This window comes from Streptomyces sp. 549, from assembly GCF_030124175.1.
In the GTDB taxonomy this organism is placed as follows: domain Bacteria; phylum Actinomycetota; class Actinomycetes; order Streptomycetales; family Streptomycetaceae; genus Streptomyces.
In genome coordinates this window covers 1-47,346 of sequence record NZ_JASKMT010000035.1, presented here as the reverse complement: position 1 = coordinate 47,346, position 47,346 = coordinate 1, and the positions used below count along the sequence as shown (strand labels likewise).

The following is a 47,346-nucleotide window of genomic DNA, read 5'->3' as shown; positions in this document are numbered from 1 at the left end:
GGTACCGGCTGAACGGCATGTGGCCCGCCAGGCAGGGCATCGCCCTGGCGTTCGCCGCCGGCCGCCCCCGCCCCACCGGCCGGCTTCGGCCCGCCCGCCGCGTCCCCGCCGCCGCCGGCCCCCGTGCCGCAGCACGCCGCACCGACGCTGGCCGCACCGCTCACCCTGCCCCCGCAGGGCCCGCACGCACCTCAGCCGCCCGGCCCGCCGCAGCAGTACTCGCCCCCGCCGGGAGTGCCCGCACCCGCCCAGGCCCCGCAGGCGCCCCCCGCCATGCACCCGCCGTCCATGCACCCGCCCGGCATCCCCGCCCCCGGCATGCATCCGCCCGCCATGCCCCCGCCCGCCATGCACCCGCCGATGCCCGGCCAGGGAGCCCCCGCCGGGCAGGGTGTGCCGCAGGGCGGCGCCGCCGGGCTGCGGGTCACGCTGGAGAAGTACCGCGAGGCACCCACCGGCCAGCGCTGGACCCTGCAGAACTCGCAGCTGGCCCGCGTCGACCTCGGCGTCGACCCGCAGCCGGTGCTGGCCCGCCAGGGCAGCATGGTGCTCTACCAGGGCAAGGTCGACTTCGGTTACAAGGGCGCAGGGTTCCGCAACCGCGTGGTGGGCAACGCCACCGGCCAGGAGATGCAGCTCATGCGCTGCACCGGCAACGGCCAGGTGTTCCTGGCCGAGGACGCCGACTACCTGCACCCCATCGAGCTCCAGGGCGACGCCATCTGCGTCTCCGCCGAGCGGGTCCTCGCCTTCGACGAGTCGCTTCAGCACGAGGTGCGGCGCATCGAGGGCCACGGCATCCCCGGCGGCGCCCTGTTCACCATGCAGTTCCAGGGCACCGGCACGGTCGTGGTGAAGACCCACGGCACCCCCGTGGTGCTGCCCGTCACGCCCACGACGTACGTCGACGCCGACGCGGTGGTCGCCTGGTCGGCAGCGGCCCAGGCGATCGTCTCCACTCAGGTGCGGCTGCGCCGGCAGGCGTACCCCGGGCACAGCGGGGAGAGCGTGAACCTCCAGTTCCGCGGTGCGCCGGGGAACTTCGTCGTCGTCCAGCCCTACGAGATCTGAAGGCGCCGCCATGAGCCAGCAGTCGCTTACGGGCTTCGCCCCGACCCCGCCAGCCGCCCGCATGGAGAACCACGGCAGCAACATGCTGAAGGTAGCCATGGCCGGCGGACACGACCTGTTCGCCCGCACGGGCTCGATGGTCGCCTACGAGGGCTTCGTGCAGTACGAGCCCAACCCGCCGGCCGTCCGCCAGATGGCCTCGCAGTGGCTCACCGGCGAAGGCGCGCCGCTGATGCGCTGCCACGGTGACGGGCTGCTCTACCTCGCCGACTACGGCGCCGACGTCGTGGTGCTGCACCTCGCCGAGGACAGCCTGTCCGTCAACGGCACCAACATCCTCGCTTTCGACGCCCACCTGCGGTGGGGCGTGCAGCGTGTCAAGGGCATGGCCAAGTTCGCCGGCCAGGGCCTGTTCAACGTGGAGATCTCCGGTACGGGATGGGTGGCGCTGACGTCCCGCGGCACGCCGATCGTCGTCGACTGCGGGCGCGGTGCGGACGAGACGTACGTCGACCCGGACGCGCTGGTGGCCTGGTCCACCAACCTGCGCATGAAGGGCAAGCGCAGCTTCAAGGCGTCGTCGATGATCGGCCGGGGCAGCGGCGAGGCCTACCAGCTCGGTTTCTCCGGGCAGGGATTCGTTGTCGTCCAGCCCAGCGAGGACAGTGCCGACCGCCTCCGGGCGCGGGGCTGAGGGGGAGCACCATGCAGAGTCCGCTTTTCGCGTACACCGAGGTCCAGAGCCAGGACCGGTACACGCTGCAGAACGACAAGATGCTGCGTGTCGCGCTCACGGGCCACGAGGACGTGCTCGCCCGCAAGGGCAGCATGGTCGCCTACCAGGGGCTCGTCGAGTTCGACGGGGAGTACCGCACCCAGGGCCAGCGCCACGCCCGCTCGGCGACCGGCGAGGGCCTCGACCTGATGCGCTGCTCGGGCCAGGGCACGGTCTACCTGGCGAACCTCGCCCAGGCGATCCACGTGGTCGACGTGGACCAGCAGGGGCTGACGGTGGACGGTGCCTACGTGCTTGCCCTCGACTCCCACCTGCACTGGGACGTGGTGAGCGTCGACAGCCAGTACGGCATCTCCGGTTCGGGCAAGTACAACCTGGTGATCTCAGGCCAGGGCAAGGTCGCCCTGATGACGTCGGGCCAGCCGCTGACGATGCGGGTCACGCCGGACACCTACGTGAGCGCCGACTCCGACGCCGTGGTCGCCTGGTCCAGCTCGCTGCGCGTGCAGATGCAGGCGCAGACCAGCTCGTCCGGTGTGTGGCGGCGGCGCGGCCAGACCGGTGAGGGCTGGGAGCTGAGCTTCATGGGCGAGGGCTTCGCCCTGGTCCAGCCCAGCGAACTGCTGCCGTCGCAGGGCGCCGAGATCGGGCAGGGACTGCGAGCCCAGTACGGCATGGGCGGTCAGGGCGCGCACGGCCGCAACCAGGGCAACGCCTGGGGCGGCCAGCAGGGCGGCAGCATCTTCACCAACTGACCCCCGACGACTGCGGGACCCGGACGTGCGACACCGGACCTGCGGACCCCCGGGTCCCGCAGGTCCGGGCCTCAGACCAGCACGCGGACCCGCTCGGTCAGCAGCGCCACCGAGCGGTCGGCCACCTCGGCGACCTCGTCGAAGCGGTACCAGCGCAGGTCGAGCGACTCCTCGCTGACCGCCTCCACCGCGCCGGGCGGGGCCAGCGCCGCGTACTGCACGTCCAGGTGCCAGGCGCACGGCGTGCGGTGCCGGTCCAGTCGCACCGGCCCGCCGGGCAGCAGCCGCAGGTCCGCGATGCCGGACTCCTCGACGGCCTCCCGCAGCGCGGCCCCGGCGAGCGTGCTGTCGCCGGGCTCGCAGTGGCCGCCGGTCTGCAGCCACATGCCCAGTTTGCGGTGCAGGGTCAGCAGCACCTGCCCGCGCTCCGGGTCCACCACCAGCGCGCTTCCGGTCAGGTGCCCCTGCGCGCACGCCTTCCACATGCCCTCGGGATGCTCCCCCAGGTGCTCCACGTACTCCTGGCGCAGTGCGTCCTGCGCCGGCCCGGGTGCGGTCCACTCCGTCAGGGCGCGCACCGCGTCCTGGTGCAGGCTCACTTCTGCTCGTCGTCCTCGCGCCCGGTGCCGCGTTCGCCGGGACCGTCCGGGCCGTCGGCCTGCTCCCGGCCCTCAGGGCCGGGGGAGTCCTTGCCCTTGGCGCTGCCGGCGGCGTCGCCCAGCATCCGGTCCAGCTCGGAGAAGTCGGCCTGCTCGTGGTGCACGAAGCCGTCCGGGTCGTCCAGGTCGGCGGCGGTCGGCAGCATGTCGGGGTGCTCCCAGAGCGCGTCCCGGCCGTCGGTGCCGCGGGCGTCGGCCAGCGAGGCCCAGAGCCGGGCGGCGTCCCGCAGGCGCCGGGGCCGCAGCTCCAGGCCGATCAGCGTGGCGAAGGTCTGCTCGGCCGGGCCGCCGGACGCGCGCCGTCGCCGCAGGGTCTCCCGCAGTGCGTCTGCCGAGGGCAGGTGGGGCTGTGCGGCGGCGTGCACCACCGCGTCGACCCAGCCCTCGACCAGCGCCAGCGCCGTCTCCAGGCGGGCCAGAGCGGCCTTCTGCTCGGGGGTGTCCTCCGGCTGGAACAGGCCCTGCTGGAGCTTCTCCTGGATCTCCTCCGGACGGGCCGGGTCGAGCTGCCCGACCACGTCCTCCAGCTTCTCGGTGTCCACCTTGATGCCGCGCGCGTAGCCCTCCACCGCGCCGAACAGGTGCGAGCGCAGCCACGGCACGTGCGCGAACAGCCGCTGGTGCGCGGCCTCGCGCAGCGCCAGGTAGAAGCGCACCTCCTCCTGCGGCACGCCCAGACCGGAACCGAACGCGGCGATGTTGGCGGGCAGCAGCGCGGCCTTGCCCGCAGGGCCCAGCGGCAGCCCGATGTCGGTGGACCCCACGACCTCACCGGCCAGCACGCCCACCGCCTGGCCGATCTGGGTGCCGAACATGGCGCCGCCCATGGACCGCATCATGCCGAGCAGCGGGCCTGCCATGGCCTGCATCTCCTGCGGCAGCACGTCGCCCATCGCGGCACCGACCTGCTCGGCGACCGGGTCGACCAGCTCCCGCCACACCGGCAGCGTCGCCTCGACCCACTCGGCGCGGCTCCACGCCACGGCCGAGCCGGAACCCGACGGCAGCGACGTGGCGCCGTCCAGCCACAGGTCGGCCAGGCGCACCGCCTCCTCGACCGCGGCCCGCTCCTGCGGGCCCACGCTGGAGTCCTTCGAACCGTCCGGCGCGCCCTGGGCGACGGTCTGGCGCGCGATGTCCTTGGCCATGTCCCAGTTGACCGGCCCGCTGTCGTAGCTCAGCATCTGCCCGAGCCGCTGGAACGCGGCACCGAGGTCGGCGGGGTTGCCGCCGCCGAGCGAACCGAACATCGCCGCGAGCGGGTTGTCGGCGCTGCCCTGGCCGTCGCCGAAACCGAACGGCCCCTGGCCCTGGCCGGGGCCCTGACCGGGCTTCTTCCGCGCCTCGTCGCCGTCCTCCGGCTCCTCCGGCGGAACGCCGAATCCGAATGGGGTGTCGCTCACGGGTTTCCTCGGATCTCTGCGGTGACGGGTGGACTTCGCGCTCGGCCGGCGCGGCCTGTGAGGGGCTCTACCCCCCAGCCTAGACACGAGTCAGGCAGGATGGGGGGCTGGCGCATGCCGTACCGGAAACAACCGCTGGAGAAGTCCGTTGAGTTCCCAGGAGTCGAACGTTCGCGCAACGCGAAACGGTGCCGCCCGCCGTGTCGTGGCGGTGACCGGAGCCGCCTCGGGGGTCGGCGCGCTGCTGGCCCGGCGGCTCGCGGACAGCCCGGAGATCAGGCAGGTGGTCGCGCTGGACGAGCGGAGAGGGGACCTGGACGACGCCCAGTGGCACGTGCTCGACGTACGGGACCCGGCCATCGCGGACCGGTTCCGCCGCGACGGCGAGCCCGTGGACGTCGTGGTGCACCTGGCGCTCGACCTGGACCTGGGCACGGACGCCGCCGCCCGGACCGCCTACAACGTGCGCGGCGCGCAGACCGTGCTGACCGCGGCTGCCGCCGCCGGGGTGCCCCGGGTCGTGCTGTGCACCTCGGCGATGGTCTACGGCGCGCTGCCCGACAACGACGTGCCGCTCGCGGAGGACGCCGAGCTGCGGGCCACCGCCGAGGCGACCGGCGTCTCCGACCTGCTGGAGATCGAGCGGCTGGCCGAGCGGGCGCCCCGCGCGCACCCGGGGCTGGACGTCACCGTGCTGCGGCCCGCGGTGCTCGTCGGCGGCACCGACACCGCGCTGACCCGCTACTTCGAGTCGCCGCGGCTGCTGGTCGTCGCCGGCTCGCGTCCCTGCTGGCAGTTCTGCCACGTCGAGGACCTGGTGAGCGCCCTGGAGTTCGCCGCGCTGGAGAAGGTCGACGGTGTGCTCGCCGTGGGCTGCGACGGGTGGCTGGAGCAGGAGGAGGTCGAGGAGCTGTCGGGGGTGCGGCGCATGGAGCTGCCGTCCGCGGTGGCGCTGGGAGCGGCCTCCCGGCTGCACCGGCTCGGCCTGACTCCGTCCCCGGCCGGGGACCTGGCGTACACCATGAACCCGTGGGTGGTCAGCGGCAGCCGGCTGCACGACGCGGGCTGGCGTCCGGAGTGGACCAACGAGGAGGTCCTGGCGGAGCTGCTGGCGGAGGTGTCGGGCCGGCACACCGTCGCCGGCCGACGGCTGGGACGCAAGGACGCCGCCACCACGCTCGGCGCGGCCGGCGCCACCGTCGCTCTGGTCGGCACGGCCGCCCTGGTCCGCCGGGCCAGGAAGCGCCGCGGCCTGTGACCGTCCGGCCGGCCGCGTGGAGCGGGCGCCCGGCCGGCGGGGTGGTCCACGCGCCGGTCGTCCACGCGCTGGTCGGCGGTTCCGAAATCCGGTCGGGTGCGGCAGCATGAGCCGCATGGCCCTGAGCGAAGACCACCCCGGCGAGCGCGCCGCCGCCGACCCGATCCGGCTGCTGGCGATCCGCGAGACCCCGCTGTCCCTCGACGAGGTGCACCGGGCGGTCGGTGACGACGCCGCCGGGGGCACCGCGCTGTTCGTCGGCACGGTGCGCAACCACGACGGCGGCAGCGACGTGGCGGCGCTCGGGTACTCCGCCCACCCGACGGCCGAGGCGGAGCTGCGCCGGGTCGCGGAGAAGGTGGCCGCCGACTTCCCCGTGCGCGCGCTCGCCGCGGTGCACCGGGTGGGCACGCTCACGGTCGGTGAGGCGGCCGTGATCGTCGCGGTGTCCTGCCCGCACCGCGGGGAGGCGTTCGAGGCCTGCCGCAGGCTCATCGACGACCTCAAGCACCAGGTGCCGCTGTGGAAGCACCAGACGTTCGCCGACGGCACCGAGGAGTGGGTCGGCGCCTGCTGACCCCCGTCGGCACGCCCCGCGGGCACACCCCCTGCCGAACGTCCCTTTTCGGCCGATCGGGTGACGGTCCGCCGGGTCTGTCCGGCAGCCCCCATGAGCCTCTGCCCTGCGCCTGCGGCGGTCCTGGGCCCCCTGCTGCGGGGCGGCCGGATTCCGCCCGGTTGCGGAACCCCGGTCCCGGGCCGAGCGTTGTCACTCCGACGACGGATCACCGTCCGACCCACGGCTCGGGCGGGGGAGTGGGAGGCGTTCATGGCTTCGCTGGTCTGGCTGCTGATACCGCTCACCGCCGGCATATCCGCGGTCGTATGGGCGTCGTGGGCCGCCCGTCAGATAGCCGACGGCAGCAGCGGCGACGCCGCCGGGGTCGCCGGCTACGACGCCTTCCGCACCGCCATGGAACGCTCGCAGGACCGCACGGGCCGGGGGCTGGCGCGGATGGCCACGGACGGACCGTCCCGAGCGGCCGACTGACAGGTCCGTCCCGTACTGTCGTCGCATGTCACGCCGACACGCGACGCTCCTCGCCTCCACTCTGCTGCTGATAGGCATGCTCTGCGCCCTGGTGCTGGTGCGCGTGCCCTACGCCGAGCTGTCGCCCGGCCCGACCGTGAACACGCTGGGCGAGCACGCCGGCGACCCGGTCCTGAACATCGAGGACGAGGACCAGCGGACGTACCGCACCACCGGTCACCTCAACATGACGACGGTGCGGGTCACCAGCGCCGACTACCGCATGGGCCTGGTCGAGGCGATGTACGGCTGGTTCAAGGACGACGCGGCGGTGGTGCCGCGGGAGACGCTCTACCCCGACGGCAAGACGGCCGAGCAGGCCGAGGAGGAGAACGCCGAGGAGTTCTCCCAGTCGCAGGAGAGCGCGAAGGTCGCCGCCCTGAAGGAGTTGGGCCTGAAGGTCCCCACCCGCACGGTGGTGGCGTCCGTGGTCAAGGGCAGCCCCGCGCAGGGCACGTTGAAGGCCGGCGACGTCATCAAGGCTGTGGACGGCAGCCCGGTGCGGCAGCCCGGCGACGTCGCCGAACTCGTCACAGAGCACGAGCCCGGCGAGGACGTGGTGTTCACCGTCGTGCCGGTGAAGACGGCCGAGGCCGCGGAGAAGGCCGGTGACGACCCGGCGGAGGGCGACACCCGCGAGGTCACGGTCACCACCGCGGCGGCCGACGACGACCAGCGGGCCATCGTCGGCATCCAGGCCGGGACGGCCCACACCTTCCCGGTCGCCGTCGACATCAAGCTGGCCGACGTCGGCGGCCCGAGCGCGGGCCTGATGTTCGCGCTGGGCATCGTGGACAAGCTCTCCCCGACCGACCTGACCGGCGGCGCTTTCGTGGCCGGCACCGGCACCATCGACGGCGAGGGCCAGGTCGGCCCGATCGGCGGCGTGACCATGAAGACCCGGGCCGCGAAGGCGGCGGGCGCCTCCTACTTCCTCACCCCCGAGGCCAACTGCCCGGCGGCGGCGAAGAGCGGGCCCGACGGACTCACCCTGGTGAAGGTCACCAGCATGGACGACGCGATGGACGCGCTGGAGCAGATCCGCGAGGACCGCACCGACGACCTGCCGCGCTGCGCCGCGGGCTGATCCCGCCCCCGCAAGCAGCCCCCGGGGCGCCGGGACAGCACTGCCCGGCCTCGGCCCCCGTGCCGCCCGTCACGGGCGGGGCGCGGGGGCCGGGGAGCCCGCCGGTCCGCGTAGGCGGCTGTCAGCCCTCGAAGGTGGCGGTCAGCGCGTCGGCGAGGCCGGGCACCAGGTTCCCGCCGGTCAGCACCTCTGTGGTGCTGTCCTTGTCGCGCAGCCGGATCGCCGACTCGCGGGTGCCGTCCCGGAGCACCGCCACCGTCATGCGCACCTCCTGGTGCTGCGGGTGCTCGGCCACCCAGCGGGCGAGCTGCTCGTCGTCCAGGTCGTCCGGTACCTCGCCCTCCGCGCTCGGCGGCAGCATCAGCCGCTCCACCGTCATGGCGCATCCGGTGACCGCGTCCGGCCAGGCGATGGTGCCGAGGAACTCGTCCAGCGGGAGGCCGTCGGGCAGCTCGTCCTGCTCGACGGGGGTGAGGGCGGCCTGCGCCGGGCCGTCCTCTTCGGTGTCGTCGAGTCCGAGCTGGCCGGCGAGGGCGGGCTCCTCGCTGCGCAGCCGCGCGGTGTCGACCAGGGCGAACAGCCGGGCCGGCTGGTCCCAGCCGAGCCCCGCGGTGTACTCGTCGATCTCCAGTACGGCCCGGGTCAGGGGAGTGGCGGCCAGCGGTGTGCCGCCCGTGGCACCGGCGGGGGAACCGGCGCCGTCAGGGGAAGTTTCACTCATGCCCATATCGTGCCCTGCATGACCCCGGAAACGGGAACTGAGTAAAGCTTGAGTAAGTTGACTAGGTGAGCCCTAGTATGCGGGGCCAGTTTCATCCATTGCGATCTTCGAGGTGCGCACCTTGGCTTTCCAGATGCCGGACAGGGGCTCAGGAGGTCCCACCGGACCACGGATCAGAGTCGGCCAGCCCTCCAGGCGCGCCAAGACCCTGCTGATCACAGCAGGCGTGCTGGCGGTGCTGGCCATGCTGTTTGTCATGTTCGCCGGGTTCTGGACCGACTGGCTCTGGTACCGGTCCGTCCAGTACACGACGGTCTTCACCACCACCCTGTGGACGAAGATCGGGCTGTTCGCCGTCTTCGGCCTGCTGATGGCGGTCGCCGTCGGCTTCAACGTCTGGCTGGCCCACCGGCTCCGCCCGCCGCTGAGCGCGATGTCGCTCGAGCAGCAGAGCCTGGACCGCTACCGGATGGGGATCGCGCCCTACAAGAAGTGGGTGCTGCTCGCCGTCACCGCGCTGGTGGGGCTCATCTCCGGCGCTTCCGCGGCCGGCCAGTGGCGGACCTGGCTGATGTGGGTGAACGGCACGTCCTTCGGCAAGACGGACGCGCAGTTCGGCAAGGACATCTCGTTCTTCGCCTTCGACCTGCCCTTCTACCGCTTCCTGCTCGGCTTCGGCTTCGCCGCCGCGGTGCTCTCCCTGCTGGCGGCGGCGCTCGTCCACTACCTCTACGGCGGTCTGCGTCTCACCACCCCCGGTGCCCGCGCGACCTCCCAGGCCACCGGCCACCTCTCGGTCCTGCTGGGCGTCTTCGTGGCGCTGAAGGCAGTGGCGTACTGGCTCGACCGGTACGGGCTGGCGGTCAAGTCCAGTGAGATCCGCGGCACCAGCGACTGGACGGGCCTGCGCTTCACCGACGCCAACGCGTATCTCCCGGCGAAGACGATCCTGTTCTTCATCGCGGTGATCTGCGCGCTGCTGTTCTTCGCGACGCTGTGGCGCCGCACCTGGCAGCTGCCGGTGATCGGTTTCGGCCTGATGGTGCTCTCGGCGGTGCTCATCGGCGGGCTCTACCCGGCGATCGTGCAGAAGTTCCAGGTCCAGCCGAACGAGCAGGCCAAGGAATCGCCGTACATCGAGAAGAACATAAAGGCCACGCGGGAGGCGTACGGCATCGACGATGCCGACGTACGGGACTACCAGGGCGTGACGCCGGACACCGACGCGCAGAACGACAAGCTCCGCGAGGCGGCCGACACCACGGCCAGCATCCGGCTTCTCGACCCGAGCGTGGTCTCGCCGACGTTCCGCCAGCTCCAGCAGGTCCGCGGGTACTACACGTTCCCCGACACCCTGGACGTCGACCGGTACACCGACGAGGACGGCAACGAGCAGGACACCGTCGTCGGTCTCCGTGAGATCAACATCGAGGGCATTCCCGAGCGGAACTGGATCAACGACCACTTCAAGTACACCCACGGCTTCGGCATGGTCGCGGGTTCGGGTACCGACATCGAGAACGACGGTACCCCGGTCTTCACCGAGAAGAACCTGCCGCCGGAGGAGCAGCTCGCGGGCGAGTACCAGCCGCGGGTGTACTACGGCGAGCAGACCACCCAGTACTCCATCGTCGGCGGCCCCCAGCAGGAACTGGACTACGCCGACGACGAGGGTGAGAAGACGTACACCTACACCGGCAAGAGCGGTGTGGACGTCTCCGGCCCGGTCAACCGGGCCGCGTACGCGCTGACCTTCGGTGAGCCGCAGATCATGTACTCGGGCGCCATCGGCGACGGTTCGCGCATCCTGTACAACCGCACCCCGAAGGAGCGCGTGGAGGCGGTCGCCCCCTGGCTGACCATCGACGGCGACCCGTACCCGGCGGTGGTGGACGGCAAGATCCAGTGGATCGTCGACACCTACACCACCTCCAACGGCTACCCCTACTCCTCGCGCACCACGCTGGGGGAAACCACGCAGGACTCGCTGACCGACGGGCAGCGGGCGGTGATCGCCCAGCAGGACCGGGTGAACTACATCCGCAACTCCGTCAAGGCGACGGTGGACGCCTACACCGGTGAGGTGAAGCTCTACGAGTGGGACACCCAGGACCCGGTCCTGAAGACGTGGATGAAGGCGTTCCCCGGCACGGTGGAGAAGAAGGGCGAGATCAGCAGCGAGCTGATGGACCACCTGCGCTACCCGCAGGACCTCTTCAAGGTGCAGCGCGAGCTGCTCCAGCGCTACCACGTCACCAGCGCCGGCCAGTTCTACAGCGGCTCCGAGCGCTGGCAGATCCCGGACGACCCGACGCACAAGGGCACGCCGGTTCCGCCGTACTACCTGAGCATGAAGATGCCGGACCAGGAAGCGCAGACGTTCTCCCTGACCACCACCTTCAACCCGAACCGACGGGAGACGCTCGGCGCGTTCATGGCAGTCGACGCCGATGCCAGGAGTGATGAGTACGGCAAGATCAGAATCCTGAAACTGCCGGCCAACACCACGGTCGCCGGTCCGCAGCAGGTGCAGAGCAAGTTCAACTCCGATCCGACCATCGCGGAGTCGATCAACCTGCTGAAGCGCGGTGACTCCGAGGTGGAGTACGGCAACCTGCTCACGGTGCCGCTGGAAGGCGGCCTGCTCTACGTCGAACCGGTCTACGTCCGCGGCGCCGGGACCAACTACCCGCGGATGCGGAAGGTCCTGGCGACCTACGGCGAACGCCTCGCCTTCGAGAACACCCTGGACGAGGCGCTGGACAAGGTCTTCAACGTGGACGGCGACTCACCGTCAGAACCGGCGGAGGGAGAGACGCCGCCGGCCGAGGAGGAGCCGCCGGCCGAGGAGGAGGGCGCCACCCCGCCGGGTGAGGCCCCGACCCTCTCGGAGGCGCTGAAGGACGCCAGGGAGGCCTACGAGGACGGCCAGAAGGCGCTCCAGGACGGTGACTGGGAGGCGTACGGCAGGGCCCAGAAGGACCTGCAGGACGCTCTCAAGGAAGCCGAGAACGCCAGGTAGCGACCATCCGCACGCCCGTGCGAGACGGGTACGGATGCCATCCCGCGCCGTGTTAGTGTTGGTCACGCAACGGCGCGGGGTGGAGCAGCTCGGTAGCTCGCTGGGCTCATAACCCAGAGGTCGCAGGTTCAAATCCTGTCCCCGCTACTGCACATGAGGGCCCGGAGTCACATCGACTCCGGGCCTTCTGCATGTGTGGGGAAACGGGGGGCACTGGTGTACGGAGAGTTTGAACGACCGCCATGTCGGGAAGTCGACAAATTGCTGAAGTGACCTCACTGGCTGCGGTATACCAGGTGTACCCAGGTTGCAGGTGGTGCGACGATGGACCTTATGGGGGATATGGCAAGGCTTGGGGAAACAGGCTGCCCGGACACCCTCGACGGCGCGGCTCCGCTGACGGAGCCCGCCGCCGATCTGCCCGGCGACAGCGCGGCTGCCAGCGCGCTCGGCGCTGAACTGCTGCGCCGAGGTGAACTGTCCGCAGCGGAACCGCAGTTGCGGACAGCCGCCGCAGCCGGTGACCGCGCCGCAGCCAACAACCTGGGCGTGCTCCTGCACCAGCGCGGCTACCCCGAGGAAGCCGCCGTCTGGTGGCGCTCCGCTGCGGTCGCCGGTTCCGCCGCGGCGGCACACGCCCTCGGGCGTCACCACCGCGAGCGCGGTGACGAGCCCGCGGCCGCCTACTGGCTGCGGCAGTCCGCCGAGTCCGGCCACACCCTGGGCGCCTACGCGCTGGCCGACCTGCTCGCCCACCGCGGTGAGGACGGCGCCGCGCAGTGGTTCCGGGCGGCCGCCGAGCACGGCCACCGCGAGGCCGCCTACCGGGTCGGCATGCTCGCGCTGCGCGGTGCCGAGCGAGGTGAGGCCGGCGCCTCCGCCGAGGAGGCGGAGCGCTGGTTCCGGCAGTCCGCGGCTCGCGGCCACCGCAAGGCGGCGCTGCGCCTGGGCACGCTGCTGGAGGAGCGCGATGACCTTCGCGAAGCGGGCCGCTGGTACCTGATCGCCGCCAACGACGGTGAGCCCAGGGCCGCTTGCGCGCTGGGCTTCCTACTGCGCGACGCCGGCAACGAGGAGGCCGCCGAGCAGTGGTGGCGCCGGGCCGCGCGGGACGGCGACGGCAACGCCGCGAACGCTCTCGGTGCACTGCACGCCGACCGCGGTGAACTCCAGTCCGCGGAGCGGTGGTACCGCGCCGCGCTCGACGCCGGTGACGTCAACGGCGCGTTCAACCTGGGGCTGCTGTGCGCCGGACAGGGCCGGACCGCGCAGGCCGAGCAGTGGTACCGCAGGGCCGCCTACGCTGGGCACATCGAGGCGGCCAACGCCCTTGCGGTGCTGCTGCTGCAGCGTCAGGACGCGGACGGTGCCGAGCCGTGGTTCTCCAAGGCGGCCGAAGGCGGCAGCGTGGACGCCGCGTTCAACCTGGGCATCCTGTACGCGGGCCGCGGTGACGAGCGGGCCGCGCTGGACTGGTACCGCCGGGCGGCCGACTCCGGTCACTGCGAGGCGGCCCTCCAAGTGGCCATCGCGCTCCAGCGTGACGGCGACACGGCCGGCGCGGAGAGCCGGCTGCGGCAGGCCGCGGACGGCGGCAGCGCCGAGGCCGCGTTCCGGCTCGCCTCCCTGCTGGAGCGCGCAGCGGACGAGGGTGCCGGGTCGGCCGAGCGGGCGCAGCCGGACGAGGAGGCCACGGAGTGCGAGCGGTGGTACGAGCAGGCGGCCCGCAAGGGCCACCGCCGGGCGCAGGTGCGGCTGGGCATGTGCGCGGCGGCTCGCGGGGACGTGGTCGAGGCCGCGCACTGGTACCGCATGGCCGCAGAGGCCGGGAGCAGCAACGGCGCGTTCAATCTGGGGCTGCTGCTGGCCCGGGAGGGCGCGGAGCCGGAGGCGGCGCTGTGGTGGACGCGGGCCGCCGAGGCGGGCCACGGCCGCGCTGCGCTGCGCCTGGGCCTGCTGGCGGCTCGGCGCGGTGACCTGGCCGAGGGGCGCCACTGGTGCGCGAGGGCGGTGGAGTCGGGCCCGGCGGAGGTGGCCGAGCGGGCCGCCCGGCTGAGTGAGGCCCTGCGGGCGGAGCTGAGCGCCTGAGCGGCGGCGGGATCGCCGCCGCTCAGGCGGCCCCGCCCTCCGGGCCCGGCGCGGGGTGTCCGGGCGCGATTTGCGCTGGTCGTCGCCGCGCGGCTACAGTGAAGGCACAACGACGCGGGGTGGAGCAGCTCGGTAGCTCGCTGGGCTCATAACCCAGAGGTCGCAGGTTCAAATCCTGTCCCCGCTACTTCAGAACGAAGGCCCGGATTCCTCAGGAATCCGGGCCTTCGTCATGTGCGGCTCTCCCTGAGCGCCCCGCACGGGCGGGGGCCGGCGGGGCGCGGGGGCGGTCAGGCGTCGGCGCAGGTCGGGCACACGCCGCGGTAGGTGACGGTCGCCTCGGAGATGCGGAAGCCGAACCGCTCGCCCTCGGGCAGCGCCGCCAGCGGGTCCTCGGACGGGTGCACGTCCTTGATGGTGCCGCAACGGGAGCACACCAGGTGCTGGTGGCTGTGGTGGGCGTTCGGGTCGTAGCGCTTGGCGCGGCCGTCCGTGCTGACCTCGATGACCTCCCCGAGGGAGACCAGCTCGCTCAGCGTGTTGTAGACGGTCGCCCGGGCGATCTCGGGCAGGCGTTCGGCGGCTCGCGCGTGAACCTCGTCGGCGGTGTAGTGCACGTGGTCGCCGTTGAGGACCTCGGCAACGACCCTCCGCTGTGCGGTGAGCCGCCAACCGCGGTCGCGGAGTCGTTCCAGCAGGTCGCTCATCAATCCCACCCATCGTTCAGGTCGAGCCCAGTTTAGCAGCGTGGGCCGCCTACCCCGGACTCCGTACGGGCTTCACATTCATCTTGACTTGGACAAAGTCTAAGGTAAGCTCAGGTCTCGGCGAAAGCCCAGGGACAGTACGTTGAGGCGCAGGAGGCGTAGTGACTGCTCAGAACGAGATCACCGGACCGCTCACCACGGAGTCCGGAGCACCGGTCGCGGACAACCAGAACAGCCAGACCGCCGGTGTCGGCGGTCCCGTTCTGGTCCAGGACCAGCTCCTGATGGAGAAGCTCGCGCACTTCAACCGGGAGCGCATCCCGGAGCGGGTGGTGCACGCCCGCGGCGCCGGCGCGTACGGCACCTTCACGCTCACCGCGGACGTCTCGCGCTACACCCGGGCGAAGTTCCTCTCCGAGGTCGGCAAGCAGACCGAGGTCTTCCTGCGCTTCTCCACGGTGGCCGGCAACCTCGGCTCGGCGGACGCGGTGCGCGACCCGCGCGGCTTCGCGCTGAAGTTCTACACCGAGGAGGGCAACTACGACCTCGTCGGTAACAACACCCCGGTGTTCTTCATCAAGGACGCCATCAAGTTCCCCGACTTCATCCACACCCAGAAGCGCGACCCCTACACGGGCTCGCAGGAGGCGGACAACGTCTGGGACTTCTGGGGCCTGTCGCCCGAGTCGACGCACCAGGTGACCTGGCTGTTCGGTGACCGCGGCATCCCCGCGACGCTGCGCCACATGAACGGCTACGGCTCGCACACCTTCCAGTGGGCGAACGAGGCCGGCGAGGCCTTCTGGGTCAAGTACCACTTCAAGACCGACCAGGGCATCAGGAACCTGACGCAGGACGAGGCGGACGTCCTGGCCGGTCAGGACGCGGACAGCCACCAGCGCGACCTGCGTGAGGCCATCGAGCGCGGCGAGTACCCCAGCTGGACCGTGCAGGTGCAGATCATGCCCGCGGCCGAGGCGGCGAACTACCGCTTCAACCCGTTCGACCTGACCAAGGTCTGGCCGCACGGCGACTACCCGCCGATCGAGATCGGCAAGCTGGAGCTCAACCGCAACCCGGAGAACATCTTCGCCGAGGTCGAGCAGTCGGTCTTCTCCCCGCACCACTTCGTGCCGGGCATCGGCCCCTCGCCCGACAAGATGCTCCAGGGCCGCCTCTTCGCCTACGGCGACGCCCACCGCTACCGGGTCGGCATCAACGCCGACCACCTGCCGGTGAACCGTCCGCACGCCACGGTCGCCAACAGCCACGGCCGGGACGGCCTGATGTACGACGGCCGCCACGGCGGGGCGAAGAACTACGAGCCGAACAGCTTCGGCGGCCCGGTCGAGACCGGCCGCCCGCTGTGGGAGCCCACCCCCGTCTCCGGTGCCACCGGTGACTGGGAGGCGCCCGCGCACTCCGAGGACGACGACTTCGTGCAGGCCGGGAACCTCTACCGGCTGATGTCGGAGGACGAGAAGGAGCGCCTGGTCAACAACCTGGCGGGCTTCATCGCCAAGGTCTCCCGCGACGACATCGCCGAGCGGGCGATCGACAACTTCCGCAAGGCGGACGCCGACTACGGCAAGCGGCTGGAGGTCGCGGTCAAGGCCCTCCGCGGCTGACGACGCTTGCCGTAACACCCCGGAGGGGTCGGACGCTGCTGAGCTCCGGCCCCTCCGGCATGCCGTCACCGGTCGCGCGGCCCGCGCCGCGCGACCGGTTTCCCGCGGGTGCCCCCGGTCAGGCGAGCGCGGCGCCGGTGGGTTCGGGCGCGGTCGACCAGCAGCGGACGATGTCGCGGACCGAGACGATGCCCACCGGCTCCCGGTCGTCCAGGACGATCAGGTGCCGGAAGCCGCCGCGGGTCATCGCCCCGGCCGCCTCGGCGAGCGTCCAGTCGGGCGCGGCGAACACCACCTCCGTGGTGGTGTGGGTGCCGGCCCGTTCCTGGTCGGGATCCTGCCCCGCGCCGAGTGAGTGGATGATGTCGCGTTCGGTGAGGATGCCGACGCCGCTGTCGTCCAGGTCGAGGACCACCGCGGCCCCGACCCGGCGGGCCGCCATGAGGCCGGCCGCCTGGCGCAGGGTGTGGGTCGGGCCGATGCTGAGCACCACGGTGCTCATGGCGTCGCGTACGTGGGTGGGCATGGTCGTTTGCCACCTCCTTGGAGGAACCCGCTCGAGAGTGAGTTCACAAGGGCACAAGCGAGTGAGCCTTCATGGTCACACGTGAGGTGGAACACAACAAGAGGCGCGCGACGCGGCACTCGGCCGGTTCGCGCGCCTCGGCGCCGTGGGGAGCCGCCCGGGGGGAGGCCCGTCAGCCCCTCAGATAGCCCAGCAGGTCCTCGTGCAGCAGGCCGTTGGAGGCCGCCGCGTTGCCGCTGTGCGGGCCGTCGCGCCCGTCCAGACCGGTGAACGTGCCGCCGGCCTCCTGAACGATCACCGCGTTGGCAGCCATGTCCCACAGCGACAGCTCCGGTTCGGCGCACATGTCGACCGCGCCCTCGGCGACCATCATGTAGGGCCAGAAGTCGCCGTAGGCCCGCGTCCGCCAGCAGTCCCGGCCCAGGTCGAGGAACCCGCCCAGCAGGCCCCGCTCCTCCCAGCCGCTGAGCGAGGAGTACGCGAACGAGGCGTCACGCACCCGCGACACCTGGGACACGTGCATCCGGGTCGCCTGGGACAGGCTCCGGCCGGTGTAGGCGCCGCTGCCCTTCGCCGCCCACCAGCGGCGGTTCAGCGCGGGCGCCGAGACCATGCCGACCACCGGGTGGTCGCCGCCCTCGCCCATCTCCATCAGCGCGATCAGCGTCGCCCACACCGGCACACCGCGCACGTAGTTCTTGGTGCCGTCGATCGGGTCGATCACCCAGCGGCGCGGGCCGCTGCCCTCGGTGCCGAACTCCTCGCCGAGCAGCGCGTCCCGGGGACGGGCCCGCTTCAGCGCGCTCCGGATCAGCTCCTCGGTCGCCTTGTCCGCCTCGGTGACCGGCGTCATGTCGGGTTTTGTCTCCACCTTCAGGTCGAGCGCCTTGAACCTCTCCATGGTGGTGGCGTCGGCGGCGTCGGCCAGTACGTGGGCGAAACGCAAGTCATCGTGGTACTCCGGCATGGGTGAACAGTAACCAGTGCGATGCCCGACGGCCGCACGAGCACCTTCCCGGGCGGGGCGCACACCGGCCCGTCCGCTCCCTTGACACCGGCCGACACCGCGTCAATTCTGTGCGGCAGGTCCATCGTCGGACCGGGAGGGGAGCCATGCCCGCCGCGCGTGAAAGCCTGCTGTCCGCCGCCCAGGCAGCCCTCACCCACCGGCCCTGGGCCACCGTGCGCATGGTGGACGTGGCCGCTGTCGCCGGTGTCTCCCGCCAGACGCTCTACAACGAGTTCAGTTCCAAGGAGGGCCTCGGCGCGGCGCTCGTCGAACGCCGGACGGAGGCCTTCGTACGCGGGGCGGCCACCGCGGCCGCCACCGCCCGCCGGGCGGGCGGCGACCCGGCGGTGTGCTGCGCGTCTGCCGCCGGCTGGCTGGTCTACCGGGCCAAGGAGGAACCCCTGGTGCGGGCCGCGCTCACCGGGAGCTGGGACGCCCGGCTGCCGCTGCCCGGTGACTCCCCGGAGCTGCTGCTGCGCCGCCTGTGCGAGCGGCTGGTCGCCGTCCTCGGCGGCCCGGAGCAGGTTCCGCCGCGCGCCGTCGAGACGGGGCTGCGGCTCGCCCTGTCGTACGTGGTGGCGCCGCCGGCCGAGCCGGAGGTGCCGGCCCGCGTCGCGGACACCGTGACCGCGCTGCTGCGGCGGCGCACCACCAGCCCGTACTGACGGCCGCCGGCCGGACCCGGCGGACACCGGGGGCACCGCCGGGCAGGGGCGCCGCCGACCCGGGGCGGCCGGGGCTCAGTCGCCCTCGCGGCGCTCGCGGGTGGCGAGCAGTCGGCGTAGCGAGTACAGCCGGGCCGGGTCGGCGTGCCCGGCGGCCACCCAGGCGTCCAGTGCGCACTCCGCCTCGTCGTGGCTGCACGAGCGCGGGCACTCGGCGGTGCCCGGCTCCAGGTCGGGAAAGGCGTTGATGACCCGCGACGGGTCCACGTGGTGCAGGCCGAAGGACCGCACACCCGGAGTGTCGATCACCCAGCCCCCGCGGCCGGGCGGAGCGTCCGGATCACCGGTCGGCAGCGGCAGTGCGAGCGCCGAGGTGGTGGTGTGCCGGCCGCGCCCGGTGACGGCGTTGACCACACCCGTCGCCCTGATCCGGTCCGGGACGAGCGCGTTGACCAGTGTGGTCTTGCCCACCCCCGAGTGCCCGACGAAGGCGGTGACACGTCCCGCCAGCAACGCCGCGACCTCCTCGGTCGAGCCCTTGTGGTGCACGGCGACCGCGGGCACACCCAGCGGCGCGTAGCTGGCCAGCAGGGTGTCGGGGGAGGCCAGGTCGGACTTGGTGAGCACCAGCAGCGGGGTGAGCCCGGCGTCGAAGGCGGCGACCAGGCACCGGTCGATCAGCCGGGGCCGCGGTTCGGGATCGGCCAGCGCGGTGACGATGGCCAGCTGGTCGGCGTTGGCGACGACGATGCGCTCGAACGGGTCGTCGTCGTCGGCCGTCCGGCGCAGCACCGACGAGCGCTCCTCGACCCGCACGATCCGAGCGAGCGTGTCCTTCTCGCCGGTGCGGTCGCCGACCACCGCCACCCGGTCCCCGACGACCACACCCTTGCGGCCCAGTTCGCGGGCCTTCATCGCGGTGACCGTGCGGTCCTCCACCAGGCAGGTGATGCGGCCCCGGTCCACGGTGAGCACCAGGCCCTCCACCGCGTCCTCGTGCTTGGGACGCTGGTGGGTGCGCGGCCGGGTGCCGCGGCGGTTGGGGCGGAACCTGATGTCGTCCTCGTCGGTGTTCTTGCTGTAGCGCCGCATCGCGGGTCCCTCAGACGCCTTCACCGAGCATGTCGTGCCACATCCCGGCGAAGTCGGGCAGCGTCTTCGCGGTCGTGCCGACGTTCTCCACCTGCACTCCCGGCACCACCAGGCCCAGCAGCGCCCCCGCGGTGGCCAGCCGGTGGTCGTCGTAGGTGTGGAAGACGCCGCCGTGCAGCGGGCGCGGGCGGATGTGCAGGCCGTCCTCGGTCTCGGTGACGTCGCCGCCCAGGCCGTTGATCTCCCGGGTCAGCGCGGCCAGCCGGTCCGTCTCGTGCAGCCGCAGGTGCGCCACGCCGCGCAGCACCGACTCGGAGTCGGCCAGGGCCGCGACCGCCGCGATGCCCGGCGTCAGCTCGCCCACCTCGCCCAGGTCGGCGTCGATGCCCTGCACCTTGCCGGTGCCGGTGAACGTCAGCCCCCGCTCGGTCAGTTCGCAGCTTCCGCCCATCGCGGTGAACAGGTCGCGCAGTGCGTCACCCGGCTGGGTGGTGTGTGCCGGCCAGTCGGGGATCGTGACCCGGCCGCCGGTGACGAGCGCGGCGGCCAGGAACGGCTGCGCGTTCGACAGGTCCGGCTCGACCACCAGGTCGCGGCCCAGCAGCGCACCCGGCGTCACCCGCCACACGTCGGCCTCGCCGCCCGCCTCCGGGGTGTCCACCTGCGCGCCGGCCGCCCGCAGCATGTCCACCGTCATGCGGATGTGCGGCATCGACGGCAGCGTGCCGCCGACGTGCCGGACCTCGACGCCCTGGTTGAAGCGATGGCCCGACAGCAGCAGCGCGCTCACGAACTGGCTGGAGGAGGACGCGTCGATCTCCACCGCGCCACCGGTCAGCGAGCCGCCGCCGAACACCGTCATCGGCAGCGCGCCGCGCCCGTCGTCGTCGATCATGGCGCCGAGCGCCCGCAGCGCGTGGATGACGCCGTGCAGCGGCCGTTCGTAGGAGCGCGGGTCGCCGTCGAACCGCACCGGGCCGTCGGCCAGCGCGGCGACCGGCGGCAGGAAGCGCATGACCGTGCCCGCGTTGCCGACGTCGACCGTCGCCGGGCCGTGCAGCCCGGCCGGGATGATGCGCCACGCCTCGCCGGTGCCGTCCGGGCCCACGCCCTCCTCGATGCCGACGCCGAGCGTGCGCAGCGCCTCGGCCATCAGCACGGTGTCCCTCGAACGCAGCGGCCGGCGCAGCCAGCCGGGTTCGGCGGCCAGGGCGGCGAGCACGAGTCCGCGGTTGGTGACCGACTTCGATCCGGGCACGGTGACGGTCGCGTCGACGGGGCCGGAAGCGGTCGGCGCCGGCCAGAGAGCGGTGTGGTCGGTCATGGCCCTCACTTTAGTGGCTGTTCAGCGCCTCCCCACGTCCCCGGTCGGGGTGGAACCGGGCCCGGGCGCCGCTTCGCCACCACCCGCCGCGGTGGTGCGCCGCTCCCGCCGGCGGACGGCCGGCGGCGGGGCGCCGGGCAGCCGAACGGGTGGCGGGCGCCCCGCGCCCGGCGCACTCCCCGCCGGGGGGTGGCGGAAACCGTGGCAGCGCCGGATCGCCGGATCGCCGGATCGCCACGGGTCGGGTGCGGCACCATGTGGGTCTCGACGTCCCGCACCACCAACCGGCTCCGGCCGGAACCGCGCCGGGCGGGGACGCCGGGTCACTACGGGGGTGGAACGTCCGGCGCGAGGGCTGGGGGACCAGTGGAATCCGTGCAGCGACTCGAACCCGCGGACCCGCGGCAGATCGGCGGCTTCCGGATCGTCGGACGGCTGGGCGCCGGCGGCATGGGCCGGGTGTACCTGGGCCTGTCCCGCGGCGGCCGGGCGGTCGCGGTGAAGGTCGTCCGGCCGGAACTGGCGGAGGACCGCGAGTTCCGGCAGCGCTTCCGCCGCGAGGTCGTCGCGGCCCGCCGCGTCAACGGCGCCTTCACCGCGGGGGTGGTGGACGCCGACCCGGAGGCGGCCCCGCCCTGGCTGGCGACCGTCTACGTGCCGGGCGTCTCGCTGGACGAGGCGGTCGCCGCGCACGGCCCGTGGCCGCAGCCGTCGGTGCTCGCGCTGGCCGCGGGCCTGGCCGAGGCGCTGGAGGCCGTGCACGCAGCCGACCTCGTGCACCGGGACCTCAAGCCGTCCAACGTGCTGCTGGCCTCCGACGGGCCGCGGGTCATCGACTTCGGCATCTCGGTGGCCGGCGAGGCCAGCGCGCTCACCCGGACCGGCATGGTGGTCGGCACACCCGGGTTCATGTCGCCCGAGCAGTTGACCGGCCGCCCGGTGGGACCGGCCAGCGACGTGTTCTCGCTGGGCGCGGTCCTGGCCTTCACCGCCTCCGGCACCGGGCCGTTCGGCAGCGGATCGGCGCAGGCCCTCATGTTCCGCGTCGTGCACGAGCAGCCGGAGCTGGACGCGCTCTCCGGCAGACTCGCCCAACTGGTGGCGCGCTGCCTCGACAAGGACCCCGCGCGGCGCCCGCAGGTCGAGGAGCTGCTGGCGTCGGTGGCGGGGGCCGCCGGCAGCGAGGGCGGCACGGTGGCCTTCTCAGGCGCGCGCTGGCTGCCGCCGACCGTGGCCGCCACGGTCCGCGCACGCACGGACGAGACCACCGCGACGCACGGGCCCGCAGCGGACCCCGCGCCGGGTCCGGGGCCTGCGCCGCGCCCTGACCCGTCATCGGGCCCCGTGCCGGACCCCGCGCCGGGTCAGGGCACTCCGCCCGGGACTCCGGCGCCCCCCTGGCCGCAGCCGCAGCCGCAGCCGCAGGGGCAGTGGGGGAGGGGTGGGCCGACGTGGCAGCCGGGGCCGGCCGGGCATCCCGGTCACCCCGGCCCTCCGTCCGGTGCCGGTCACCCCGGCCGGAGGACGGGCACGGCGGTGGTGACGGTGTGGTCGGTGATCGCCGCGGTGCTGGTGGCCGGGCTGGTCGTGTGGAGCGGGTACGCGCTCAGCGGCGCGGGCAGCGGATCGGGCGGGACGCACGGCTCCGGCACGGAGGGGTCGACGCCCGGCGGCGGCGAACTCGACGGCCGTCCGGCGACGGACGGCCCCGACCCCGGAGGCACGGGAGGCGACAGCGCCGAACCCCGGCCGTCCTCCGGCACGTCCGTACTGGCGGTGGCCGGTACCTGGCAGGGGACCTACGAGTGCCTGCAGGGGACAACCGGTCTCCAGCTGACCGTGGGGCCTGGTACCGACGGCCAGGTGCACGCCGTCTTCTCCTTCTTCCCCGTGCCCTCCAACCCGGGCGTGGCCAGCGGCTCGTTCGTCATGGTCGGTACCTGGGAGGACGGTGTGCTGCGGCTCTTCGGCGACCGCTGGATCCAGCAGCCCGCCGGATACGAGATGGGCGACCTGGCCGCCCGGTACGACCCGGCCGCCCCGCGGCGACTCCAGGGGCGGGCCATCGGGCCGGGCTGCACCACCTTCACCACCACCAGGTCCGGCTGACCGGCGACCGCCCGCGGCACACGGGCACGCCGGACCGGCTCCGACGGGCGGTCAGCGGTATCCCCACTACCGCTCGGAGGGCCTGCCCGGATGCGCCTGCGCGGCACGGGCGGGCGGGACGTTCCGACCGGGTGCGGACTTCCCGTCGGCCCGGTCCGCCGCGGCGCCCGCCAGCACCGCGGCGTGCACGGCCCTGGCCAGCGGGGCGCCCCAGCGGGACCGGGGGCCGGCGAAGGGCTCGGCGGTGCGCCCGGGGGCGAGCGCCGGCACGATGACGGCGACGGCGTCGGACGGCGTGCCCGAGCAGTCCAGTCCGGCGTCCAGCAGCGCCTGCACCTTCGCCTCGGTGGCGGTGGCCACGGCGTTGACCAGGGCGGCGTCCGCCAGCGGCGCCGGCAGGGACACGACGATGTTCACCGTCCCGGCCGGAGGTGCGCCGGGAGCGCCGGGCGCCGGTGAGGCGGCCCAGGTGCGCACGCCCAGGCCCGTGGTCACCACGGCGTGCACGCCGTCGTCGTGCGCCTCGGTGGCGCGGCTGACGTCGGCGGCGGTCATCAGCCCGGCGCCCGGGCCGCGCAGCCCGGCCGCGCCGGCGATCTGCGCGAGGTGGGCGGCCGGGTCGGTCCGGCGGTAGCCGGCGGGCACCTGCGCGTTGAGCACCCAGCGCCGCTCCCCGATGCCGCCGCCGAACACGGCCGTGCTGCACACCCGGCTGCCCGGCGCGAGCCGCCACAGCAGTTGCGGCAGCACGCGGCCCTCCTCCCGGCGGGTGGCGGCGACGGGCACCGGCAGGGGGCGTTCGGGCCGCCCGGGAGCGGTGGGCGCCGTCGTCATCGCTGCTGCTCCGGGACGTGGGGGCGGACGGCGGCCGGGTCGGTCCGCGCCGGTCGATGGTATGCCGCCCGGCGGACGGCGCTCCCGGTGGTGACGCCCCGAGCGCCCCGGGCCCCCGGTGTCCCGGGCCCCCGGCGCCCCAGCCCCGGCCTACCGCCGCGCACGCCGGGCCGCTGCGGCGCGTCCTCCCGGGGCGTGGTGACGGTCCGGGTGACTCTGGGGGCCGGACGAGCCGAGAGGGAGAAGCGCATGGACTTCGACGGAGCCCGGGTGCTGGTGGTCGGCGCCACCGGTGTGATCGGCGGCGCGCTCGCCGGTGAACTGGCCGCCCGCGGCGCGCAGGTGGCGCTGGCCGGCCGGGACACGCGGCGGCTGGCCGAGCGGTCCGGCGAACTGGGTGGACGGCCCACCCGGGAGTGCGACGCCTACGACCTGGACGGCTGCGGGGCGCTCGCGACCTGGGCACGGCAGGAGCTGTCCGGCCTGGACGCGGTGGTGTGCGCGACGGGAGTGGCCGCCTTCGGCCCCGCCGACGAGCTGCCCGACGAGGTCGCGGAGCACCTGATGGCGGTGAACGCGCTCGCCCCGATGGCCGTCCTGCGCGGAGCGCTGCCCCTGCTGCCGTCCGGTGGTGCGGTGGCAGCGATCACCGGTGTGCTGGTGGACCGCCCGCAGCCCGGCATGGCCGCCTACAGCGCGGCCAAGTGCGCGCTGAGCGCCTGGCTCACGGCTGTCCGCGGTGAGCAGCGCAAGCGGAAGGTGGCGGTGGTCGACGCCCGGCTGCCGCACCTGGAGACGGGCTTCGCCGGGCGTGCCGTGGCCGGGCAGCCGCCGGCGATGCCGGCCGCCGCCCGACTGGACGCGGCCGTCGCGGGCATCGTGGAGGCGGTCGGCACCGGCGCCGCCCTGGTCCTGCCCGGTGACGACGGCGGTGTGCGGATCGAGGCCCGGGCACGCTGACCGGCCGCCCACCCGGCGTGCGCCACACAGCGGTCCCCGGCGGGCGGCGCCGGTCAGACGTCGAGCAGCCAGCGACCGCCGCCGATCAGCGAGCACAGCGACACGGCGTGGAACAGCAGCAGCCAGCCGCCGGCCGGCACGTTCGTCAGCCGGTGCAGCTGGTCGGCGTCGGAGTCGGGCGCGCCGCCCCCGCGTCGTTTGCTCTGCAGTTCGAAGACGGGCCGGACCCCGCCCAGCAGCAGGAACCACACCACGCCGTAGGCGAACGCGGCCTGCACGCCCGCCTCGGTGAGCCAGGAAACCAGCAGGAACACCGCACCGGTGAGCACCACGCTCAGCACGCCGTAGGCGTTGCGGACCATGACCAGCAGTGCGAGCAGCAGGGCGGTGGCACCCCACAGCAGCGCCGTGATGTGGCCCGCCGCGAGCAGCCAGGCCCCTCCCAGCCCCAGCAGGGACGGCGCGGTGTACCCGGCGGCGGCGGTGAGGACCATGCCGATGCCCGTCGGCTTGCCGCGCGAGACGGTCAGCCCCGAGGTGTCGGAGTGCAGGCGCACCCCCTCCAGGCGGCGGCCGGTGAGCAGGGCGACGAGGCCGTGGCCGCCCTCGTGCGCGATGGTCACCGCGTTTCTCGCGACCCGCCAGGACAGCCGGGTGCCGACCACCGCCAGCGCGACCACGCCGGTCGCGATCACCAGCCACAGGGCCGGGGTCTCCTGGGTGCCGAAGACCTGGTCCCACATCTCGGTGAAGCTGTCGACGTTCATGCGTCCGTCCCCTTAGTGCTGCTGCCCCCACTGCCACTGCCACTGCCCAACGGACGCCATCCCACCAGAGTGCCGCCGCTGCTCCCGCACCGGTCCCGGCTGCCGGGCGCCCGGCAGCCGGGACGGAGGACCGCTCGGCGATGTCCGCGCCGCTCGGCGGAAGTCCGCGTCGGTTGTCGGTGCCGCGTGGCAGGCTGGACCGCATGTGCGGTAGGTATGCGGCGAGCCGGCAGCCCGAGGACCTGGTCTCGCTCTTCGACATAGGCAGGTGGGAGCCCACCGAGGCGCTCGCACCGGACTGGAACGTGGCACCGACGAAGGAGGTGTACGCGGTCCTGGAGCGCCCGGTGAAGGACTCCGGCAGTCCGGAACCGGTGCGCCAACTACGCCCGCTGCGCTGGGGCCTGGTGCCGTCCTGGGCGAAGTCCCCGGACACGGCCGCCAAGATGATCAACGCGCGGGCCGAGACGGTGCACGAGAAGTCCTCCTACCGGCGTGCCTTCACCTCCCGGCGCTGCCTGCTGCCGGCCGACGGCTACTACGAGTGGGTCACCGCCCGGCCCGAACTGGACCTGGAGCAGCAGGGCCGCCGCAAGCGCCCCCGGAAGCAGCCCTACTTCGTCACCCCCGCCGACGGCTCGGTGCTCGCGATGGCCGGGCTGTACGAGTTCTGGCGGGACAGCACCCTGCCGGAGGGCGATCCGCGCGCCTGGTGGGCCACCTGCACGGTGATCACCACCGAGGCCGAGCAGGCGCCGCTGCCCTCGGCGGACGGCGGCGCCGTCCCGTCGTCGCTCGCGGACATCCACCCCCGGATGCCGGTGGCCCTGCCGCCGGACCGCTGGGACGCCTGGCTCGACCCGCGCCGCAGCGGCGTCGACGAACTGCGGGCGCTGCTCGCCGACCTGCCCACCGGCAGGCACCGCGCCTACCCGGTCAGCACCGCGGTCAGCAACGTGCGCAACAACGCGCCGGAGCTGCTGACGGAGCTGGAGGCCCCGGAAGAGGGCACCCTGTTCTAGTGCACCCTCCTCACGACGCTCGCCACGACGCTCGCCAGGATCATCGCCGCGGCCCCCGCCCCGGTCCTCACCGCCACCCCCGTCCGGTCCCGGCGGGCGGGGTCGGGCGGTGAGCGCCGCCGGGCCGGAGCCGGCCCGCGCGGTGCCCAGCGGCACGTCCCTGGTCGGTACGACGGCGGGGGAGGCGCGCATCACCTGGTTCCGCGCTCCCGGCGCCCGCCGTGTGCTGGCCCTGGGCCACGGCGCGGGCGGCGGCATCGAGGCGCGGGACCTGCAGGCGCTCGCCGCCGCGCTGCCGGCGGCGGGGTTCACCGTCGCCCTGGTCGAGCAGCCGTGGCGGGTCGCCGGTCGGAAACTGGCCCCGGCGCCCCGCGCGCTCGACGCCGCGTGGACGCAGCTGTGGCCCGCCCTCACCGAGGAGGGCGTACCCGTGGTGACCGGCGGCCGCAGCGCCGGAGCGCGGGTCGCCTGCCGCACCGCGTCGGCACTGGGCGCCGCAGCGGTCCTGGCGCTGGCGTTCCCGCTGCACCCGCCGGGCCGTCCGGAGCGCTCCCGCGCCGACGAGCTGCCGACCGGTGCGCACGAGGTGCCGCTGCTCGTCGTGCAGGGCGGCCGGGACACGTTCGGCCGGCCCGGCGAGTTCCCCGACCTGCCGTCCACCGCCGCTCTGGTCGAGGTGCCGTACGCCGATCACGCCTTCGCCGTCCCCGCCCGGCTGCCCAAGGACGTGGCTGCCCGGGCGGCCGAGTCGGGAGTGGCCCCCCAGCCGCTGCTGGGGCAGCCGGCCGCGCTGGACCTGCTCACCTCGTCGGTGGCCGAGTGGCTCGACCGGCTGTGAGGCGCGGCGGGCGGTGAGGCTCGACCGGCTGTGAGGCGCGGCGGGCGGCGGCGGGCCTCAGCTCCCCGGTGGTTCGGTGTTCCCCGGTGGTTCGGTGTTCCCCGGCGGTTTCGGTGCCCCCGGTCCGCACCGAGACCGGCCGGACAGCCCTTGGGACATCGGGTGACGGCCGGGAATGCGTCCGGCCGTCGCCGTGTTGTCACGGGTACACCGGTACGCGTGCGTGCCGGGGAGGAGCGCGGTGTCCGCACCGCCACGACGTGATGGAGAGGGAGCCACCCCTATGGGTTCAGTCGCTTGCCCGCAGCGCCCCAAGGCCGCCGAGCTGGACTGGGCCACGCTCGCACTGGCCGGCGCGGGCCGGTCTCAGGCGGCGGAGGGTGCGGATCGTCGTCTATTCTCCGTTTCGGGCGGGTCCGCTCTCGGACTCGCCACCGTCACGGAGGAGGTGGGTACGGTCGCCGGGACCGAGGACCGTTCGGACAGCGCCCCGCAGGAGACCGACGCAGAGCGCAACGCGCGCTTCGAGCGCGACGCACTCGGCTTCCTCGACCAGATGTACTCCGCCGCGCTGCGCATGACCCGCAACCCCGCGGACGCCGAGGACCTCGTGCAGGAGACGTATGCCAAGGCGTACGGGTCCTTCCACCAGTTCCGGGAGGGCACCAACCTCAAGGCGTGGCTCTACCGCATCCTGACCAACACCTTCATCAACTCCTACCGCAAGAAGCAGCGCGAGCCGCAGCGCAGCGCCGCCGAGGAGATCGAGGACTGGCAGCTGGCCAGGGCCGAGTCGCACATGTCGACCGGTCTGCGCTCGGCCGAGTCCCAAGCCCTCGACCACCTGCCGGACTCCGACGTGAAGGAGGCCCTCCAGGCCATTCCCGAGGAGTTCCGGATCGCCGTCTACCTCGCGGACGTAGAAGGCTTTGCCTACAAGGAGATCGCCGACATCATGGGTACCCCCATCGGTACGGTGATGTCCCGGCTGCACCGCGGGCGCCGCCAGCTGCGGGGCATGCTGGAGGGTTATGCGCGGGACCGGGGGCTGGCGCCCGCCGGGGCCTCGGCCGACTCCGGCCCGGCCGACGCGTCGCACAACCGGAAAGGTTCCACCTCATGAGCTGCGGAGACCCTCACGAGACGGACTGCTCCGAAGTCCTGGACCACCTATACGAGTACCTGGACCAGGAGATGCCGGTCGGCGACCGCGCGAAGCTCGCCGAGCACTTCGACGAGTGCTCGCCGTGCCTGGAGAAGTACGGCCTCGAACAGGCCGTCAAGAAGCTGGTCAAGCGGTGCTGCGGCCATGACGACGTGCCGACCGACCTGCGCTCGAAGGTGATGGGCCGCATCGAGCTGATCCGGGCCGGCGAGGCCGTGCCCGACGAGGCGGTGATCGAGACCACCGGCTACTCCCACGGCGTGCCCGAGGCCTCCGACACCGAGCAGGACGCGGTGAGCGGCGCCCCGGCGGCGCGCAAGCACCTCACCTGACCCAGCCTCACCGGCAAAGCCAGGAATCGCGCCGGATGTTCACTCGAAGGGGTTAATCCGCTCGCAAGTGACCGGCCAATAACCGGATAAGCCCGCTTGCGACCGTCGCGCGCTCCTATTCTCCCGACGCGGAGGACAAAGGGGTGCGCGATGCGGGAACGGCCGCTGCCGTGGAGTGCCAGGACGTACATCGGCGCCGCCGTGGCCGGCTGCGCTCTGGCTGCCGCCCCGGGCCTGCTGCCCGCGGCCCAGGGCCTGACGCGGACGCACTGGCCCACCGTGGCCCTGCTCGCCCTGGCCTACGCCGCCTGCGAGTGGCTGCCGCGATGCCCGCTCCTGGCGCACCGCATGCCCAAGGAGATCAGCGCCCCGGCCGACCCGGGCGGTTCACCGCCGCGATGGGCCACCCCGCTCCCGCTTGCCGCCGCCCTGCTGCTGCCGCCCCCCGCCGCGCTGCTGGCGGTACTGCCGGGCGCGCTGCTGGGCCGGACCGCCGGGGGGCGCCCGCACCGCGCCGCGCGCCGGATCTGGCACGCCGCGCAGCTCGGCCTGGCCGTCTGGACCGCAGCGCTCGTCCACCACCTGCTGGGCAGCGCCGACGCGCTCGGCCGCCCGGCTCCCGCCCTGCTGCTGCCCGCGCTGGCCGCCGCCGCGGCCTTCAGCCTCTTCCTGACGCTGTCCGACGGAGGCGTCCTGGTCGCCGCCGAGGGCTGCTCACCGCGGGCGGCGTGGCGCGGGCGCCTGCTGCGCGGCCTGGTCCCGCACCTGGTGCACGGCCTCGCCGGGCTGATGACGGCGCTGCTGTGGGTCGGCCCCTACGGGCCGCCGGCCGCACTGTGCGTGCTGATGCCCATGGTGACCGGCTGCTGGGTCGTCGCGCAGTACCAGCGGGAGCGCGCCGCGCACCGGGCCACCGTGCGAGCCCTGGTGCAGGCCGTCGACATCAAGGACCGCTACACCCGCGGGCACAGCGAGCGGGTCGGGCGGGCCTCGGCACTCATCGCCGCCGAACTGGGCATGGACGCGGACCGGACCGAGGCGCTGCGGCTCGCCGGAATCCTGCACGACGTGGGCAAGCTGGGCGTGCCGACCCGAATCCTGCGCAAGGCCGGGCCGCTGACCGACGAGGAGCGCCGGATCATCCAGCTCCACCCGGAGTACGGCCACGAGATGGTCCGCGGCATCTCCTTCCTCGGTGAGGCCCGCGCGGCGATCCTGCACCACCACGAGCGGCTGGACGGCAGCGGATACCCGCACGGGCTGCGCGGCAAGGAGATCCCGGAGACCGCCCGCGCGGTGGCCGTGGCCGACACCTTCGACGCCATGACCTCCACCCGCAGCTACCGGCGTGCCCGTCCGGTGGCCGAGGCCGTCGCCGAGCTGCGCAGGTGCGCCGGCCGGGAGCTGGACCCGCGGATGGTCCGGGCCCTCGTCCGCGCGCTGGAACGCGGCGGCTGGTCGCCGGCCGTCACCGCCGACGGACCGGCCCCCGACCTGCCCGCGGCCCGCACCGCCGCCGCGCTCGACCCGACGGGCCGCCACCGGTGAGCCCGGTCGGCTTCACCGTGCGCGCGGCGGCGGTCCTGGTCGCCGCCGCCTCACTCGGCTGGACGCTCCGGCACGGCCTGGACGACCCCGCCGTGGCCGTCGCCTTCGGCCTGGTGGTCCTGACCGGCGAACTGCTCCGCGCGGCCCTGCCGGGTGACGGCGAGGCCGCGCCACTCGCCGCCGCCGCGGCCCTGGGCTACGCCCTGCTGGTGGAGTCCGGTGGTGAACCGGCCGCGCCCGGTGCCGCCCAGGCCGTCACCGTCACCGCCGCCGCGGTGCTGCTGGGCCTGGCCCGGCGGCAACCGCCCGGCGGGGTGCCCGCCGCCGACGGGCTCGCGCGGCGGGTGCTCACGGTGGCGTTCGCCGCCGCCTGCTTCCAGCCACTGCACGCCTCCGGCGCGCTCGGCCCGGCCGCCTCGCACGGGCAGTGGCACGTCGTGGTGATGCTCGCCGTCCTGGTGCTCACCGGGCTGAGCGACGCGGTGCTCGGCGCCGCGCTGTCTGCCGGCCGCGCCGGCCGGCCGTTCGCGGCGCTGCTGCGCGACGAGCTGCGCGCGCTGCGCGGCATCGGCTCGGCGGTGTGCGCGACGGGCGCGGTCATCGCCCCGGCCGTCGCCACCGCCGGGCTGTGGGCGCTGCCGGTGTTCTGCGTGCCGCTGCTGCTCACGCAGCTCTCGCTGCGCCGCTACGGCGCCTCGCAGACCGTCTACCGGCAGACCATCGCGTCGTTGGCCCGGTCCACCGAGGTCGCCGGGCACACCCCGCCCGGTCACGCCCGCCGGGTCGCCGAGCTGAGCCGGGCCACCGGGCGCCGCCTCGGGCTTCCGGAGGCCGAACTCACCGTTCTGGAGTACGCCGCGCTGATGCACGACATCGGCCAGCTGTCGCTGCTGGACCCCGTGCCCGGCGGCGCGACCGAGCTGCTCGCGGCCGACAGCCGCCGCCGCATCGCCCGCCTGGGCGGCGCGGTGGCCCGGCAGTCCGGGGTGAGGGAGGAGGTCGCCGTGATCGTCGAGCGGCAGGCCGACCCCTTCCGCGGCCAGCCGCTGCCGGCCCGGATCGTGCGTGCCGCCAACGCCTACGAGGACCACCGGCGGGTGGCCGCCGGGGCGTGCGGCCCGGTGGACGGGTCGCTGCGGGCCCTGGAGCAGCTGAGACTGGCCACGGCCCACGAGCTGGACCCCCGCGTGGTGGAGGCGCTGGCCGGCGTCGTCTCGCGCGGCGCGTCGGACTGACGCAAGCTGGGGGCCGGCAGGCGGGGAACATGTCCGGGATCCGTCCGGCCGACGGGTAATGAGCAGGCCCCTCAGCGGGCATGGTTGGATGCGAGGAGAGGGACCGTTGACGGGCCCGCTATCGGGCACCACCTCCAACAGGCGGGAATCAGGCGGGATCATCGTGAGGATCTTCGGCAGGGCACGGCACCGACCGTCAACCGACTGGCGGCTGGCGACCGACCGGGCGTTCACGCTCATCGGGGACGGCCGCTACGAGGACGCGGGCGCGCTGCTCACCCGTGCCGCCGACCTGGAACCGTGGCTCTCGGAGTCCTGGTTCAACCTGGCGCTGCTGCACAAGTTCCGGCACGACTGGGAGCAGGCCCGCACGGCCGGGCTGCGGGCGGTGGCGCTGCTGGACCGGGCGACCGGCGCACCCGACTGGTGGAACGTCGGCATCGCCGCGACCGCGCTCCAGGACTGGCCGCTGGCCCGCCGCGCCTGGCAGGCGTACGGCCTGCGGGTGCCGGTGACGGCCTCCGACACGGCAGGCACCTCCGAGCCGCGCGGCATGGAGCTGGGCGGCGCGGCCGTGCGGCTGTCCCCCGAGGGTGAGGCCGAGGTGGTGTGGGGGCGCCGGCTGGACCCGGCCCGCATCGAGATCCAGTCCATTCCGCTGCCCTCGTCGGGGCGCCGCTGGGGTGAGGTGGTGCTGCACGACGGCGTCCCGCACGGCGAGCGCACGCTCACCGCGGGCGGCACCCTGTCGGCGTATCCGGTGTTCGACGAGATAGAACTCTGGGCACCGTCGCCGGTGCCCACCTGGGTGGTGCTGCTGGAGGCAGCCACCGAGGACGACCGGGACGCCCTGGAGCGCCTCGCCGCCGACGCCGGGTACGCCGCCGAGGACTGGTCGTCCTCGGTGCGGCTGCTCTGCCGGTCCTGCTCGGAGTCGCGCATGCCCAGCGACGAGGGTGACGGCACCGTCCGCCAGGACCCGCACGACCACAGCGCGCCCGGCCAGCCCGGCCCGCTGGGCCACATGAGCCCCGGCGGCCCCGGCCAGCCGTGGGTGCCCGAACGCGAGTGCGGGCTGGCCGCGCCCGCCGGCCTGGTCAGGGGGCTGCTGGACGGCTGGGTCGCGGACAGCCCGGACACCCGTGAGTGGCGGGATCTCGAAGAGGTCTGCTGAGCCGGTGCCCGCGCCACGTACCCTGTAGGGCGACCCACTCGGCAGGTGTGGGCCGGCAGCGAGGAAGGCGAACGGCGGCATGGCGCAGCAGCAGGACACCCGATCGGAGCCGGTCGACGAGTTCGTCGACGACACCGTGGACTGCGAGGAGCGGGAGGAGGCGTACCGCGCTCGCGGGACCGCCCGGCCGATCACCGTCGTCGGCAACCCCGTGCTGCACCGGGAGTGCCGGGACGTCACCGAGTTCGACGGCGAGCTGGCCCGGCTGGTCGACGACATGTTCGCCTCGCAGCGGGCCGCCGAGGGCGTGGGGCTGGCCGCCAACCAGATCGGCGTGGACCGCAAGGTCTTCGTCTACGACTGCCCGGACGACGACGGCGTGCGGCACGTCGGTGTGGTGGTCAACCCGGTGCTGGACGAGCTGCCGGCCGAGCGGCGCGTGCTGGACGACAGCAACGAGGGCTGCCTGTCGGTGCCCGGCGCGTACGCGTCGCTGGCCCGCCCCGACTTCGCGGTGGTGCGCGGCCAGGACGCCGAGGGCAAGCCGATCACGGTGCGCGGCACCGGCTACTTCGCCCGCTGCCTGCAGCACGAGACGGACCACCTCTACGGCCGCCTGTACATCGACCGCCTCTCCAAGCGGGAGCGCAAGGACGCACTGGGGCAGATGGCCGAGGGCACACCGCGCTACGACACCGTCCCCAACGACTGACCGCCGAACGACTGACCACCGAACTGACCGCCGAGGACGGGCCCGCCCGGAAGCGGGCCCGTCGGGTGAAGGCGGGCTGCGGGCGGGCGGTCAGAACTCGTCGTCGAAGGACACCGAGCCCTCCACCGCCACCTGGTAGGCGGAGGCGCGGCGCTCGAAGAAGTTCGTCAGCTCCTGCACGTTCTGCAACTCCATGAAGGAGAACGGGTTCTCCGAGCCGAACACCGGCTCCAGCCCCAGCCGCACCAGCCGCTGGTCGGCGACGCACTCCAGGTAGGCGCGCATCGACTCGGTGTTCATGCCGGCCAGCCCGTCGCCGCACAGGTCGCGGGCGAACTGCAGCTCGGCCTCCACCGCCTCCTTCATCATGTCGACGACCTGGGCGCGCAGCTCCTCGTCGAACAGCTCCGGCTCCTCGGCCCGCACGGTGTCCACCACGTGGAAGGCGAAGTCCATGTGGCAGCTCTCGTCGCGGAACACCCAGTTGGTGCCGGTGGCCAGGCCGTGCAGCAGGCCCCGCGAACGGAACCAGTAGACGTAGGCGAACGCGCCGTAGAAGAACAGCCCCTCGATGCACGCGGCGAAGCAGATCAGGTTCAGCAGGAAGCGCCGCCGGTCGGCCGCCGTCTCCAGGCGGTCGATGCTCTCCACCGAGTCCATCCAGCGGAAGCAGAACTGCGCCTTCTCCCGGATCGAGGGGATCTTCTCCACCGCCGCGAACGCCTCGGCCCGCTCGTCCGGATCGGGCAGGTAGGTGTCCAGCAGCGTCAGGTAGAACTGGACGTGCACGGCCTCCTCGAACAGCTGGCGCGACAGGTACAGCCGGGCCTCGGGGGAGTTGATGTGCTTGTACAGCGTCAGCACGAGGTTGTTGGCGACGATGGAGTCACCGGTGGCGAAGAAGGCCACCAGGCGGCCGATCATGTGCTGTTCGCCGGCCGACAGCTTGGCCAGGTCGGCCACGTCGGAGTGCAGGTCCACCTCCTCGACCGTCCAGGTGTTCTTGATCGCGTCCCGGTAGCGGTCGTAGAACTCCGGGTAGCGCATCGGCCGCAGGGTCAGTTCGAAGCCCGGGTCGAGCAGGTTGCGGACGGGCCGGGCGGGCGCTGTGACCTTGGCGTCCGCGGCGTCCGCGGCGTCCGCGGCCCTCTGGGCGGGTCGGGCGGGCCGGGCGGTGGTGGGCTGGGTGGTCATCACTGGCATGCCTCGCAGGACTCGGGGTTCTCCAGGGAGCAGGCGACCGCGTCCGCGTCGGCGGCGGGCGCCGGCGGCCCGGCGGGAGCGGGCGGTGGCTGCTGGGCGGGGACGGCGGTACCGCGCGCGGACTGCGCGATGCGGGTGGCCGGGCGGGACCGCAGGTAGTAAGTGGTCTTGATGCCGCGCTTCCACGCGTAGGCGTACATCGAGCTGAGCTTGCCGATGGTCGGCGCGGCCATGAACAGGTTCAACGACTGGCTCTGGTCGAGGAACGGCGTACGGGCCGCCGCCATGTCGATGAGCGCACGCTGCGGCAGCTCCCACGCCGTCCGGTACAGCCCGCGCAGCTCCTCCGGGAGCCCGGGCAGGTCCTGCACCGAGCCGTTGGCCTCGCGCAGCAGTTCCCGGGTCCGCTCGTCCCACCGGCCCAGCCGCTTGAGGTCCGCGACCAGGTAGGCGTTGACCTGGAGGAACTCCCCGCTGAGCGTCTCCCGCTTGAACAGGTTGGACACCTGCGGCTCGATGCACTCGTAGGCGCCGGCGATGGACGCGATGGTGGCGGTGGGCGCGATCGCCAGCAGCAGCGAGTTGCGCATCCCGGAGCGGGCGATGCGGGCGCGCAGCGCGGCCCACCGCTCCGGCCAGGTCACCTCGGCGTCCGGGTAGTGGTCGGGGTGCAGCACGCCCCGGGCGGTGCGGGTGGACTCCCAGGCCGGGTGCGGTCCGTCCCGCTCGGCGAGGTCGGCCGACGCCTCGTAGGCGGCCAGCATGATGCGTTCCGAGATGCGGGTGGACAGCTGCTGCGCCTCGGGCGAGTCGAACGGCAGCCGCAGACGGAAGAACACGTCCTGTAGGCCCATCAGGCCCAGACCCACCGGCCGCCAGCGCAGGTTGGAGGTGCCGGCCTCCCCGGTCGGGTAGAAGTTGACGTCCACCACGCGGTCCAGGAACGTCACCGCGGTGCGTACCGTGCGGTCCAGCCGCTCCCAGTCGACGGTGAGCGGGCCGTCGCCCTCACCGGTCAGGTGGGCGGCCAGGTTGACCGAGCCGAGGTTGCACACGGCCGTCTCGCCGTTGTCGGTGACCTCCAGGATCTCCGTGCACAGGTTCGACGAGTGCACGGTCCGGCCCGGCTCGGCGGTCTGGTTGGCGGTGCGGTTGGCGGCGTCCTTGAAGGTCATCCAGCCGTTGCCGGTCTGCGCGAGGGTGCGCATCATCCGCGAGTACAGCTGGCGGGCGGGCACCGACCTCACGGCGAGCCCGGCCGCCTCCGCGTCGCGGTACGCCCGGTCGAACTCCGCTCCCCACAGGTCGACGAGCTGCGGCACGTCGGCGGGGGAGAACAGCGACCAGCCGGTGTCGGCCTCGACGCGCCGCATGAACTCGTCCGGGATCCAGTGCGCCAGGTTCAGGTTGTGCGTGCGCCGGGCCTCCTCGCCGGTGTTGTCCCGCAGCTCCAGGAACTCCTCGACGTCCGCGTGCCAGGTCTCCAGGTACACGCAGGCCGCGCCCTTGCGGCGACCGCCCTGGTTGACGGCGGCGACCGAGGAGTCGAGGGTGCGCAGGAACGGCACGATGCCGCCGGAGTGGCCGTTGGTGCCGCGGATCAGCGAGCCCCTGGCCCGGATGCGGGAGAAGGACAGCCCGATGCCGCCGGCGTGCTTCGAAAGCCGCGCCACCTGGTGGTACCGCTCGTAGATCGAGTCCAGCTCGTCCAGCGGGGAGTCCAGCAGGTAGCAGGAGGACATCTGCGGGTGGCGGGTGCCGGAGTTGAACAGCGTGGGGGACGACGGCAGATAGGACAGTGTGCTGGTCAGCCGGTACAGCTCGGCGACCTCGGCCAGTGCCTCGGCGCTGTCGTCGGCGGCCAGGCCGCACGCGACCCGCAGCAGGAAGTGCTGGGGCGTCTCGATGACCTGCCGGGTCAGCGGGTGGCGCAGCAGGTAGCGGGAGTGCACGGTCCGCAGGCCGAAGTACCCGAACCGGTCGTCGGCGCCGTCGGCCAGGGCCCGTTCCACCAGGTCGTCCAGCGCCCGGGCGTGGGCGGCGACGAAGGCGGCGGTGCGGTCGGCGACCAGGCCCTCGCGGTGCCCGGTGGCGACCGACTCGGAGAAGGCGGTGACGCCCTGCCCGGCGGCCTCGTCGCGGACGGCCAGCGTCAGCAGCCGCGCGGCGAGCCTGGAGTACTCCGGCTCGTCACCGATGAGTCCGGCAGCGGCCTCGACGGCCAGCGACCGCAGCTCCGCCTCGTCCGACCCCGCGTGGCGGCCCCGCAGCGCGGCAGCCGCCACTCTGGACGGGTCGGTGGCCGGCAGGTCTGCGGTGAGGTCGGTCAGGGTGCGCAGCAGCACCGCGGACACGGACTCCGGGGGTGCGATGGTCACTGGACGTGCTCTCCCTCGCTGGGCGGGGGCCCGGTGGGAGGCGCGAGGGCGCGTGCGGGCCTCAGCCGGGGACGGCATGCCGCGCAGCGTCCCGCGGCCCATCCCTCGGGGCCCGGACGTGTTCACACGCCGCCGGCAGGTACTCGGACTCACGCAGGCCGAGGGCCTGCGCTCACCGTTGCGGGACAGTCCCGGAATCACACCGGGTTCCCCTGCGTCGACAGCGAGAGTGAGCATACATCTAGTGGTGCGCCCGTCCAGCACCCCCATATCTTGTGTCGGCCCGGAACTTCCCGTCCTGTGGCGGTTCTTCGGGAACGGACGGAGGGCCGCCGCTCCCCCTGCGGAGGGGCGCACGCCGGGCGGCGGCCCTCCGCAGGGGGAGCGGCGGTCAGCAGCAGCGGAAACCCTCGCGGGGGTCGCTGCCGCGGGCGTCGGTACGGCGCCGCTCGAAGGTGCCCCGGCTGAGCGGCGGCTGCCCGGGGTGCTCGCGGCGGTGCCGTTCCACGTACCGGTCGTAGGCGGTCTCGCCGGTGAACTCGCGGACGTACCACCACAGTCGCGCGGTGGCGTGCCGCAGGCCCGCGGTGGCGCTCATGTCCGGCTGACCTCCCGCTCCTCGGGAACGCCGCCGCCGGGGCCGAGCCCCGCCGCCTCCAGCTCCGCCTTCTCCTCCCTGGTCGGGAACAGTCCGGCCGGGGCGATCAGGCGGGACTGCTCGAACGGCGCCTCCTTCAGCTCGACCGTCTCCGGGTTCCGCACGGCCTTGACGCAGATGCGCGCGGCGTCGGCGATGACCACGACGATGAGCACGGCGAACACGGCGGACAGCGTGCCCTGCACGGTCGTGTTGGTGACGATCGTCTGGAGGTCCTGGAGTTCCTGGCCGCTGAACTCGCCGCTGGCGATCTGCTCCTTGGCCCGTGCCCGCTGGCTGAAGAAGCCGACCCGCGGATCGCCGGAGAACACCTTCTGCCAGCTCGCGGTGAGCGTGACCACCGCGTCCCAGACCAGCGGCACACCCGTCACCCAGGCCCACTTCAGGCGCCCGGACTTCACCAGCAGCACGGTGCAGACGGTGAGCGCGACGGCGGCGAGCAGCTGGTTGGAGATGCCGAAGATCGGGAACAGCTGGTTGATGCCGCCGAGCGGGTCGTGCACACCGACCCACAGGAAGTAGCCCCAGGCCAGCACGACCACGGCACTGGTGAGGTAGGCGCCCGGCATCCAGCCGACCTCGCGGAAGCGGCCCAGCGTCGGTTCCATCCTGCCGATGCCGCGTCCCAGGCCGGCCGGCATCCACGACGCCTGCCGGGCCCGGCTGAGCAGCGGCTGGGTGTTGCCGATCATCTCCTGGAGCATGAAGCGGCCGACGCGGGTGCCGGAGTCGATGGCGGTGAGGATGAACAGCACCTCGAACATGATGGCGAAGTGGTACCAGAAGGCGACCATGCCGGAGCCGCCGATGACTCCCGCGAAGATGTACGCCACGCCCAGCGCGAAGGTGGGTGCGCCGCCGGTGCGGGAGAGGATCGAGCCCTCCTCGACCTCCCGGGCGGCCTCCGCGAGTTGGTCCGGGGTGATGGTGTAGCCCCAGCCGGTGATGGTCTGGGACGCCGACTCCAGGGTGTCGCCGATGATCGCGGGCGGCGCGTTCATGGCGAAGAACAGGCCGGGGTCGAGGATGCAGGCGGCCGTCATGGCCATCACCGCGACCGACGACTCCATCAGCATGCCGCCGTAGCCGACCATGCGGACCTGGGTCTCCTTCTGGATCATCTTCGGGGTGGTGCCCGAGGAGATCAGCGCGTGGAAACCCGACAGCGCGCCGCACGCGATGGTGATGAAGACGAACGGGAAGAGCGAGCCGGCGAAGACCGGCCCGTCGCCGCGGGTGGCGAAATCGGTGACCGCCTCCATCTTCATCATCGGCAGCGTCACCACGATGCCGACGGCCAGCAGGCCGATGGTGCCGATCTTCATGAAGGTCGACAGGTAGTCGCGTGGGGCCAGCAGCATCCACACCGGCAGCACCGAGGCGACGAACCCGTAGACCACCAGCCAGACGACCAGCGTGCTCTTGTCCAGCGTGAAGGCCGCCGCCCAGGAGGAGTCGGCCACCCAGCTGCCCGCGGTGATGGCGAACAGCAGCAGCACGATGCCCAGCGCGGACACCTCCGCCACCCGGCCGGGCCTGATCCACCGCAGGTAGACGCCCATGAACAGGGCGATGGGGATGGACATCGCGGTGGAGAACGTGCCCCAGGGCGACTCGGCCAGCGCGTTCAGCACCACCAGCGACAGCACCGCGATCAGAATGATCATGATGGTGAAGACGGCGACGAGGGCGGCGACGCCGCCGATCGGGCCGATCTCCTCGCGGGCGATCCGGCCCAGGGACTTGCCGTTGCGCCGGGTGGAGAAGAACAGCACCACCATGTCCTGCACCGCGCCGGCGAAGATCACGCCGACGATGATCCAGATGGTGCCCGGCAGATAGCCCATCTGCGCGGCGAGGACCGGGCCGACCAGCGGGCCGGCCCCGGAGATCGCCGCGAAGTGGTGGCCCAGCAGTACCCGGCGGTCGGTGGGGTGGAAGTCCACGCCGTCGTTGAGCCGTTCGGCGGGCGTGGCCCGGTTCCGGTCGGCCTTGAGCACGCGGTGGAGGATGAACCGGCTGTAGAAGCGGTAGCCGATCGCGTAGGAGCCCAGGGCGGCGGCCACCATCCAGGCGGCGGACACCTCCTCGTCCCGGGAGAGTGCCAGCATGGCCCAGCCGAGTGCGCCCACCAGGGCGACCGCGGTCCACAGCACGATCGTCCTCGGCGCCGGACTGCCCCGCTTCTGGGGCTCCCGGGCGGTCGGGGCGGCTGGCTCGGCCATGCGGCGGCTCCGTTCCTGCGCGTGGTCTCGGTCGTTGACGCGCAGGAAATCTAGGCCGTGCTGTCGGCGGACGTCACCAGGGCGTCGGCGGTCCGAGAGAGGAACGGTCGTTCTGTGCGGTGAACGGCTCACTCCGCTCATCCGCCCGTGCACACCGTGTGAGGGCCGCCCCGGAGCCGGGGCGCGCGACCCGGTGCGCGGCGCTCACTCCTCGGGGCGCTGGAGCCTCGCCACGAACTTGTACCTGTCGCCGCGGTAGACCGACCGCACCCACTCCACCGGCTCACCCTGCCGGTCGAAGGAGTGCCGGGACAGCATCAGCATCGGCAGGCCGGTGTCGGTGCCGAGCAGCCCGGCCTCGCGCGGTGAGGCCAGCGAGGTCTCGATGGTCTCCTCGGCCTCGGCGAGGTGGACGTTGTAGACCTCGCCCAGGGCCGTGTACAGGGAGGAGTACTTGACCAGGCTGCGGCGCAGCGCGGGAAAGCGCTTCTGGGACAGGTGCGTCGTCTCGATGGCCATCGGCTCGCCGCTGGCCAGCCGCAGCCGTTCGATGCGCAGCACCCGGGCGCCGGTGTCGATGTCGAGCAGCCCGGCGAGCCGGTCGTCGGCGGTGACGTAGCCGATGTCCAGCAGCTGCGAGGTGGGCTCCAGGCCCTGGGCGCGCATGTCCTCGGTGTAGGAGGTCAGTTGCAGTGCCTGGGAGACCTTCGGTTTGGCGACGAACGTGCCCTTGCCCTGGATGCGCTCCAGGCGTCCCTCGACGACCAGTTCCTGCAGCGCCTGGCGCACGGTGGTGCGCGAGGTGTCGAACTCGGCCGCCAGGGTGCGTTCGGGCGGCACGGGTGTGCCGGGCGGCATGGTTTCGGTCATCTGCAGCAGGTGGCGCTTGAGGCGGTAGTACTTGGGTACGCGGGCCGTTCTGCCGTTCGTGCCGTTCGCGTCGGCGCTGTTGCCGCCGGACGGCAGGGCCGTGTCCACCCCGGCTGCCATGGCACGCCTCCCCGGTTCCTGTCCTGCTGCTGCCGTCACCGGCTTCCTCCGACTCCGTCGTAGCGGCTCACATCGTGGCACGGGCCCCTGCGGCGAGGGGCTCCCGGCTCAGGTGTCGTTCCGGTAACGGACCGGACTGCCCTTCTTATACACCCTTGACACCCCTATAGGTCTAGGCCAAGCTGCGGGCACTGGTCTAAACCATTAAAGACCAATCCCAGCCCCACGGGCAGTACCTCGTCGTATGTCTCCGCGGTGGGCGGGAGGTTTCCTGGCATCCCCGAGGAGGGTGACGTGAAGCGCAAGCTCATAGCGGCCATTGGTGTCACGGCGATGATGGCGGGTGTGGCTGCCTGCGGGTCGTCGGACACCGACAGTTCGTCGAAGGACCCGAAGGACCGCAACGAGACCCTGACGGTCTGGTTGATGAACGACGCGGAGAGCACCTGGCCGGAACTGGTCAAGGACGTCAACGCGCAGTTCAAGAAGAAGTACCCCAATGTCGACGTCAAGGTCCAGTACCAGCAGTGGGGTGACAAGGCCAAGAAGCTCGACACCGCGCTCGGCGGCACGAAGTTCCCCGACGTGGTGGAACTCGGCAACACCGAGACCATGACCTACATCCTCAACGGCGCTCTCGCGGAGATCGACCCGGAGAAGTACGAGAACTCCGACACCTGGATCGGCGGCCTCAAGGACACCTGCACCTACGAGGGCAAGCAGTTCTGCGTGCCCTACTACGCGGGTGCCCGTGTCGCGGTCTACAACACCGAGATGTTCGAGAAGGCCACCGGCTCCAAGGAGCTGCCGCAGACCGAGGACGACCTGAAGAAGGCGCTCGCCGAGGTCGGGGACGAGTACGGCAAGGACAAGGCGTTCTCCTCGCTCTACCTGCCCGGCAAGTACTGGTACGCCGCGATGTCCTACGTCGCGGCCTACGGCGGCCAGATCGCCGAGTACGACGAGGGCGCCAAGGAGTGGAAGGCGACGCTCAGCACGCCCGAGGCGCAGAAGGGCCTGGAGCACTTCGTCGACCTGGTCAACACGTACAACAACGCGGACAAGACCAAGGACGAGCAGGACCACGCCAACGTCATGGCGAACGAGAAGGCCGCGCTCATCTACGGCAACGGCTGGGAGGCCGGCTCCGTCGTCGAGGGCGAGAGCGGCAACCCGAAGCTGGAGGGCAAGATCGCCACGGCCGGCATGCCCGGCCCGAACGGCAAGGCCCTGCCGTCCTTCATCGGTGGCTCGGACCTCGCGATCATCGAGAAGTCCAAGGTCAAGGACCTGGGCGAAGAGTGGGTCTCGATGTTCACCAGCGAGAAGTCCATGGAGGTGCTGGTCTCCAAGAACATCCTGCCCAACAACACCAAGCAGCTCGAGCCGCTGAAGGACAAGCCCGAGACCGCGCCGATCGCCAACGCGGTGCCGGACGCCTGGTTCACTCCGATCGCCCCCGGCTGGACCGCGATCGAGAAGCAGCTGATCCTTCCGAACATGCTGAACGACATCATCAAGGGCGGCTCGGTGAAGGACGCCACCGAGAAGGCGGACAAGCAGATCAACGAACTCATCAACAACGAGTCCTGATCCGGCACGTCAGCAGGTGAGGGCGGGGGCTCGGTCGCAGGCCCCCGCCCGCACACGCCCTCCTGGTGCACAGATACGAACGGAAGGTCAGCACTGTGACTGCCGCCGACACCAAACCAGCCGACCCGCCGGTAGCCGGGCCGTCCCGCCCCGGGGGCGACGGGCCCGCGCCGTCCCCCGGAGCCGACCGGCCGAACGGCAGGAGCCCGGGCAAGCGCTCCGGCACGCTCCTGCCCTACCTGCTGATCGGTCCCGCGATCATCGCCATCGGAGCGGTCTTCGCCTGGCCGCTGGTGCGCACGATCGTCATGTCCTTCCAGGACATGGGCAGACGCGAGCTGTGGACCGGTGAGACCCCGCCCTGGGTGGGGTTCCAGCAGTTCAGCAACATCCTGAGCGACCCGCAGTTCTGGGCCGTCACCTTCCGTACCGTGCTGTTCATGGTCGTCTGCGTCACCGCGACCATGGTCCTGGGCCTGCTCATCGCCATGATGATGCAGCGCATGTCCACCTGGGTGCGGCTGCTGCTCACCGGCGCGCTCGTCGCCGCCTGGTCCATGCCGCTGCTGGTGGCCACCTCGATCTTCCGCTGGTTCGCCGACTCCGACTACGGCGTCGCCAACAGCCTGCTCAGCAAGCTCCCGGGCATCGACCTCCAGGGCCACAACTGGTTCCTCGACCCCAAGCAGGGCTTCAGCGTCGTCGCCGCCGTCGTCATCTGGGGCGCCATCCCGTTCGTCGTCGTCACCCTCTACGCCGCGCTCACCCAGGTCCCGCGGGAACTGGAGGAGGCGGCCCAGCTCGACGGCGCCGGACCGCTGGGCGTCTTCAAGCACGTGGTGTTCCCGGTCATCAAGCCGGTGTTCCAGATGGTCGCCACCCTGTCGGTGATCTGGGACTTCAACGTCTTCGGCCAGGTCTTCCTGATGCGCGGCAACAAGCCCGAGCCGGAGTACGAGCTGCTGGGCATCTACTCCTTCCAGAAGGCGTTCGCCAGCTCCTCGTTCAGCCAGGGCACCGCCATCGCGCTCATCACCGTGCTGATGCTCTCCGGCGTCGCCGTGTACTACCTGCGTCAGCTGCTCAAGACGGGAGAAGTCGAGTGACGACCTCCACACGTGTCGCCCCGGACGCGTCGACGACCGAAGAGGCCAACCCCGCCTCGCGGAAACCGGCGCTGCGGCCCGACCGCAGGAAGAGCCGCTGGGGTTACGACCTCATCGGGCTGATCACCTTCGTGATCATGGCCTTCCCGGTCTACTGGCTGCTCGTCAGCGCCTTCCGGCCCAACCACGAGATCCGCAGCTACGACCAGTCGCTGTGGCCGACCTCGATCACCTTCGACAACTTCGTCCGGGCCACCGAGACCCGCTTCTTCTGGACCGCCATCCAGTCCAGCCTGATCATCTGCATCACCTCGGTGCTCGGTGCGATGATCATCGGCACCATCGCCGCGTTCGCCATCGGCCGGTTCAACTTCACCGGCCGCAAGGCCTTCATGATGGTCCTCATCGTGGTGCAGCTGCTGCCGCCGACCGCGATGCTCATCCCCATCTACGTGCAGCTGAACGCGCTCGGCGCGCTCAACGAGTACTGGGGCGTCATCGTCGTCTACCTGGTCTCGGTGCTGCCCTTCACCACCTGGATGATCCGCGGGTTCGTCATCAACGTGCCCAAGGAGCTGGAAGAGTCCGCCATGGTGGACGGCTGCACCCGGATGGGTGCCTTCTGGCGGGTGATCCTCCCGCTGCTCGCCCCCGGCCTGGCCGCCGCCTCGATCTTCGCGCTGATCACCGCCTGGAACGAGTACCTGTTCGCGTACATCCTGATGCAGGACAACGACAAGTACACGCTCAACGTGTGGCTGATGAACTTCACCACCGACCGCGGCACCGACTACGGCGGCCTCATGGCCGGCTCGGTCATGATCGCCATACCCGTCGTGATCTTCTTCATGATCGTCCAGAAGAAGATGGCCACCGGCCTCACCTCCGGCGCAGTGAAGGGGTAGCGCACGCCCATGACGACACTCGTCCACGAAACCGACACCGTCACCCGCGACGCACTGGCCGTACTCCAGCCCGGCTTCACCGGCACCACCGCCCCCGAGTGGCTGCTGCGCCACCTGCGGGAAGGGCTCACCTCCGTCGGACTGTTCGGCCGCAACATCGAGTCCGCCGAGCAGCTGGCGGCCCTCACCGCGCAGCTGCGCGCCGTGCGGCCCGACGTGCTCGTGGCCATCGACGAGGAGGGCGGCGACGTCACCCGCCTGGAGGCCCGCACCGGCTCCTCCTTCCCCGGCAACCTCGCCCTCGGCGCCATCGACGACCCCGCGCTCACCCGCGAGGTGGCCAGGGAGCTGGGCCGCCGCCTCGCCGACTGCGGCGTCAACCTCAACTGGGCACCCTCCGCGGACGTCAACTCCAATCCCGGCAACCCCGTGATCGGAGTGCGCTCCTTCGGCGCCGACCCCGCACTGGTCGCCCGGCACACCGCCGCCTACGTCGAGGGCATGCAGGCGGCAGGCGTCGCCGCCTGCACCAAGCACTTCCCCGGACACGGCGACACCAACGTCGACTCCCACCACGCGCTGCCGCGCATCGACACCGACCTCGACACGCTCGGCACCCGGGAACTGGTGCCCTTCCGCGCCGCGGTCGCCGCCGGCACCAAGGTCATCATGAGCGCGCACATCCTGCTGCCCGCTCTCGACCCCGCACTGCCGGCCACCCTCAGCCCGTCCGCGCTGAACGGCCTGCTGCGCGCCCCCGTCGAGCAGGGCGGCCTCGGCTACGACGGCCTCATCGTCACCGACGCCGTGGAGATGAAGGCCATCGCCGACACCCACGGCATCGAACGCGGAACCGTGCTGGCGCTGGCAGCCGGAGCCGACGCCATCTGCGTCGGCGGCGGCCTCGCCGACGAGCACACCGTGCTGCGGCTGCGCGACGCGCTGGTCCGGGCGGTGCGGGACGGCGAGCTGCCCGAGCAGCGCCTGGCCGACGCCGCGGCCCGCGTCCGGGCCCTGGGCCGGTGGACGGCGGCCGGCGCGGGCGCGCGGCAGGAGGGGAGCGCGCCCGCCCCGGCGATCGGCCTCACCGCCGCCCGCCGCGCCCTGCGCGTCACCCCGGCCGCGCCCTACCAGCCGCCCGCCGGCCCCGCGTTCGTGGCGGCCTTCACCCCGCTCGCGAACACCGCGGTCGGCAGCGAGACGCCCTGGGGCGTGGGCCCTGAGCTGGCGCAGCTGCTGCCCGGCACGCTCACCGGCGCCTACGGCCGCGAGCAGGCGGAGCGGGACGGTACCGGTGCATTGATCGCAAATGTGCTCGACGACGCGGCGGACCGTAGGATCGTCGCAGTGATCCGCGATGTCCACCGCCACCCCTGGATGGCCGACGCCCTGGACTCCCTCCTCGCCGCCCGGCCGGACACGGTCGTGGTGGAGATGGGGGTTCCGCAGTCGCCGCCCGCCGGGGCCCTGCACATCGCGACCCATGGCGCCGCCCGCGCCTGCGGGCGGGCCGCCGCTGAGGTCATCGCCGGCAAGGAGGCCGGCGGCTGACCCCCGCGGACCACACGCAACACCAACTGGAGGCACCCAGCATGTCCGCCACGACCGGTCGGATCATGTCCGGCGAGATGGCCGAGCAGCCCGCCGTCCTGCGCCGCATCCTGAGCGAAGGCGCGCCGAGGATCCGCGAGGTCGCCGAGCAGATCGCGGCCAGGAACCCCCGCTTCGTGCTGCTCACCGCGCGCGGCACGTCGGACAACGCCGCGCTGTACGCGAAGTACCTGCTGGAGATCCAGCTGGGCAAGCCCTGCGGCCTCACCTCCATGTCCACCACCACCGCCTACGGCGCCACGCCGGACCTGACGGACTGCCTGGTGATCACCGTCAGCCAGTCCGGCGGGTCGCCCGACCTGGTGGCCTCCACCCAGGCCGCCCGGGACGCCGGCGCGATCACCCTGGCGGTGACCAACAACGCCGACTCGCGGCTCGCCGCGGTCAGCGAGTTCCACATCGACGTGCTCGCCGGCCCGGAGAAGGCCCTGCCGGCGACGAAGACCTACACCGCCGAGCTGCTGGCGCTGTACCTGTTCGTCGACGGCCTGCGCGGCGGCGACGGCGCGGACCGGGCGAAGGTCCTGCCCGACCTGGCCGAGCAGATCCTGGCCCGCCAGGACGAGGTCAAGCAGCTCGCGGGCCGCTACCGGTTCGCCGAGCGCATGGTGCTGACCTCCCGCGGCTACGGCTACCCGACGGCCAAGGAGGCGGCGCTGAAGCTGATGGAGACCAGCTACATCCCGGCCCTGTCCTACTCGGGTGCCGACCTGCTGCACGGCCCGCTGGCCATGGTCGACAACGTCTCGCCCGTCATCGCGATCGTCCCCGACGGCAAGGGCGGCGAGGCCCTGCAGCCGGTGCTCGACCGGCTGCTCGACCGCGGCGCCGACCTCGTGGTCGTGGGCCCGAAGCCGCAGGTGGAGGCGGCCTCCGCCGGCTTCGTGCTGCCGACCGAGGGTGTGCTGGAGGAGTTGCAGCCGATCCTGGAGATCCTGCCGTTGCAGATGCTGGCCTACGAGGTCACCATCGCCCGGGGCCAGGACCCCGACGCGCCCCGCGCCCTCGCCAAGGTCACCGAGACGCACTGACCGGTGCACTGACCGGGATGCCCGCGGGCCCGCCCCCACAGGGGAGGGGGCGGGCCCGCGGGCGAGTGCGCATGCGGGGGGGTCGCCGCTTCGAGAGAGGGGTCCAAGA

The 47,346-nt window shown here is 72.7% G+C and carries 40 protein-coding genes, 2 tRNA genes, 1 pseudogene and 1 riboswitch; of the genes and pseudogenes, 28 read left to right on the top strand and 15 right to left on the bottom strand.

Annotation, left to right across the window (positions count from 1 at the left end; all coding sequences use genetic code 11):
• Window positions 1-24: 24 nt before the first annotated feature.
• The 3 genes and pseudogenes from QNO07_RS25480 to QNO07_RS25470 form a co-directional block, all read left to right on the top strand.
• Window positions 25-1,071, top strand: a pseudogene (locus tag QNO07_RS25480) (AIM24 family protein); the annotation flags it as partial.
• A gap of 10 nt (window positions 1,072-1,081) precedes the next feature.
• A complete protein-coding gene (locus QNO07_RS25475) occupies window positions 1,082-1,765 on the top strand; it encodes an AIM24 family protein (protein ID WP_283994805.1) in 684 nt (227 codons plus the stop codon).
• An 11-nt stretch (window positions 1,766-1,776) separates the two neighbouring features.
• Window positions 1,777-2,562, top strand: a complete 786-nt coding sequence (locus QNO07_RS25470; protein WP_283994803.1) for an AIM24 family protein — start codon at window positions 1,777-1,779, stop codon at window positions 2,560-2,562.
• Between the two features lie 71 nt (window positions 2,563-2,633).
• Here the strand turns inward: QNO07_RS25470 and QNO07_RS25465 are convergent, their stop codons facing one another.
• Both QNO07_RS25465 and QNO07_RS25460 read right to left on the bottom strand, forming a co-directional pair.
• Complete coding sequence (locus QNO07_RS25465; protein WP_283994802.1) at window positions 2,634-3,161, bottom strand: NUDIX hydrolase; 528 nt, start codon at window positions 3,159-3,161, stop codon at window positions 2,634-2,636.
• Window positions 3,158-4,624 (bottom strand): zinc-dependent metalloprotease, encoded by a 1,467-nt coding sequence (locus QNO07_RS25460; protein ID WP_283994800.1) that lies wholly within the window; start codon window positions 4,622-4,624, stop codon window positions 3,158-3,160. The genes QNO07_RS25465 and QNO07_RS25460 overlap by 4 nt, the downstream gene beginning before the upstream one ends.
• Before the next feature lie 148 nt (window positions 4,625-4,772).
• Here QNO07_RS25460 and QNO07_RS25455 point away from each other — a divergent pair, with 148 nt between their 5' ends.
• From QNO07_RS25455 to QNO07_RS25440, 4 genes are all read left to right on the top strand, one after another.
• Window positions 4,773-5,882 carry an SDR family oxidoreductase gene (locus tag QNO07_RS25455; protein ID WP_283994798.1) on the top strand — a complete coding sequence of 370 codons (1,110 nt, stop codon included), beginning with the start codon at window positions 4,773-4,775 and terminating at the stop codon, window positions 5,880-5,882.
• A gap of 115 nt (window positions 5,883-5,997) precedes the next feature.
• A complete protein-coding gene (locus QNO07_RS25450) occupies window positions 5,998-6,459 on the top strand; it encodes a molybdenum cofactor biosynthesis protein MoaE (RefSeq protein WP_283994796.1) in 462 nt (153 codons plus the stop codon).
• Window positions 6,460-6,711: 252 nt separating this feature from the next.
• Window positions 6,712-6,933 (top strand): hypothetical protein, encoded by a 222-nt coding sequence (locus QNO07_RS25445; protein ID WP_283994795.1) that lies wholly within the window; start codon window positions 6,712-6,714, stop codon window positions 6,931-6,933.
• Between the two features lie 25 nt (window positions 6,934-6,958).
• Window positions 6,959-8,059: a YlbL family protein gene (locus QNO07_RS25440; protein WP_283994794.1), complete on the top strand. Its 1,101-nt coding sequence runs from the start codon at window positions 6,959-6,961 to the stop codon at window positions 8,057-8,059.
• A gap of 121 nt (window positions 8,060-8,180) precedes the next feature.
• Here the strand turns inward: QNO07_RS25440 and QNO07_RS25435 are convergent, their stop codons facing one another.
• Entirely contained in the window at window positions 8,181-8,780 is a 600-nt protein-coding gene (locus QNO07_RS25435) for a PPA1309 family protein (protein ID WP_283994792.1), read from the bottom strand.
• A gap of 112 nt (window positions 8,781-8,892) precedes the next feature.
• On the opposite strand from QNO07_RS25435, the gene QNO07_RS25430 reads away from it, so the two are divergent.
• From QNO07_RS25430 to QNO07_RS25415, 4 genes are all read left to right on the top strand, one after another.
• Window positions 8,893-11,802: a UPF0182 family membrane protein gene (locus QNO07_RS25430; protein WP_502961938.1), complete on the top strand. Its 2,910-nt coding sequence runs from the start codon at window positions 8,893-8,895 to the stop codon at window positions 11,800-11,802.
• 73 nt (window positions 11,803-11,875) lie between these two features.
• Window positions 11,876-11,949: transfer RNA gene (locus QNO07_RS25425), tRNA-Met, on the top strand.
• A 186-nt stretch (window positions 11,950-12,135) separates the two neighbouring features.
• Window positions 12,136-13,890: a tetratricopeptide repeat protein gene (locus tag QNO07_RS25420; RefSeq protein ID WP_502961937.1), complete on the top strand. Its 1,755-nt coding sequence runs from the start codon at window positions 12,136-12,138 to the stop codon at window positions 13,888-13,890.
• A 113-nt stretch (window positions 13,891-14,003) separates the two neighbouring features.
• Window positions 14,004-14,077, top strand: a tRNA-Met gene (locus tag QNO07_RS25415).
• 103 nt (window positions 14,078-14,180) lie between these two features.
• On the opposite strand, the gene QNO07_RS25410 is transcribed toward QNO07_RS25415, so the two are convergent.
• Window positions 14,181-14,597 (bottom strand): Fur family transcriptional regulator, encoded by a 417-nt coding sequence (locus tag QNO07_RS25410; protein WP_283994790.1) that lies wholly within the window; start codon window positions 14,595-14,597, stop codon window positions 14,181-14,183.
• Between the two features lie 161 nt (window positions 14,598-14,758).
• Between QNO07_RS25410 and QNO07_RS25405 the strand changes: the two genes are divergently transcribed.
• Window positions 14,759-16,225 carry a catalase gene (locus QNO07_RS25405; protein WP_283994789.1) on the top strand — a complete coding sequence of 489 codons (1,467 nt, stop codon included), beginning with the start codon at window positions 14,759-14,761 and terminating at the stop codon, window positions 16,223-16,225.
• A gap of 118 nt (window positions 16,226-16,343) precedes the next feature.
• Here the strand turns inward: QNO07_RS25405 and QNO07_RS25400 are convergent, their stop codons facing one another.
• Together QNO07_RS25400 and hisN are read right to left on the bottom strand one after the other, a co-directional pair.
• On the bottom strand, window positions 16,344-16,751 hold the full coding sequence (locus QNO07_RS25400) for a CBS domain-containing protein (protein WP_283994787.1): 408 nt from the start codon (window positions 16,749-16,751) through the stop codon (window positions 16,344-16,346).
• 172 nt (window positions 16,752-16,923) lie between these two features.
• Window positions 16,924-17,718 carry a histidinol-phosphatase gene (gene hisN, locus QNO07_RS25395; protein WP_283994786.1) on the bottom strand — a complete coding sequence of 265 codons (795 nt, stop codon included), beginning with the start codon at window positions 17,716-17,718 and terminating at the stop codon, window positions 16,924-16,926.
• A gap of 146 nt (window positions 17,719-17,864) precedes the next feature.
• Between hisN and QNO07_RS25390 the strand changes: the two genes are divergently transcribed.
• Window positions 17,865-18,425, top strand: a complete 561-nt coding sequence (locus QNO07_RS25390) for a TetR/AcrR family transcriptional regulator (RefSeq protein WP_283994784.1) — start codon at window positions 17,865-17,867, stop codon at window positions 18,423-18,425.
• A 75-nt stretch (window positions 18,426-18,500) separates the two neighbouring features.
• Here the strand turns inward: QNO07_RS25390 and rsgA are convergent, their stop codons facing one another.
• Entirely contained in the window at window positions 18,501-19,517 is a 1,017-nt protein-coding gene (rsgA, locus tag QNO07_RS25385) for a ribosome small subunit-dependent GTPase A (RefSeq protein ID WP_283994783.1), read from the bottom strand.
• 10 nt (window positions 19,518-19,527) lie between these two features.
• The gene (aroA, locus tag QNO07_RS25380) at window positions 19,528-20,841 is read right to left on the bottom strand and encodes a 3-phosphoshikimate 1-carboxyvinyltransferase (RefSeq protein ID WP_283994781.1); all 1,314 of its coding nucleotides are present in this window, start codon (window positions 20,839-20,841) and stop codon (window positions 19,528-19,530) included.
• Between the two features lie 375 nt (window positions 20,842-21,216).
• On the opposite strand from aroA, the gene QNO07_RS25375 reads away from it, so the two are divergent.
• Window positions 21,217-22,950, top strand: coding sequence for a serine/threonine-protein kinase (locus QNO07_RS25375; RefSeq protein WP_283994780.1), 1,734 nt, complete (start codon window positions 21,217-21,219; stop codon window positions 22,948-22,950).
• Between the two features lie 66 nt (window positions 22,951-23,016).
• On the opposite strand, the gene QNO07_RS25370 is transcribed toward QNO07_RS25375, so the two are convergent.
• Window positions 23,017-23,784, bottom strand: a complete 768-nt coding sequence (locus QNO07_RS25370; RefSeq protein WP_283994779.1) for an adenosylcobinamide amidohydrolase — start codon at window positions 23,782-23,784, stop codon at window positions 23,017-23,019.
• A 249-nt stretch (window positions 23,785-24,033) separates the two neighbouring features.
• Here QNO07_RS25370 and QNO07_RS25365 point away from each other — a divergent pair, with 249 nt between their 5' ends.
• Window positions 24,034-24,744 carry an SDR family NAD(P)-dependent oxidoreductase gene (locus tag QNO07_RS25365; RefSeq protein WP_283994778.1) on the top strand — a complete coding sequence of 237 codons (711 nt, stop codon included), beginning with the start codon at window positions 24,034-24,036 and terminating at the stop codon, window positions 24,742-24,744.
• A gap of 53 nt (window positions 24,745-24,797) precedes the next feature.
• On the opposite strand, the gene QNO07_RS25360 is transcribed toward QNO07_RS25365, so the two are convergent.
• Window positions 24,798-25,511, bottom strand: a complete 714-nt coding sequence (locus tag QNO07_RS25360) for a M50 family metallopeptidase (RefSeq protein ID WP_283994776.1) — start codon at window positions 25,509-25,511, stop codon at window positions 24,798-24,800.
• A gap of 203 nt (window positions 25,512-25,714) precedes the next feature.
• On the opposite strand from QNO07_RS25360, the gene QNO07_RS25355 reads away from it, so the two are divergent.
• The 8 genes from QNO07_RS25355 to def all read left to right on the top strand — a co-directional run bounded on the left by QNO07_RS25355 (window position 25,715) and on the right by def (window position 33,537).
• Window positions 25,715-26,533, top strand: coding sequence for an SOS response-associated peptidase (locus QNO07_RS25355; RefSeq protein ID WP_283994775.1), 819 nt, complete (start codon window positions 25,715-25,717; stop codon window positions 26,531-26,533).
• A gap of 109 nt (window positions 26,534-26,642) precedes the next feature.
• The gene (locus QNO07_RS25350; RefSeq protein ID WP_283994774.1) at window positions 26,643-27,371 is read left to right on the top strand and encodes an alpha/beta hydrolase family protein; all 729 of its coding nucleotides are present in this window, start codon (window positions 26,643-26,645) and stop codon (window positions 27,369-27,371) included.
• Between the two features lie 283 nt (window positions 27,372-27,654).
• The gene (locus QNO07_RS25345) at window positions 27,655-28,494 is read left to right on the top strand and encodes a sigma-70 family RNA polymerase sigma factor (RefSeq protein ID WP_283994772.1); all 840 of its coding nucleotides are present in this window, start codon (window positions 27,655-27,657) and stop codon (window positions 28,492-28,494) included.
• Window positions 28,491-28,868 carry a mycothiol system anti-sigma-R factor gene (rsrA, locus tag QNO07_RS25340; RefSeq protein WP_283994771.1) on the top strand — a complete coding sequence of 126 codons (378 nt, stop codon included), beginning with the start codon at window positions 28,491-28,493 and terminating at the stop codon, window positions 28,866-28,868. The genes QNO07_RS25345 and rsrA overlap by 4 nt, the downstream gene beginning before the upstream one ends.
• 150 nt (window positions 28,869-29,018) lie before the next feature.
• Window positions 29,019-30,416 carry an HD-GYP domain-containing protein gene (locus QNO07_RS25335; RefSeq protein ID WP_283994770.1) on the top strand — a complete coding sequence of 466 codons (1,398 nt, stop codon included), beginning with the start codon at window positions 29,019-29,021 and terminating at the stop codon, window positions 30,414-30,416.
• The gene (locus QNO07_RS25330) at window positions 30,413-31,651 is read left to right on the top strand and encodes an HD-GYP domain-containing protein (protein WP_283994768.1); all 1,239 of its coding nucleotides are present in this window, start codon (window positions 30,413-30,415) and stop codon (window positions 31,649-31,651) included. Before QNO07_RS25335 ends, QNO07_RS25330 begins: the two co-directional genes overlap by 4 nt.
• Window positions 31,652-31,814: 163 nt before the next feature.
• On the top strand, window positions 31,815-32,825 hold the full coding sequence (locus QNO07_RS25325; protein ID WP_283994767.1) for a tetratricopeptide repeat protein: 1,011 nt from the start codon (window positions 31,815-31,817) through the stop codon (window positions 32,823-32,825).
• 79 nt (window positions 32,826-32,904) lie between these two features.
• The gene (gene def / locus QNO07_RS25320) at window positions 32,905-33,537 is read left to right on the top strand and encodes a peptide deformylase (protein ID WP_283994765.1); all 633 of its coding nucleotides are present in this window, start codon (window positions 32,905-32,907) and stop codon (window positions 33,535-33,537) included.
• Window positions 33,538-33,627: 90 nt separating this feature from the next.
• On the opposite strand, the gene QNO07_RS25315 is transcribed toward def, so the two are convergent.
• The 5 genes from QNO07_RS25315 to QNO07_RS25295 form a co-directional block, all read right to left on the bottom strand.
• Window positions 33,628-34,584 (bottom strand): ribonucleotide-diphosphate reductase subunit beta, encoded by a 957-nt coding sequence (locus QNO07_RS25315; protein WP_283994808.1) that lies wholly within the window; start codon window positions 34,582-34,584, stop codon window positions 33,628-33,630.
• A gap of 146 nt (window positions 34,585-34,730) precedes the next feature.
• A complete protein-coding gene (locus QNO07_RS25310; RefSeq protein WP_502961936.1) occupies window positions 34,731-37,118 on the bottom strand; it encodes a ribonucleoside-diphosphate reductase subunit alpha in 2,388 nt (795 codons plus the stop codon).
• Window positions 37,119-37,235: 117 nt separating this feature from the next.
• Window positions 37,236-37,355, bottom strand: a riboswitch (cobalamin riboswitch).
• Between the two features lie 154 nt (window positions 37,356-37,509).
• Window positions 37,510-37,716, bottom strand: a complete 207-nt coding sequence (locus tag QNO07_RS25305; protein ID WP_283994762.1) for a YbdD/YjiX family protein — start codon at window positions 37,714-37,716, stop codon at window positions 37,510-37,512.
• Window positions 37,713-40,001: a carbon starvation CstA family protein gene (locus tag QNO07_RS25300; protein WP_283994760.1), complete on the bottom strand. Its 2,289-nt coding sequence runs from the start codon at window positions 39,999-40,001 to the stop codon at window positions 37,713-37,715. Before QNO07_RS25300 ends, QNO07_RS25305 begins: the two co-directional genes overlap by 4 nt.
• Window positions 40,002-40,205: 204 nt before the next feature.
• A complete protein-coding gene (locus QNO07_RS25295; protein ID WP_283994758.1) occupies window positions 40,206-40,991 on the bottom strand; it encodes a GntR family transcriptional regulator in 786 nt (261 codons plus the stop codon).
• Between the two features lie 294 nt (window positions 40,992-41,285).
• Here QNO07_RS25295 and QNO07_RS25290 point away from each other — a divergent pair, with 294 nt between their 5' ends.
• The 5 genes from QNO07_RS25290 (at window position 41,286) to QNO07_RS25270 (ending at window position 47,237) form a co-directional block, all read left to right on the top strand.
• Window positions 41,286-42,584: a sugar ABC transporter substrate-binding protein gene (locus QNO07_RS25290; protein WP_283994756.1), complete on the top strand. Its 1,299-nt coding sequence runs from the start codon at window positions 41,286-41,288 to the stop codon at window positions 42,582-42,584.
• Window positions 42,585-42,679: 95 nt separating this feature from the next.
• A complete protein-coding gene (locus QNO07_RS25285) occupies window positions 42,680-43,690 on the top strand; it encodes a carbohydrate ABC transporter permease (protein WP_283994754.1) in 1,011 nt (336 codons plus the stop codon).
• A 71-nt stretch (window positions 43,691-43,761) separates the two neighbouring features.
• Entirely contained in the window at window positions 43,762-44,595 is an 834-nt protein-coding gene (locus tag QNO07_RS25280) for a carbohydrate ABC transporter permease (protein WP_283994807.1), read from the top strand.
• A gap of 9 nt (window positions 44,596-44,604) precedes the next feature.
• Window positions 44,605-46,146, top strand: a complete 1,542-nt coding sequence (locus QNO07_RS25275) for a glycoside hydrolase family 3 protein (RefSeq protein ID WP_283994752.1) — start codon at window positions 44,605-44,607, stop codon at window positions 46,144-46,146.
• Window positions 46,147-46,187: 41 nt separating this feature from the next.
• Complete coding sequence (locus QNO07_RS25270) at window positions 46,188-47,237, top strand: SIS domain-containing protein (RefSeq protein WP_283994751.1); 1,050 nt, start codon at window positions 46,188-46,190, stop codon at window positions 47,235-47,237.
• Window positions 47,238-47,346 lie beyond the last annotated feature (109 nt).

What these genes read in the sequence shown, in the direction of transcription:
- QNO07_RS25475 (WP_283994805.1), top strand. Translation starts at nt 1,082, where the DNA reads ATGAGCCAGCAGTCGCTTACGGGCTTCGCCCCGACCCCGCCAGCCGCC.
- QNO07_RS25470 (WP_283994803.1), top strand. Translation starts at nt 1,777, where the DNA reads ATGCAGAGTCCGCTTTTCGCGTACACCGAGGTCCAGAGCCAGGACCGG.
- QNO07_RS25450 (WP_283994796.1), top strand. Translation starts at nt 5,998, where the DNA reads ATGGCCCTGAGCGAAGACCACCCCGGCGAGCGCGCCGCCGCCGACCCG.
- QNO07_RS25445 (WP_283994795.1), top strand. Translation starts at nt 6,712, where the DNA reads ATGGCTTCGCTGGTCTGGCTGCTGATACCGCTCACCGCCGGCATATCC.
- QNO07_RS25440 (WP_283994794.1), top strand. Translation starts at nt 6,959, where the DNA reads ATGTCACGCCGACACGCGACGCTCCTCGCCTCCACTCTGCTGCTGATA.
- QNO07_RS25435 (WP_283994792.1), bottom strand. Translation starts at nt 8,780, where the DNA reads ATGAGTGAAACTTCCCCTGACGGCGCCGGTTCCCCCGCCGGTGCCACG.
- QNO07_RS25420 (WP_502961937.1), top strand. Translation starts at nt 12,136, where the DNA reads ATGGGGGATATGGCAAGGCTTGGGGAAACAGGCTGCCCGGACACCCTC.
- QNO07_RS25410 (WP_283994790.1), bottom strand. Translation starts at nt 14,597, where the DNA reads ATGAGCGACCTGCTGGAACGACTCCGCGACCGCGGTTGGCGGCTCACC.
- QNO07_RS25400 (WP_283994787.1), bottom strand. Translation starts at nt 16,751, where the DNA reads ATGCCCACCCACGTACGCGACGCCATGAGCACCGTGGTGCTCAGCATC.
- hisN (WP_283994786.1), bottom strand. Translation starts at nt 17,718, where the DNA reads ATGCCGGAGTACCACGATGACTTGCGTTTCGCCCACGTACTGGCCGAC.
- QNO07_RS25390 (WP_283994784.1), top strand. Translation starts at nt 17,865, where the DNA reads ATGCCCGCCGCGCGTGAAAGCCTGCTGTCCGCCGCCCAGGCAGCCCTC.
- rsgA (WP_283994783.1), bottom strand. Translation starts at nt 19,517, where the DNA reads ATGCGGCGCTACAGCAAGAACACCGACGAGGACGACATCAGGTTCCGC.
- aroA (WP_283994781.1), bottom strand. Translation starts at nt 20,841, where the DNA reads ATGACCGACCACACCGCTCTCTGGCCGGCGCCGACCGCTTCCGGCCCC.
- QNO07_RS25370 (WP_283994779.1), bottom strand. Translation starts at nt 23,784, where the DNA reads ATGACGACGGCGCCCACCGCTCCCGGGCGGCCCGAACGCCCCCTGCCG.
- QNO07_RS25365 (WP_283994778.1), top strand. Translation starts at nt 24,034, where the DNA reads ATGGACTTCGACGGAGCCCGGGTGCTGGTGGTCGGCGCCACCGGTGTG.
- QNO07_RS25360 (WP_283994776.1), bottom strand. Translation starts at nt 25,511, where the DNA reads ATGAACGTCGACAGCTTCACCGAGATGTGGGACCAGGTCTTCGGCACC.
- QNO07_RS25355 (WP_283994775.1), top strand. Translation starts at nt 25,715, where the DNA reads ATGTGCGGTAGGTATGCGGCGAGCCGGCAGCCCGAGGACCTGGTCTCG.
- QNO07_RS25345 (WP_283994772.1), top strand. Translation starts at nt 27,655, where the DNA reads ATGGGTTCAGTCGCTTGCCCGCAGCGCCCCAAGGCCGCCGAGCTGGAC.
- rsrA (WP_283994771.1), top strand. Translation starts at nt 28,491, where the DNA reads ATGAGCTGCGGAGACCCTCACGAGACGGACTGCTCCGAAGTCCTGGAC.
- QNO07_RS25335 (WP_283994770.1), top strand. Translation starts at nt 29,019, where the DNA reads ATGCGGGAACGGCCGCTGCCGTGGAGTGCCAGGACGTACATCGGCGCC.
- def (WP_283994765.1), top strand. Translation starts at nt 32,905, where the DNA reads ATGGCGCAGCAGCAGGACACCCGATCGGAGCCGGTCGACGAGTTCGTC.
- QNO07_RS25315 (WP_283994808.1), bottom strand. Translation starts at nt 34,584, where the DNA reads ATGCGCTACCCGGAGTTCTACGACCGCTACCGGGACGCGATCAAGAAC.
- QNO07_RS25305 (WP_283994762.1), bottom strand. Translation starts at nt 37,716, where the DNA reads ATGAGCGCCACCGCGGGCCTGCGGCACGCCACCGCGCGACTGTGGTGG.
- QNO07_RS25300 (WP_283994760.1), bottom strand. Translation starts at nt 40,001, where the DNA reads ATGGCCGAGCCAGCCGCCCCGACCGCCCGGGAGCCCCAGAAGCGGGGC.
- QNO07_RS25295 (WP_283994758.1), bottom strand. Translation starts at nt 40,991, where the DNA reads ATGGCAGCCGGGGTGGACACGGCCCTGCCGTCCGGCGGCAACAGCGCC.
- QNO07_RS25275 (WP_283994752.1), top strand. Translation starts at nt 44,605, where the DNA reads ATGACGACACTCGTCCACGAAACCGACACCGTCACCCGCGACGCACTG.
- QNO07_RS25270 (WP_283994751.1), top strand. Translation starts at nt 46,188, where the DNA reads ATGTCCGCCACGACCGGTCGGATCATGTCCGGCGAGATGGCCGAGCAG.